Here is a 46935-nt window from a genome sequence, read left to right as displayed (position 1 = left end):
GGGCAAGAGCGTTTTGCTTACTTTTGCGCTTTTCAAAAGTGAGCCGCTGTAAAAGCGGAACCGTTAGCAGTCGTTACCGCAGAAACGGATATGTACTCGGTCCAATCCAACATCCTGGTCGGCCCAGAGGCCGCCATCGGTGGCAAGCCCCCTCCCACATTGGATCTATGTGAACCCGATCAAGTGTGGGAGGGGGCTTGCCCCCGATGGCGGTCTACAGGCCTACACCGCCTCCCGATAAGGATTGCGCGGGTCCTGGGTCCAGTTCAAAAACGGCTTGCCCGTGTCGATCGGCACCATCTCGATGCAGTCGGCCACCGGGCAGGTGATCTGGCACAGATTGCAGCCCACGCACTCGTCATCGATCACCTCATATTGATGCGTACCATCGGCCTGCTTCAAACTGGCGATGGCCTGGTGCGAGGTGTCCTCGCAGGCGATATGGCAACGCCCGCAGCCAATGCACGCTTGCTGGTCAATCTTCGCAATCACCTGGTAGTTGATATCCAGGTATTTCCAATCGGTGGTATTGCCCACCGCGCGCCCGGAAAACTCCTGCAAGCTGGTGTAACCCTGGCTGTCCATCCACCGCGACAAGCCATCCTTCATTTCTTCCACGATGCGAAACCCATGCAGCATCGCCGCCGTGCATACCTGCACCGCGCCGCAGCCCAGGGCGACGAATTCCGCCGCGTCACGCCAGTTACCGATGCCGCCGATACCGCAGATCGGCAGGCCCTGGGTCTGCGGGTCGCGGGCGATTTCGGCGACCATGTTCAAGGCAATCGGTTTGACCGCCGAGCCGCAATAGCCGCCATGGGTGCTTTGCGTGCCGACCACCGGCAGGGCGACCATGCGTTCGAGGTCGACGCTGGTGATGGAGTTGATGGTGTTGATCAGCGACACCGCATCGGCGCCGCCACGATACGCCGCGCGCGCGGCCACGCGGATGTCGGTGATGTTGGGCGTGAGCTTGACGATCACCGGCAGTGAGCAATAGGTCTTGCACCAGCGCGTCACCTGTTCCACATACTCCGGCACCTGGCCGACCGCCGCGCCCATGCCGCGTTCGGGCATGCCATGGGGGCAGCCGAAATTCAGCTCGATGCCGTCGCAACCGGTGGCTTCTACCAGCGGCAGGATGTTTTTCCAGGATTGCTCGACACAAGGCACCATCAGCGACACGATCAGCGCGCGGTCCGGCCAGTCCTTTTTGACCTGGGTGATTTCGCGCAGGTTGATCTCCAGGGAACGGTCGGTGATCAGCTCGATGTTATTGATACCCAGCACTTCGCGATTGGCCCCGTAGTGGGCCGAATAGCGCGACGACACGTTGACCGCCGCCGGGTCTTCACCCAGGGTTTTCCACACCACGCCGCCCCAGCCGGCCTCGAACGCGCGCACCACGTTGTAGGCTTTGTCGGTGGGGGGAGCAGAGGCCAGCCAGAACGGGTTGGGGGCTTTGATACCGGCGAATACAATCGACAGATCGGTCATTACGCGGCCTCCACATTGAGCATGAGTTGGGCATGCATGGCCTCGGCGGCCAGCTTGCCGTGTTGCACCGCCTGCACGGTGAGGTCCTGGCCGAGGCTGACGCAATCACCGCCGGCATAGACCCCGGGAATGCTGGTGCGCAGGTGTTCGTCGACAAAGATGCGTTCGCCTACGCGATGCAGCTGCCGGGCCAGTGGGTCGTGCAGCGCTGCGTTGTCAAAGCCTTGGCCGATGGCCTTGAAGATCGCGTCGGCGGCCAGTTCGAACGTTTCGCCGGTGGGCTGCAGGCGACCGTTCTCCATGTGTGTGCGCGCAAAGCGCATGCCGCGGACTCGGCCCTCGTCGTCAAGCAAGACCTCTTCGGGCTGGGCCCAGGTCAACAGGCGTACCTGATTGGCCTTGGCAATGTCCTGTTCATGCTGGGTCGCGCCCATGTCGGCCACACCACGGCGGTACACGAGGTTGACGTCGCGGGCGCCGAGGCGCGCCATTTGCACGGCCATGTCGATGGCGGTGTTGCCGGCGCCAAGCACGATGCAGCGGTCGGCCAACGGCAGTTGAGTGAGGTCGTCGGCTTGGCGCAGTTCGCGGATGTAGTCGGTGGCGGCGAGCAGGCCGGGGGCGTCCTCGTGGGACAGGCCCAGGTGTTTGCTGGCCGCCAGGCCGAGGCCGAGGAACACCGCATCAAATTGCGTGTGCAGCTCGCTCAAGGTGAGGTTGTCGCCCAGGCGCTGGCCGTGACGCAGCTCGATGCCGCCGATTTGCAGGAGGAAATCCAATTCCTTCTGGGCGAAGTCGTCCACCAGCTTGTACTTGGCGATGCCGTATTCATTCAGGCCGCCGGCTTTTTCCCGGGCTTCGAAGATCACCACGTCATGACCCTGCAAGGCGGACCGGTGGGCGCAGGCCAGACCGGCAGGCCCTGCGCCGACTACGGCGATACGTTTACCGGTGGGCGCGGCGCGTTGGAAAGGGTGTTCGCTGAAATGGGCGTTGTCCACCGCGTAGCGTTGCAGCAGGCCGATCAGCACCGGGGCGCATTCTTCGGCGTTATTGCGCACGCAGGCTTGCTGGCAGAGGATCTCCGTGGGGCAGACGCGCGCGCAACTGCCGCCCAGGATGTTGGCCGAGAGGATTTTCTGCGCGGCGCCTTGCACGTTTTCGGTGTGGATATGGCGGATGAACGAGGGGATATCAATGTCGCTGGGGCACGCGTTCACGCACGGCGCGTCGTAGCAGTACAGACAGCGCGAGGCTTCCAGTCGGGCCTGGCGGTCGTTGAGGGGCGGCGCCAGATCGGTGAACTGACTGGCGAGGGTGGCCCCGTCTTCGCGGGGGTGGGGGAGGTGGGTCAGTGTCTGGATCACGGTAGTGGCCTCACGGTTTTTTTGGATTGCCTCTAAGTGGGCATTTTGGACGATCGTTCCCACGCTCGGCGTGGGAATGCCTCGTTGGACGCTCTGCGTCCGCTCTTGGGACGCGGAGCGTCCCTGGCTGCATTCCCACGCAGAGCGTGGGAACGATCAATGTGGGAGGGGGCTTGCCCCCGATGGCGGTTTCAGCGGTTCACAGCCACTGGCTTGGACAGCGCTGCCCGCTTGCTCAGCTGTTCAAACACCGACGGATACGCCGGCCGTTCCACATACCGCCCGGCACCCCGCTCGGCGCGCAGGTCGCCATCGGCCCAGACCAGTTTGCCCTGGCTGATGGTGTGGCTCGGCACGCCGCGCACGGTCTTGCCTTCGAAGATGTTGAAGTCGACTTGCTGATGATGGGTCTTGGCGGAAATCGTGCGCGTGCCCTGCGGGTCCCACAGCACCAGGTCGGCATCGGCGCCCACGCGGATCGCGCCTTTGCGCGGGTAGAGGTTGAAGATCTTCGCGGTGTTGGTGGACGTCAGTGCAACGAATTCCTGCATCGACAGGCGCCCGGTGTTGACGCCCTCGTGCCACAGCAGCGCCATGCGGTCTTCGATGCCGGCGGTGCCGTTGGGGATTTTGCTGAAGTCGTCACGCCCGACGGCCTTTTGTTCGGCGCAGAAGCAGCAGTGGTCGGTGGCGGTGGTGTGCAGGTTGCCCGATTGCAGACCGCGCCAGAGTGCCTCCTGATGCCCGCGCGGACGGAACGGCGGGCTCATCACGTAGCCGGCGGCGGTCTGCCAGTCGGGATGCTGATAGACGCTGTCGTCCAGCAACAAATGGCCGGCGAGCACTTCGCCGTAGACCGCCTGGCCCTTGCCCCGCGCATAGGTGATTTCGTCCAGTGCTTCCTGGGTGGAGACGTGCACCAGGTACAGCGGCGTGCCGAGGGTCTCGGCAATGCGGATCGCCCGGCTGGCCGCTTCGCCTTCCACCTGGGAAGGGCGCGACAGCGGATGCGCTTCCGGCCCGGTGATGCCCTGGGCCAGCAATTTGCGTTGCAGGTGGTAGACCAGCTCGCCGTTTTCCGCATGGACCGTGGGCACCGCGCCCAGTTCGAGGCAGCGCTCGAAACTGGCCACCAGGGTGTCGTCCGCCGCCATGATCGCGTTCTTGTAGGCCATGAAATGCTTGAAGCTGTTGATGCCATGGTGGCTGACCAGTTCGGCCATTTCCTCGCGTACCTGGTCGCTCCACCAGGTGATCGCCACATGAAAGCCGTAGTCGGACGCCGACTTCTCGGCCCAGCCGCGCCATTGGTGGAACGCCTCCATCAAGGACTGCTGCGGGTTGGGAATCACGAAGTCGATGATCGAGGTGGTCCCGCCCGCCAGGCCCGCCGCCGTGCCACTGAAAAAGTCTTCACTGGCCACGGTGCCCATGAACGGCAGTTGCATATGGGTATGGGGATCGATGCCCCCGGGCATCAAGTATTGGCCGCTGCCATCGAGTGTTGCAGCGCCGGCGGGAATATCCAGGTCCGTGCCGATCGCACGTATCAGACCGTCTGCGCAAAACACATCGGCGCGGTAACTTTCATCATGGGTAACAACGGTGGCGCCACGGATCAACAGCGACATGTCGAGTTCCTCACAGGCTTGACCGGCTTGTGCCAGTTCTAAGTGTTGTAATACCGTTCGCCGACGGCGGGTTAATTCCTGTCATCGGTGACAGGAATAGAAACTAGCCCGAGTTTTTCGATTGGGCAAGAATATTTTTATTCGTCTTTTGTATGATTTAACTATTTGATTTGTATCGATAAAAATAAAAAATCACCAAAATGAAGCAACCAGTTACCATTTTGACGCACTTGACAGGTTGCTGATTTGAGCAACATTTCTTATTGCAAATCAGCCGCTTGAGAGACAGCGCTTGACGAGGCCGGTAAATAAAAATAATTGTGTTGCACCAGATTGAGTCCTGAAGGTTCGGATAACTTTCCTGTTGTGGCGCCTGAGTCGCACGGCAAGTTCCGAAGATGCCCTCGGGCAATCGGATAAAGCTGATAAACATCAGCCAGTTATATATGCAGTGTGGGTCGCGAAGCAGTTGTCGGCACGGTAATTGAGTGCAGTGGCGGCTGGCCGGGCCTGAGATGTCATGTTGTCTACGAGGTACTCCGGCCACCTGCCTTAACCGTGCAGGTGAGCAACAATAATTTTAAAAAAACCGTGGAGCGGCCATGCAACAGAACAGATCGCAAGTCACCGAACGCAACGGCCTGTACGAACTCGACGCCGGCCCCGACGTCCTCGACAGCCCGCGCTACAACCACGACATGGCACCGACCAAGGTGCACGAACGCACTTGGAACAAGTGGCATATCACGGCGCTGTGGGTCGGCATGTCGATCTGTGTGCCCACCTACACCCTGGGCGGTGTGCTCACCGCGTACTTCGGGTTGTCGGTGGGCGAAGCGCTGATGGCGATTTTGCTGGCCAACATTGTGGTTCTCATCCCACTGACGCTTAACGCATTTCCGGGTACGAAGTACGGCATTCCCTTTCCGGTGCTGTTGCGCTCATCGTTCGGCATCCTGGGCTCCAATGTGCCGTGCCTGATCCGTGCGCTGGTGGCGTGCGGCTGGTTTGGCATCCAGACGATGTTCGGCGGGCTGGCGATTCATCTGTTTCTTGGCTCGATTTTCGAGGGCTGGAAGTCCCTCGGCGGCACCGGCGAGGTGATCGGGTTCATGCTTTTCTGGTGCCTGAATCTGTGGGTGGTGTTGCGTGGCGCCGAGTCGATCAAGCGCCTGGAAACCCTGTCGGCGCCGTTGCTGGTTGCCGTGGGCGTTGGCTTGCTGGTGTGGGCGATGCCGAATGTGTCGATCAGCGAGCTGATGGCGATCCCGCCCAAGCGTCCCGAAGGGGCGAGTCTCACCGGTTATTTCATGGCCGGCCTCACCGCAATGGTGGGATTCTGGGCCACGTTGTCGCTGAATATCCCTGACTTCAGCCGCTATGCCAAAAGCCAGAAGGACCAGATCCTCGGGCAGATTTTCGGCTTGCCGCTGACCATGTTCCTGTTCGCCGCCCTGGGCGTGATCATGACCGCCGCTTCGGTAAAACTGGTGGGGGTCAGCGTGTCCGACCCGGTCACCCTGATCGGGCATATCCAGAGCCCGGTGTGGGTCGCCGTCGCCATGGCGTTGATCATCATCGCCACCTTGTCGACCAACACGGCGGCGAACATCGTTTCGCCCACCAACGACTTTCAGAACATCGCGCCCAAGCTGATCAACCGCACCACGGCGGTGATTCTGACCGGTCTGGTGGGGTTGGCACTGATGGCCCATGAGCTGCTGAAAAAGCTCGGACTGATCGTGTCCGATGTCAGCCTGGAGACGGTGTATTCCAATTGGTTGCTCGGTTACTCCAGCCTGCTGGGACCGATCGCCGGGATCATGGTGGTGGACTACTTCATCACCCGCAGACAGCAGCTGGACCTGGCGGGACTCTACCGGGACGACGTGTACCCGGCCTGGAACTGGAGCGGGTTTATCGCGTTCGGCGTGCCGGTGGTGCTGACCTTGCTGTCCCTGGGCAGCGATGCGTTCAGCTGGTTCTACAGCTACGGCTGGTTCACCGGTTCGGCGTTGGGCGGGGTGCTTTATTACGCGCTGAACGCCAGGCGCGCGATCACTCCAGTCGTAGCCAAATCATCTATGTGAACACGGTCAAAAATGTGGGAGGGGGCAAGCCCCTCCCACATTTTGACCAGTTTTCACTGTTGGAATCGTGTCAATTCAAGCCTGAGGAGATCCCCCCATGAACGCTGCCCTCGACGTTCTGCAATCGACCCATCAGCACATCAACCGCGACCGTTTGTGGCAGTCGCTGATGGACCTGGCCAAGCTCGGCGCCACCCCCAAGGGCGGGGTGTGCCGCCTGGCCCTCACCGACCTCGACCGCAAGGCCCGCGACCTGTTCGTGCAATGGTGCGAGGAGGCCGGCTGTACCGTGTCTGTCGACGGCATCGGCAATATTTTCGCCCGGCGTCCGGGGCGCAACCCCGACCTGCCGCCAGTGATGACCGGCAGCCATATCGACACCCAGCCCACCGGCGGCAAGTTCGACGGTTGCTTCGGCGTGTTGGCCGGTGTGGAAGTGCTGCGCACCCTCAACGACCTCAAGCTCGAAACCGAGGCGCCGCTGGAAGTGGTGGTGTGGACCAACGAAGAAGGCTCGCGCTTTCCACCGTGCATGATGGGCTCCGGGGTGTTCGCCGAGAAGTTCAGCCTGGCCGACACCCTGGCCAAGGTGGATGTGGACGGCATTTCGGTTGGCGATGCGCTGAACGCCATCGGCTATGCGGGCACGCGTGCCGAGAGCGGGCACAAAGTCGGTGCTTATTTCGAAGCGCATATCGAACAAGGGCCGATTCTCGAAGATGAGAAAAAAACCATCGGCGTGGTACTCGGAGCCCTCGGGCAGAAGTGGTTCGACCTGAAGTTGCGGGGCGTTGAAGCGCACGCGGGGCCGACGCCGATGCACCTGCGCAAGGATGCTCTGGTAGGCGCGGCAGCGGTGGTGGCCGCCGTCAACGCCGCAGCACTGGAACACCAGCCGCATGCCTGCGGGACCGTGGGTTGCCTGCAGGCGTATCCCGGTTCGCGCAATGTGATTCCCGGCGAAGTGCGCATGACCCTGGATTTTCGTCACCTGGAGCCGGCACGGCTGGATTCGATGATTGCCCAGGTGCGCCAGGTGATCGATGCAACCTGCGACAAACATGGCTTGAGCTTTGAACTGGAACCTACCGCCGACTTCCCGCCGCTGTACTTCGACCAAGGCTGTGTAGACGCCGTGCGCGACGCGGCCAATGGCTTGGGGTTGTCGCACATGGACATTGTCAGCGGGGCAGGGCACGACGCGATTTTCGTCGCCGAGCTGGGCCCGGCGGGAATGATCTTTGTGCCGTGTGAGGGGGGTATCAGCCATAACGAAATCGAGAATGCCGCGCCGGATGATTTGGCGGCGGGGTGTGCGGTGTTGTTGAGGGCCATGGTGGCGGCTTCGGCAGCCATCGCCAGCGGCAAGCTTGCGGCTTGAAATGTGGTAACAAAATGTGGGAGGGGGCTTGCCCCCGATAGCGGTGGGTCATTCAATAAATCTGGTGACTGATACACCGCCATCGGGGGCAAGCCCCCTCCCACATTTGAGCTGTGTTTGACGTCAGACCCAGATGGCATCCCACAACGGGTAATCGCCAATCCGTTCGACCAACCCCGCTCGCAATGGATTGGCCACTACATAGCGGGCCATTTTCACCAGGTCATCTTCTTTGCGCAGCGCCCGGTCGTGGAAGCTTTCCTGCCATAGCCGGCCCTTGCGTCCGGTGGCGCCGTTGACGGTTCGTGTGCTTCTGGATTTTACCTGGCACATCAGGTCTGCCAGCGAGCCTTTTTTCAGCTCGAGGATCCAGTGGAAATGGTCGGGCATGATGACCCATGCCAGGGAGTTCGCCAGCCCTTGGTGCTGAGCGATTCGAAATTGCCGGACCACCAAGCGTCCGAGGTGAAAGTCGCTGAACAGGCGAATGCGTTCATGGGTATTGGTGGTAATCAAGTAGATGCGATTCGGTTCGCTGATTCGGCCGATGCGCAGGCGATGTGAAGCGGGTAGATCAGGCATTCCCTGGCCTCTCTGCTAAGTGGACTCTGAGAGGCTAGGAGGGGTGGGCTGAATGTGATGTGCAGGCTTTTGGCAGGATGTGTCTGGAAGGGCGCTATCGGGAGCAAGCCCCCTCCCACAGGGGGCCTGCAGTGTTCATACATTGTGTGTCTGGCACGGAACCAGTGTGGGAGGGGGCTTGCTCCCGATGAGGCCGTAACAGGCGCCGCCGTCAGTGCGTCTGCCCCTCGCTTCCAGCTTGCCACCCACCCCCCAACGCCGTCACCAACCCCACACTCGCCTGCAACTGCCGTGTCTGCACCGCCTGCAAGGTTCGCTGCGCCTGCAAGGCCGCTGTCTGCGCGGTGACCACATCCAGATAACTCACGGCTCCCGCCTCATAGCTGTTCATCGCCAGCGCCTGGGTGTGCTGCGCTGCATCCGCCGCCGCCTGTTCGTCCTGGGCCTGCTGCTGCAAGTCGCGCAGTTGTGCGAGGTTGTCTTCCACCTCACGCACGGCTTTCAACACCTGGCTGCGGTACTGCGCCGATGCTTCTTCAAATTCGGCCCTGGCCTGGCGTTCGTTGGCGCTCAAGCGTCCGCCATCAAGGATGGGCAGGTTCATCAACGGCCCCAGTGCCCAATAGCGATTGCCCGCTGAAAGCAGGTTGCCCACGCCCTGCGTCTGGCCGCCAATCAACCCGGTCAGACTGAAGTCCGGATACCACGCGGCCTTGGCCACGCCGATAGAGGCATTGGCTGCAAACACTCGCCGTTCCGCCGCCGCAATATCCGGGCGACGTTGCAGCAGGTGGCTGGGCAGTTGCGCTGGAATTCCTGGCAAGGCCATCAACTGCGGGCTGGCTGGCAATGAAAAGTTACTGGCCGCGACGCCGACCAATTCGCCGATGGCATGCTCGGTGAGGTTACGCTGCCCACGCACTTCATCCAGTTGCGCCCTGGCCTCGGCCAGTTGATTTTGCGCACGGGTAAGGTCCAGTTCCGAGGCGATCTGCCCCTCATAACGGCTATGGGTCAGTTGCAGCGCCTGGCTGAAATCCTTCAGGGAGTGGGTGAGAATCCGGCTCTGCGCATCCAGCCCGTTGAGTTGCACATACAGCGTTGTCAACTGGCGTTGCAGGCTCAGGCGCGCCACGGCCAAGTCATCGCCGGATGCTTGCGCCTGGGCGTCGCCGGCCGCGACTTGGTTGCGGATTTTGCCCCACAGGTCCAGCTCGTAACTCAACGAGAATCCGGCGGTGTCGCTGTTGTATACCGACGGTTGCGTCGTGCCGCGCAACGGCCTCGAATCCGATTGGCGCTGGCGCAACGGCTGGGCGCTGGCGGTGAGCTGTGGAAACAGCCCTGCATGCAGTTGACTGGCATACGCCTGGGACGCATCGAAATGCGCCAGCGCCGCGGCCAGGTCGGGGTTGGCCGTGAGCAGTTGCTGCTGCAGCGCATCGAGCGTTGGGTCGTTGTACAGCTTCCACCACTGCGGCGCCAATGCGTCGGACGGCTGCGCGCTGTGCCACGGGCCGTCGCTGGTCTGTTCGCGGTAACCGGCCGGCAGGTCAACCGACGGCACGTGGTAGACGGGTGCCATGGAGCAGCCTTGCAAGGCCAGCAGCATCAGTGCCGCTAACGGGTTAAGCCTTGGGCGCATGGGCACCCCCGGTGGCGTCGGCCAGTTGTACCGTGTCGCCTTCGCGCAGGGCATCGGGTGGGTTGTCGATGATGCGGTCGGCGGGTTTCAGGCCCTGGTCGATCACCAGCCGTTCGCCCAGGTCCAGGCCGATATGAATGACTTGCAGGTGCACATGGTTGTGCCGGTCCAGCACCGCGACCTGGGTGCCCTGGGCGCGGAAGATCAGCGCGCTGGCGGGGATGCTCACGCCATGGGTGTCCGCCGGAATCGGCAAGGTCGCTTCGGCATAGTCGCCGGGCAGCAGTTCACCGTTAGGGTTGTCGACGACGAACTGCGCGAGCAGGGTGCCGGAGCGTCGGTCGATGGCCGTGGAGTCGCCGATCAGGCGCGCCTTGAAGTGCTCGCCCGGATGTTCGGGCACCGTCAGCTCGGCTTCCAGGCCTGGGTGGATCACCGCCGCGTAGTTCTGTGGCACCGGCACGTACAGGCGCAGCTGGTGGGTGTCGGCAAGGCTGAACAGTTCCGGATCGCTGTCGGTGTCGGCCTTGATCAACTGGCCGATGTCGGTATTGCGCGCGGTGATGGTGCCGGCGAAGGGCGCACGCAGGGTCTTGTAGCTTTCCAGTGCGCACAGCCGCGCATAGTCGGCGGCGGCCGCCTGGGCATTGGCTTTGGCGGCGGCGGCATCCGAGGTTTTCTCATCGGCCTCCTGGCGCGACACGGAGTGGCTGGCCAGCAGGTTTTGCCAACGCGTTGCAGTGGTGGCGGCCAGGCGTGCATTGGCCTGTTCCTGGACCAGGTGGGCGTGGGTTTGAGCCAGTTGCTGGTCAAGGTCCGGGCTGTCGATCTGCGCGAGGATTTGCCCGGCCTGGACCTGGCTGCCGATATCGACTTTCCAGTCCTTCAAATAGCCGCTGACCCGGGCATGGATCGGCGCCTTGCTCCAGGCCTCCAGGTGCGCCGGCAAGCGCAGGGTGTCGCCGCTGGCATTCTGTTTGGGCTGGAACACCCTCACCTGGGGGATGGCCGCGGTTTCGGTCCAGGCGGTCACCGCTTGTTCATGCAGCGTGCGGGCGTGCAAGCCGTTGGCGACCAACAGGGCGGCCAGGGTCAGGCCGCCGATACCCATGAGCATCAGACGCTTGCGCGAGGGTTTTTGATCAGACGACATGGGACGTTTCTCCAGCAATTGCACGAGTAGGGTGACGACCGTGGACCAGGCTGAAGACCACGGGAACAAACAACAAGGTGGCGACGGTGGCGAAGATCAACCCACCGATCACGGCGCGGCCCAGCGGCGCGTTCTGTTCCTCGGACAGCGCCAGGGGCAGCATGCCGATGATCATCGCCAGGGCGGTCATGCACACCGGGCGAAAGCGCGTGTAACCGGCTTCCATCGCAGCTTTCAAGGCATCGCCATGTTCGGCCAGGCGTTCACGGCAGAAACTCACCACCAGGATCGAGTTGGCGGTGGCCACGCCCATGCACAGAATCGCGCCGGTCAGGGCCGGCACCGACAACGAGGTGCCGCTGAGGAACAGCATCCACACGATCCCCGCCAATGCTGCGGGCAACGCAGTGATGATCACGAAGGGGTCGGCCCAGGATTGGAAGTTGACCACGATCAGCAGGTAGATCAACACCACGGCGCCGAGCAGGCCGAAGCTCAAGCCGCTGAACGCCTCGTGCAACGCATCGATCTGCCCGTGCAGGCTGATCGTCGCGCCTTTGGGGCGCATGGACGCGGTGTCATCGAGGACTTTTTGCACATCCCGGGCGACGCCACCGAGGTCGCGGCCCTGCACGTTGGCGTACAGGTCCAGGGTGGGTTCGATGTTGTAGTGCGTCACCACCGCCGGGCTTTGTACCCGCGAAATAGTCGCCACGCCGCCGAGGATCTGGGACTGGCCATCGGCACCGGTCACCGGCAGGGCCTCCAGCGAAGGCAGGCTGTCGAGACGGTATTGCGGCGTCGCGGCCACGATCGAATAGGACACGCCATTGGCCGGATTCAGCCAGAACGTGGGCGCCACCTGGGAGCTGCCGGCGAGGGAGGCGACCATGCTGTTGGTCACGTCTTTTTCGGTGATGCCCAGGCCATTGGCGCGCAGGCGGTCGACATTCACCTGCAGCGACGGGTAACCGGTGGACTGTTGGATACGCAGGTCGGCGATGCCCGGGACGTGTTGCAGGCGCCGTTCGAGTTCCACGGCATAGGCGCGGTTTTCGGCATCGTTGCGTCCGGAAATCTTCACGTCCAGTGGTGCCGGCGCGCCGAAGTTGAGGATCTGGCTGCTGATGTCCGCCGGCAGGAACGCAAAGTGGCTGCCGGGGAAGCTTTGCGGCAGGGCCTCACGCAGTTTTTTCACGTAATCGGCGGTGGGCGCGTGGTCCTTTTTCAGCGTGACCTGGATATCGCCGTCCTGCGGGCCGATGGTGCCGCTGTTGCTGTAGGCCATGTCGATGCCGCTGAGCGGGATGCCGATGTTGTCGACGATCGTGTCCAGCGCTTGCGCCGGGATCACCTCGCGAATCCGCGCTTCGATGCGGTCGAACGCGGCGGCGCTTTCCTCGATGCGCGTACCCAGCGGCAGGCGCACATGCAGCGCCAGTGCGCCGGCATCGGTCGCCGGAAAAAAATCCTGGCCCAGGCTCGGCAGCAGCACGAACGAGGCCAGCACACAGGCGAGGAACCCGACGATAAAGCGCTTGCGCGCGCCGAGTGCGAGCATCAGCAGGCCGTGGTAGGTGTCGCGGATATTCGAGAAATGCCGCTCGAACCCTTGCTGGAAATTCAGCACGGCTTGCAGCGCGGCATGGCGCGGCTTGCGGTGCTGTTCGCCCTCGTGGTGGTTGATGAATGGGTCTTCCGGATGATGCCCCAGGCCTTGCTCCGGTGCGTGGGGCTTGAGCAGAAACATCGCCAGCGTCGGCACCAGGGTGCGCGAGAGAATGAACGAACTGGCCATGGCAAAGATCACCGCCAGCGCCATCGGCCGGAACAGATACCCGGCGATGCCCTGCAGCAGGAACATCGGCACGAACACGATGCAGATGCACAGCAGCGAGACGAACGCCGGGCCGACGATTTGTGCGGCGCCGTCGAGGATCGCCGTTTTCACCGCCTTGCCTTGTTCCAAGTGCCAGTTGATGTTTTCGATGGTCACCGTGGCGTCGTCCACCAGAATGCCCACCGCCAGGGCCAGGCCGCCCAGGGTCATCACATTGAGGGTTTGCCCGCTGACCGCCAGCAGCGCGATGGCCGACAGCACCGCCAGGGGGATGGATGCGGCAATGATCAGGGTCGAGCGCCAGCTGCCGAGAAACAGCAGGATCATCGCGCTGGTCAGCAGGGCGGCGATGATGCCTTCCCGGGCCACGCTGCCCACCGACTGCTTGACGAACACCGAGGCGTCGCCCAGCAGTGAGGTCTTCAGCGACGGCGGCAGGGTTTCGTTGATGCGCGGCAGCATCTGGCGGATGCCGTCGATGATCGAGAGCGTCGAGATGCTGCCGTTCTTCAAGGCCGGCATCAGCACCGCACGGTGGCCGTCGACGCGCACGATATTGGTCTGCGGGGGCGAGCCGTCCCGTACATGGGCCACTTGGCCGATGGTGATGATCGCGCCGTCGACGTTCTTGATCGGCAAGTCATTGAGCTCATCGATGGCCTTGGGGCTGTTGTTCAGCAGGATCGTGTATTCGTTGGGGCCAAGCTTGGCGGTGCCCACCGGGATGATCTGGTTCTGCAATGCCAGGGCATTGCCCACGTCCTGGGCCGACAAACCCTTGGCCGCCAGGGCCTGGGGATCGAGGTCCAGGGTGATCTGGCGCTGCTTGCCGCCCATCGGAGTGGGCATCGCCAGGCCGGGCAGGGCGCTCAGCGGCAGGCGGATGTTGTTCTGCACCAGGTCGCGGATTCTCGCCTCCGACAGGCTCGGGCTGGAGAACGCCATTTGCAGGATCGGCACCGTGGAGGCGCTGTAGTTGAGGATCAGCGGCGGCGTGATACCCGGTGGCATCTGCTTGAGCACCGTCTGTGATACCGCCGTGACCTGGGCGTTGGCGGTGCGGATATCCACGCCGGGCTGGAAGAAGATCTTGACGATGCCCATGCCTGGCAGGGATTGCGATTCGATATGTTCGATGTCGTTGACGGTGGTGCTCAGGGAGCGTTCGTAGGTGTAGATCACCCGCCCGGCCATGGCGTCCGGCGACAGGCCGTTGTATTGCCAGACCACGGCGACCACGGGGATACCGATATCGGGGAACACATCGGTGGGCGTACGCAGGGCCGCCATGGGCCCGATGATGCAGATGAATATGGCCAGCACGATAAACGTGTACGGCTTGTGCAGTGCGGTCTTTACCAGCCCGAGCATGCGTGAGTCTCCGAGAAGAGCAGGATTGCAAACCCCGGCAGTCTTGCCCGACCCACCTAACACGCACCTTTCAGCCAGGTGAAGGAACATTTAGGTAACGGCTGAAGATCGTTTCATTTGTATTCATTTGTTCTACAAACGGCGGCTCTTCAAGCTTGTCAGCCATCGGATACGCTTTTTACTGATGCGCTTTGGAGCCCTGCCATGTCACCGAAAACACTGTTGTTGATTCCCACCCTTGCGGCTGTCGTACTGTTGTCGGCGTGTGCCGGCCCGATACCCAAGGCCGACCCGAGCCAAGCCTGGATCGGCTTGAAAGAAGAGGCACCCAATGACTTGTTGGCCGAGCGTCTCGATGGCAAGCGCGTCGATGACGGGCGCTACTTCGAAGTGAGCCCCGGGGACCATCGCCTGGACGTGACGTTGTTTGAGGAGGAGCCCGGCGACGATAACCAGCAGGACTGCCAGGGCCGGGTCGAGTACAAGCATTTCAAGGCGGGTGAGCATTACACCCTGGAGGAATCGAGCCTGGGGACTACCGTGCGCGCGGCGCTCAAGGATGGCCACGGCAAGGAGGTCGCCGCCACCCAGGACTTCAATTGCATGCCCGGCTAGGCGTGATGCACCGTCGCCTTGCTCGGCTTGGCGGGCGCGGCGGGTTTGACGTGGGGGTGATGGTGCCGGCGGGTCACGCGCATGACCCCCCACAACATGGCGGCGGCCACCGCCAGCCAACCGCAGATCAACAGGAAAATCGTCGTTGCAAGGCTCATTCAGGCCTCCCTTCACCCCGTCCGGGGTACACACAGTCTTCTCAATGGACAGTCTAGCTACCCGGCGGTTGCCTGCTATTGACCAATGGTCGTGTCCGTCCAACTTGTTTGCTCTATGGCGGGCGGTTTATCGACACGTGAGGCTATACCCTTGCCCAAGAGCGTCCTATGATCGGGGCCCTCACCGGCAGTTGATCAAGAGAGTCAAACATTGCGCTTACGGTCGAACCTCAAAACATCCATCCTGCTGGCCTGTGCCCTGGGGCTGATGGCCTGTTCCAGCCAGCCGTCGAAACTTCCCGGCCTGCCGGAGCGGGTTGAGCTCAATGGCGTCCCCACTTTTCGCAGCGAGGCTTATCAGAGCGGTCCTGCGGCACTGGCCAGCATGCTGTCGCAACAAGGCATTGTCATGACACCGGGGCTGCTCGATAAGCCACTGCACCTGCCGGGCGCCGAGGCGGACCTTGAGCGCAACATGCCAAAGCTGGCGCGTGAGTACGGGCTGATGGTGTATCCGCTGGATGCCGGGCTGACCGCAGTGCTGGCGCAGGTGGCGGCCGGTTATCCGGTAATGGCGCGCATCAACTCCAGCTTCTGGTCCGGCCCGCGTTACGTCGTGGTGGTGGGGTTCAATCAGCAGAAAAGCACGGTGCTGTTGCGTTCCGGCATGGAGCGGCGATTGATGATGAGCTTTGGTGACTTCGAGTCGGCGTGGAAGAGCGCGGGTCATTGGGCGATCCTGACCCAGCGTCCGAGCCAGTTGCCGGCGAATGTGGACGCGCAGCGTTGGCGGGAGGCGGCGAACGCTACGGCCCAGGCCGGGCAGGAAGGGGCGGCGGCCCAGGCGCTCAAGGTCCTGGCGGAACGCAGATAAAAATGTGGGAGGGGGCAAACCCCCTCCCACATTTGATCGGTGCTGTCAGCTGACTAGCGACGCACTTCCGTCACACCCGCACGGTTCTTCAGATTCTTGTCAGCCTTGTAGCGCAGCGCCACATCCGGCACCGCGCCGCCCTTGCCGGTCTCGACCCAGCTGCGAATACGGCTGGCATCGGCAAAGTGGGTGAATTTGCCAAAGGCATCCAGGATCACCAACGATACCGGGCGGTTACCCATGCTCGTGACCAGCACCAGGCAGTGCCCGGCCTGGTTGGTAAAGCCGGTCTTGGTCAGCTTGATGTCCCAGTTGGCACGATTGATCAGGTGATCGGTGTTGGAGAAACCCAGGGTGTAGTTGGGCTTGCGGAACGCCACGGTCTTTTCCTTGGTGGTGCTCAACTGGCTCAACATCGGGAATTTGCGCGCATAGGCCAGCAATTTGCTCAGGTCGCGGGCGGTCGACACGTTGTGGATCGACAGGCCTGTAGGCTCCACATAATGGGTGCTGGTCATGCCCAGCGCCTTGGCCTTGGCGTTCATCGCCGCAATAAACGCCGCGTAGCCGCCCGGATAATGGTGGGCCAGGCTCGCGGCGGCGCGGTTTTCCGAGGACATCAATGCGATCAGCAGCATCTCCTTGCGCGGCATCTGGCTGCCGATCTTCACGCGCGAGAACACCCCTTTCATCTCCGGCGTGTCGGTGATGTTGATATCGATGTATTCATCCATGTTCTGCTTGGCTTCCAGCACGATCAGGCCGGTCATCAGCTTGCTCACGGACGCGATGGGCACCACCACGTCGGGGTTGCTGGCATAGATCACTTTGTTGGTCTGCAAATCCACCAGCATGGCGCTGCCGGAAGCAATTTGCAGTTTGGAGGCGTCACGCGGGGCCAGGGTGGATTCGGCGGCGTGGGCGAAGGTGCCTGTGAAAGCAAAAAACAGGCTGACAAGAGAAAGACGAATTTTCACGCGGATGAACTCGCTAAAAAGTAAGGAAATACCGTTTGGGAAACGGGTTTTTGTTAAATACCGTTACATTTTAGGATGTATGGACGAGAAAGCGATAGAGGCCTTTAAATAAAGGCTGTAAGCCGATGATTGGTCGGATCTAATTCTCCGATTTTTTGGCTTTAAAGGCTAGGGCGAGCGATGAGGTGCCGCGTGCCTGTCACCACCTATTGATTGCCTTTTGCGCCCATGAGGTCTGTGTAGGCAAGAAAGCCCCAGATTCACTGGGGCCGCTCCTCATGTGTCAAATCCTTATCCAGCCTGTGAAGGTCGCTGTCATCACGTATTTCAACCGTAAAGACTGCCATGGGGTGGATAACGGAATAGGCGTCAGCGAGTTCTCTATCGTGACGCCGATTGGAATAATTCCTACTAGTCCGCTGGAGGCATCCCTTTTGAAGGTGATTTCTTGGCCATCTTGGCCAGTACCAAGTAAGACGTTATAGCCCTCGCCTGTAATAACCTCAGTCGAATAGGTCATCGTTCCAGTATCCAAGCTGAACGGCCCGGAAATAACTCGGTAGTCTGTGCGGATTATACCGTTGATCGTCGCTCCGTTATAAAAGGTATTTCCCCCGACATCCTCCCCTGACAGTACGTTCCTGCGTACCTTGCCATTAACCGGTGGAAATTTAACTCCAACGCGGTTCTGGAAATAACAGTTCGTAACGTAAATTGTTCCGCCGGTCGCGCTCCGAAAACTAATTTGGAAAGTGGAGTTAGCGTCTGTGTCGGCCGTATGCGTCAACTCGCTGCCGATCTTCTGGAAGTTCTCGGAAGGCTTAAGCCTTGAAACATGTCGATGCTGCACGCTGCCAGTTCCGCTTACAACGCGCATCATTATATCCACATCACCCGATACGCAAAGTACGAAACAACCAAAGCTTATGGGACCATTAATCATAAGGAGCGGGCTCTGCGATGCTGAATATATAGCACCGTCAGCAGGCAAGGCAGGAAATATGATTTGGGTTGATGTTTCGTAGCCGGATTCAGGCATCGCCACGGTGGACAGTGTGGTAATACCCGACCAGCTTGCGCCATTTTCGGCTCCCTTGCCCCAACGCTCGGATATGAGGTTGGAACTGTCGACCAAGAGATTTTCTGCGGATTGACGGTTTCGACTGATGGTCTGCATGCCATTTGGGCCGTTGATTTTTCCAGTGCCAACGGACGCTAGAGCCTGTGGCGTCAAGAAGGTCAGGGTGGCGTTGTCTCCTTTTGGTGTTTCGTTGTAGTAATCGACCTGTGTCGCAAGATTTATGGTATTTCCGCTCCCTGCGTGAAAACCTGCGCCGTCGCTTCTAATCGTTGTGCCACCGGCGAGCACATCGAATACACCATCCTTTCCGTCAGCATAAATATTCCAACCGGTGCAAGACTCGATGTAGCCTCTATAAACAGTCGCAAAGCCGCTGTCGCGAAGCCCTATTGAAGTCTCGGAGCGTCTGCAGTATTCAATAGTCGATGAAATTATATTGTTCGCGCTCGTGGGATCAATATAGACACCGACTTCACACGTTGTTGGGTCCGTTGCCCCGACAGGAGGGAGTCCGGAACTATATCTACCGCCAATATGACCGCCGTTTACTTTGTTTGCGTTGCTATTTATAAAAACTATGCCGCGTATTGCATTGTCGCACCAACCTATATTCACAACGTGAGAATAGGAGCTATTGAACTCGACATTATTCTGAAAGCCGCCTATCTGCCCGACCTCGATGACATTGCCCCCCATGCCCGAGATCTGTATCCCAACAAGTGGAAAACCACTGAAGCCAGGACCTTGCATCCAGTCCACGGCAAACCTCGCGGTAGAACTTCCAACAGACACTGCGACGCCAGACATCTGAGTGCATATCAAGTGCCGGATATGAACCCTTGAACGATTAAAGTCGAGCTGTACCGCAGGGGTGGTTCGATACTGGGGGATTGTCAGTGGTGATCCGACTGTTAACGGTGCAGAGCAAATAACTGATGTGCCACTGGGAACGCAAGCGTCCATGATTCTCTGAGCAAGCAATCCGCAGTCAGTGCCTTCAGTCACACCGCCGTATTCCATTGCGACAGCGTCATCTATCAATCGCAGCCAACAGCCGACCCCTCCAGTGTCCGTCTCACCGCTTCCATTCATATAGCTGAGGATGGAAGCCTGCGCGATTGAAAGAGACGCCGTGGGGACTGTGGGGCTGAAAACCCGAAAACCATCATGGGCGGACTTCAGCACTTCGGGAGCCCATACCAAGTGCCCGCCGCCACTTCGGTGGTCCAGGTGGTATGAATTCAGAAGGGCTTGCTCGCCGGCCGTCTCGCCGATGGCTTCGAAGATATCTTTGACTGCGTTGAATTGCCGAACGTATCTGTTGGCAACAAGGTTTATAACTTTTTCATTGGTAGCATTTTCCACATTTATCACTCCATTGCTGTGGAAGAAGTCGCCCCCATGGTGAAATCGTGGGCGTCGCTGCCAGCCGGCACTGCTGTTTAACGTGGCTGGTTATGCATACAGTATTGCTGTTCCTGACGTGAATTCAAGCTGAAAATGCATTTATTATGCATTGGCGCATATAAAATGCAGTGCAGGGCTTTTCGCTGTATGAGAGGCCGGTTCCAGGCCGATTTCGATTAGCAGGGCGATCATGGGCGGAAATTTTGACCGGCTACGGCCTTTGAGCTGAGAAATTTTTTCTCAAGAAATAAAAAGCCCCGCGCTAAGGCAGGGCTTTTTCAGTACGCGTGGTTATTAGCCGTGGAGCGTTTCCGCCGCATACAGCGTGTTCTCCAGCAGGCACGCCCGGGTCATCGGGCCTACGCCGCCTGGAACCGGGGTGATCCAGCCGGCGCGGGGCAGGGCGGTGTCGTAGACCACGTCGCCGACCAGCTTGCCGTCGTCCTGGCGGTTGATGCCCACGTCAATGACGATGGCGCCTTCCTTGATCCATTCACCTTTGACCAGGCCCGGCTTGCCGGCGGCGACCACCACCAGGTCGGCGCGGCCAACGTGGCCGGCCAGGTCCTTGGTGAAGCGGTGGGTAACGGTCACGGTGCAGCCGGCCAACAACAGTTCCATGGCCATCGGGCGACCGACGATGTTCGAGGCGCCAACCACGACGGCGTCGAGGCCATAGAGATCGACCCCGGTGCTTTCCAGCAACGTCATGATCCCTTTGGGCGTGCAGGGGCGCAGCAGCGGGATGCGCTGGGCCAGGCGACCGACGTTATAGGGGTGGAAACCATCGACGTCTTTGTCCGGGCGGATGCGTTCCAGCAGTTGGGAGGCGTCCAGGTGCTCGGGCAGCGGCAACTGGAGCAGGATGCCGTCCATGTCCGGGTCATCGTTGAGGCTGTCAATCAGGTCGGCCAGGGCCTGTTGAGTGGTGTTCGAAGGCAAGTCGTAGGCTTTGGAGATAAAGCCCACCTCTTCGCAGTCTTTACGCTTGTGCGAGACATAAACCTGAGAGGCAGGATCGCTGCCGACCAGGATCACCGCGAGGCCAGGCGTGCGCAGGCCTTGCTGGCGACGCTCGGTGACGCGTTTGGCGATCTGCTGGCGCAGGCTGGCGGCGATTGATTTGCCGTCGATAAGTTGTGCAGTCATTACGCGTGATTAACCATCGAGAGGGGGAAGAAAAGTGCGCGCATTCTCGCACGCCAAGGCGCGAGGGCAAAGGCGCTTGGTCTGCAAATTGGCCTAACCCCTTAAATAAAATCAGTTTTTTTCAAAAAAGATTTGACGGGTTTCAGGCCGCTCTATACTATTCGTCGCACTTGTCGGGCACAGCCTAGCACTGGTTAGAAAGTCGAGCAGAATTGTTGTCCTGCAAGGCTGGAAACACTTAGTTTGTAATCCTCCAAGAGTACAGATTAATCAGGCGCCCGTAGCTCAGCTGGATAGAGCATCCGCCTTCTAAGCGGATGGTCGCAGGTTCGAGTCCTGCCGGGTGCGCCATTAGGCAGCTTTGGCACAAGTAGCGCTATATGGTGGGCGTAGCTCAGTTGGTAGAGCACGGGATTGTGACTCCCGTTGTCGAGGGTTCGATCCCCTTCGTCCACCCCATATTTTGAAAAGGCGCCAGATTAACCGTCTGGCGCCTTTGCTTTAAGAGCTTCAAGCGCGGATGTGGTGGAATTGGTAGACACACTGGATTTAGGTTCCAGCGCCGCGAGGCGTAAGAGTTCGAGTCTCTTCATCCGCACCAAATAAAACGTTGCTCGGCTGTCAGGTCGGGCAATGTTGGACAAAGAAAAAAGAAGTAGTTTGGTTTCTTTGTTAATGCAATATGGTGGGCGTAGCTCAGTTGGTAGAGCACGGGATTGTGACTCCCGTTGTCGAGGGTTCGATCCCCTTCGTCCACCCCATATTCGAAAGGCGCCAGATTTAACAGTCTGGCGCCTTTTTTGGTTTTGGCCGCTTGATATTTCAGCGGTCGCAGGTAGTGGGCTCCATCGGCAGCGCGTTTCGTCGTATTTGTGTGTCTCGATGATGCCGCTTTGCCCGTTCGCGCCGTTCGCGGGGCGGACCGTCAGGGAGATGAATGGCTGCTTTCTCTCTATATAGAAGGGCGGCGCAGAGCCCTTGCGCAATTGGCTGTATTTGTCACCGGGGCGAGGTACTTCAGTGCCTTCGTACCGATAAATTGCTGGCTGTTTCCAGGTGTATTTTCAGTAGGGTGACTTCTTGAGTTTGACCCACTAGAATGCATGCCCTTGATTGGGGTCGGAAATGGCCGGCTAATGTCTGTGCAACGAGGAATATCCATGCAAGTTTCTGTTGAAAATACTACTGCTCTCGAGCGCCGCATGAGCATCACCGTGCCGGCAGAGCGTATCGAGACTGCGGTCAACAAGCGTCTGCAGCAGACTGCCCAGAAGGCCAAGATCGCTGGTTTCCGTCCAGGCAAAGTGCCGATGAGCGAAATCAAGCGTCGTTTTGGTGCCGATGCGCGCCAGGAAGCGGTAGGTGACGTGATCCAGGCTTCCTTCTACGAAGCCGTTGTCGAGCAGAAGCTGAACCCGGCTGGCTCGCCGTCGATCGAACCCAAGTCCCTGGAAGCTGGCAAGGACCTGGAATACGTAGCGACGTTCGAAGTGTTCCCTGAGTTTGAAGTGGCCGGTTTTGAAGGCATCGAAATCGAGCGCCTGAGCGCCGATGTCGCTGATTCGGACCTGGACAACATGCTGGAAATCCTGCGCAAGCAGAACACCCGTTTCGAAGTGGCCGACCGTGCCGCCCAGAACGAAGACCAACTGAACATCGATTTCGTTGGCAAGGTTGACGGCGAAGTGTTCGCTGGCGGTTCCGCCACCGGTACCCAGCTGGTGCTGGGCTCCAACCGCATGATCCCGGGCTTCGAAGACGGCCTGGTCGGTGCCAAGGCCGGTGAAGAGCGCGTTCTGAACCTGGAATTCCCGGCTGACTACCAGAACCTGGACCTGGCCGGCAAAGCCGCCGAGTTCACCGTGACCGTCAACAGCGTTTCCGAGCCTAAACTGCCGGAACTGAACGAAGAGTTCTTCGCTCAATTCGGCATCAAGGAAACCGGCATCGAAGGCTTCCGCACCGAAGTTCGCAAGAACATGGAGCGCGAGCTGCGCCAGGCGATCAAGTCCAAGGTCAAGAACCAGGTCATGGACGGTCTGCTGTCCGCCAACCCGATCGAAGTGCCAAAGGCCCTGCTGTCCAACGAAGTGGATCGCCTGCGCGTACAAGCTGTCCAGCAGTTTGGTGGCAACATCAAGCCTGACCAGCTGCCGGCCGAGCTGTTCGAAGAGCAAGCCAAGCGCCGCGTCGTGCTGGGCCTGATCGTGGCTGAAGTGGTCAAGCAGTTCGACCTCAAGCCGGACGAAGACCGTGTTCGCGAAATGATCCAGGAAATGGCCTCGGCCTACCAGGAGCCTGAGCAGGTTGTGGCTTGGTACTACAAGAACGACCAGCAACTGAACGAAGTACGTTCGGTTGTGCTTGAAGAACAAGTTGTGGATACTGTTCTGCAGAAGGCTAAGGTGACCGATAAAGCGGTCTCTTACGAAGAAGCAGTCAAACCGGCAGAAGCAGCACAAGCCGACTGATTGTCCAACTCGTTGGAAATTCAACCATAAGCCAGCCTCGCGCTGGCTTATGCGTTTTCAAGACATGACTATTTGGGAGTAACTGCAGAGCATGTTCCGTAATTCCTATATTCAGCAGAACTCTGATATCCAGGCCGCAGGCGGCCTGGTCCCGATGGTTGTCGAGCAGTCCGCTCGTGGCGAACGCGCCTACGACATCTACTCGCGCCTGCTCAAGGAGCGAGTGATCTTTCTGGTTGGCCCGGTAGAGGACTACATGGCCAACCTGATCTGTGCGCAGCTGCTGTTCCTTGAAGCGGAAAACCCGGACAAGGACATCCATCTCTACATCAACTCGCCGGGCGGTTCGGTGACAGCGGGCATGTCGATCTACGACACCATGCAGTTCATCAAGCCAAACGTATCGACTACCTGCATTGGCCAGGCCTGCAGCATGGGTGCATTCCTGCTGACCGCCGGTGCCGAGGGCAAGCGTTACTGCCTGCCGAACTCACGCGTGATGATTCACCAGCCACTGGGCGGTTTCCAGGGCCAGGCATCGGACATCGAAATCCATGCCAAGGAAATCCTCTTCATTCGTGAGCGCCTCAATACGCTGATGGCCAAGCACAGCGGGCACACACTTGAAGAAATCGAGCGTGATACCAACCGTGATAATTTCATGAGCGCTGAAGCTGCCCGTGAATACGGGTTGATCGACGCAGTGATCGAAAAGCGCCCCGCTTAATATAAGCCGCTCAAAATAGGGCTGGTCGGCATGCCCGACCACTGGCGGGCTTGAAAAAGCCCGCATAAGCCTTCATCTTGTGTTGCAAGCCTATCGGATTTGGATCGAACGAATGACTGACACCCGCAACGGCGAGGACAACGGCAAGCTGCTTTATTGCTCCTTCTGTGGCAAAAGCCAGCATGAAGTACGCAAATTGATTGCCGGCCCCTCGGTGTTTATCTGCGACGAATGCGTCGACCTGTGCAATGACATCATCCGCGAGGAGGTGCAGGAAGCCCAGGCCGAGAGCAGTGCGCACAAACTCCCATCGCCTAAAGAAATCAGCGGCATCCTTGACCAGTATGTGATTGGTCAGGAGCGTGCAAAAAAGGTTCTGGCCGTAGCGGTGTACAACCACTACAAGCGCCTGAACCAGCGTGACAAGAAAGGCGACGAAGTCGAACTCGGCAAGAGTAATATCCTGCTGATCGGCCCCACAGGCTCGGGTAAGACCCTGCTTGCGGAAACCCTCGCTCGCCTGCTGAACGTTCCGTTCACCATCGCCGACGCCACCACCCTCACCGAGGCGGGCTACGTGGGCGAAGATGTCGAGAACATCATTCAGAAACTGCTGCAGAAGTGCGACTACGACGTAGAGAAGGCCCAGATGGGTATTGTCTACATCGACGAAATCGACAAGATTTCGCGCAAGTCGGACAATCCGTCGATCACTCGGGATGTTTCCGGTGAAGGCGTGCAGCAGGCCCTGTTGAAGCTGATCGAAGGCACGGTCGCTTCGGTACCGCCCCAGGGCGGCCGCAAGCATCCGCAGCAGGAATTCCTGCAGGTCGATACGCGTAACATCCTGTTTATCTGTGGCGGTGCGTTTTCCGGGTTGGAAAAGGTCATCCAGCAGCGCTCCACCCGGGGCGGTATCGGTTTCGGCGCGGAAGTGCGCAGCAAGGAAGAAGGCAAGAAGGTGGGCGAGTCCCTGCGTGAAGTCGAACCTGACGATCTGGTCAAGTTCGGTCTGATCCCGGAGTTCGTCGGCCGTCTGCCGGTTCTGGCGACGCTGGACGAGCTGGATGAGGCGGCGTTGATTCAGATCCTCACCGAGCCGAAAAACGCCCTGACCAAGCAGTACGCCAAGCTGTTCGAGATGGAAGGTGTGGACCTCGAGTTCCGTACCGACGCGCTCAAATCAGTGGCCAAGCGCGCACTGGAGCGCAAGACCGGTGCACGTGGTCTGCGCTCGATCCTCGAAGGCGTGTTGCTCGACACCATGTACGAAATCCCCTCGCAGTCCGAGGTGAGTAAAGTGGTGATCGACGAAAGCGTTATCGAAGGCAAGTCCAAGCCGCTGTATATCTATGAAAACAGTGAGCCGGCTGCCAAGGCTGCACCTGACGCATAAGCGTCTTTGCAGTGGCGGTACAAGCAAGGGGCCTTTTTGGGGCCCCTTGTTTTTTTGGGGTGTTTTTGCGTGACGGCTGATTAAATCGCGTTTATTCATGCGTTTAAGTGCTGGCATTGAGCTTGTTTTTTTTGCATGCAACCCCCATCTTGGTTTCAAGCTTATTTTTCAACTGTCATAGAGGCGAAATCATGAAGACAACCATCGAATTGCCTCTCCTGCCGTTGCGTGATGTCGTCGTCTATCCGCACATGGTTATCCCGCTGTTCGTGGGGCGCGAGAAGTCTATCGAAGCCCTCGAGGCCGCGATGACGGGCGACAAGCAGATCCTGCTGCTGGCCCAGAAGAATCCTGCCGATGATGATCCGGGCGAAGACGCCCTGTATCGCGTCGGCACCGTTGCAACTGTCCTGCAATTGCTCAAGCTGCCCGACGGCACCGTCAAGGTGCTGGTGGAAGGCGAGCAGCGCGGTGCGGTCGAGCGTTTCATGGAGGTCGACGGCCACCTGCGCGCCGAAGTGGCGCTGATCGACGAAGTCGAAGCCCCTGAGCGTGAGTCCGAAGTATTCGTGCGCAGCCTGCTTTCGCAGTTCGAACAGTATGTGCAACTGGGCAAGAAGGTCCCGGCGGAAGTCCTGTCGTCCCTGAACAGCATCGACGAGCCAAGTCGCCTGGTCGACACCATGGCGGCGCACATGGCGCTGAAAATCGAGCAGAAGCAGGACATCCTCGAAATCATCGACCTGTCGGCCCGTGTCGAACATGTGCTGGCACTGCTCGATGGTGAAATCGACCTGCTGCAGGTCGAGAAGCGCATTCGTGGCCGCGTGAAGAAACAAATGGAGCGCAGCCAGCGCGAGTACTACTTGAATGAGCAGATGAAGGCCATTCAAAAAGAGCTCGGCGACGGCGAGGAAGGCCACAACGAGATCGAAGAGCTGAAAAAGCGTATCGATGCCGCCGGCCTGCCGAAGGATGCGCTGACCAAGGCGACGGCCGAGCTGAACAAGCTCAAGCAAATGTCGCCGATGTCGGCTGAAGCCACCGTGGTGCGCTCCTACATCGATTGGCTCGTGCAAGTGCCGTGGAAGGCTCAGACCAAGGTACGCCTGGACCTGACCCGCGCCGAAGAAATCCTCGATGCCGACCATTATGGTCTTGAGGAGGTCAAGGAGCGGATCCTCGAATACCTCGCCGTGCAAAAGCGTGTGAAGAAAATTCGGGGTCCGGTGTTATGCCTTGTCGGGCCTCCCGGGGTGGGTAAAACCTCTCTGGCGGAGTCCATCGCCAGCGCGACCAACCGCAAATTTGTACGCATGGCCCTCGGTGGCGTGCGTGACGAAGCGGAAATCCGCGGCCATCGCCGGACATATATCGGTTCGATGCCAGGAAGATTGATTCAAAAGATGACCAAAGTGGGCGTGCGTAACCCGCTGTTCCTGCTCGATGAAATCGACAAAATGGGCAGCGATATGCGCGGCGATCCTGCGTCGGCGCTGCTTGAGGTGCTCGATCCCGAGCAGAACCACAACTTCAACGACCATTACCTGGAAGTCGATTACGACCTGTCCGACGTAATGTTCCTGTGCACCTCCAACTCCATGAACATTCCGCCGGCGTTGCTGGACCGGATGGAAGTGATTCGCCTGCCGGGTTACACCGAAGACGAAAAGATCAACATCGCCGTCAAATACCTCGCGCCCAAGCAGACCTCGGCCAACGGCCTGAAGAAAGGCGAGATCGAGTTTGACGTCGAAGCCATCCGTGACATCGTGCGCTATTACACCCGCGAGGCCGGTGTACGGGGCCTCGAGCGTCAGATTGCGAAAATCTGCCGCAAGGCGGTCAAGGAACATGCACTGGAAAAACGCTTCTCGGTGAAAGTGACGGCCGACGCGCTGGAACATTTCCTCGGTGTGCGTAAATTCCGCTACGGCCTGGCCGAGCAGCAGGATCAGGTAGGGCAGGTCACTGGCCTGGCGTGGACCCAGGTGGGCGGCGAGTTGCTGACCATTGAAGCGGCTGTGATCCCGGGCAAGGGGCAGTTGATCAAGACCGGCTCCCTGGGCGATGTGATGGTCGAATCGATCACCGCAGCGCAGACCGTGGTGCGCAGTCGTGCCAGGAGCCTGGGTATCCCCCTGGACTTCCACGAGAAGCACGACACCCATATCCATATGCCGGAAGGGGCAACCCCGAAGGACGGTCCCAGCGCGGGTGTAGGCATGTGCACGGCCCTGGTGTCGGCATTGACCGGCATTCCGGTGCGTGCCGATGTGGCGATGACCGGTGAGATCACCCTGCGTGGCCAGGTATTGGCCATCGGTGGTCTGAAAGAGAAATTGCTCGCCGCGCACCGGGGTGGAATCAAGACCGTGATCATTCCCGAAGAGAATGTCCGCGACCTGAAGGAAATTCCAGACAATATTAAACAGGATCTTCAGATCAAACCGGTTAAATGGATTGACGAAGTCCTGCAAATTGCGCTGCAATACGCGCCGGAGCCCTTGCCGGATGTGGCTCCGGAGATTGTCGCGAAGGACGAAAAACGCGAGTCGGATTCCAAGGAAAGAATTAGCACGCATTAAAGTGTTGGAGCCTGGGGGGCTTCCTTGACAGCTTTTTAGAGCCCTTGTTATAAAGCGGCTCTTAAGTGTCTGTTGGCCATCCAGCACTGGTTTTTGCTTTTTACCAAAAAACTTAGAATCATACTCATAGATATATAAGGGGACTTAGAGTGAACAAGTCGGAACTGATTGATGCTATCGCTGCATCCGCTGATATCCCGAAAGCTGCTGCCGGCCGTGCGCTGGACGCAGTAATCGAATCCGTCACTGGCGCTCTGAAGGCCGGCGACTCCGTGGTACTGGTAGGCTTCGGTACTTTCTCTGTGACTGACCGTCCAGCTCGCACTGGCCGTAACCCACAGACCGGCAAAGCACTGCAAATCGCTGCTGCCAAGAAACCAGGTTTCAAAGCCGGTAAAGCCCTGAAAGAAGCCGTTAACTAAGCTTCGATCAAGCCTTTGCTTACCCGGGTCGGACGCTGGTCTGGCCTGGCAGCGGAGCGGTAGCCGGCCCGAGTATCCATCGGGTCGCCACGCCGGGGGTCAGAGTTAAAACCCCCGTCCGCTCCGCCAGTTACGAGAAGGCGCATCCTCGGATGCGCCTTTCTTCTATCCGGATTCTACCCACGCTCCACGGTTGCCTATTTTTGATGTTCAACCGTTTCTGGGGGACGCATGCTGCAAAATATCAGGGACAATTCACAAGGCTGGATTGCCAAGACCATTATCGGGATCATCGTCGCATTGATGGCGTTCACCGGTATCGAGGCTATTTTCCAGGCTTCGGGTAATAACAAGCAGGACGTGGCCAAGGTCAACGGTGAGGAAATCACCCAGACCGAACTGAGCCAGGCCGTTGATATGCAACGGCGCCAGCTGATGCAACAACTGGGCAAGGATTTCGATGCTTCCCTGTTGGACGAAAAACTGTTGCGCGATGCGGCCCTCAAGGGCCTGATCGATCGCAAGCTGCTGCTGCAAGGCGCGGCGGATTCCAAGTTCGGCTTCTCGGAAGCGGCCTTGGACCAGGTGATCCTGCAGACGCCGGAGTTCCAGGTGGATGGCCAGTTCAACGCCGAGCGCTTTGACCAGGTGATTCGTCAGCTGGGCTATAGCCGCCTGCAATTCCGTCAGATGATGACCCAGGAAATGCTGATCGGCCAGGTTCGCGCAGGCATCGCCGGCAGTGGTTTCGTGACCGATGCCGAGGTGCTGGCATTCGCCCGTCTTGAGAAACAGACCCGCGATTTCGCCACCGTCAATATCAAGGCTGACCCTGCAGCGGTGAAACTCACCGACGCCGAAGTCAAGGCCTACTACGACCAGCATGCCAAGGAGTTCATGACTCCGGATCAGGTCGTCATCGACTACCTGGAGCTGAAGAAGTCGTCCTTCTTCGACCAGGTCACCGTCAAGGACGATGAGTTGCAGGCCGCCTACGAGAAAGAAACCGCCAACCTCGCTGAACAGCGTCGTGCCGCGCACATCCTGATCGAGGTCAACGACAAGGTCACCGAGGCGCAAGCCAAGGCCAAGATCGAAGACATCCAGGCGCGCCTGGCCAAGGGCGAACAGTTTGACGCCCTGGCCAAGGAGTTCTCCCAGGATCCGGGTTCGGCCAACAATGGCGGTGATCTCGGCTTTGCCGGTCCCGGCGTGTACGATCCGGACTTCGAAACGGCGCTGTACGGCCTCAAGCAAGACCAGGTGTCCGCGCCGGTGCGCAGTGCCTTCGGTTGGCACTTGATCAAGCTGTTGGGCGTTGAAGCACCGCAAGTGCCGACGTTCGCCAGCCTGAAAGACAAGCTGACCCGCGAGCTCAAGACCCAGCAGGTTGAACAGCGGTTCGTCGAGGCGACCAAGCAATTGGAAGATGCGGCATTCGAGGCTTCCGACCTGGCCCAGCCGGCGTCCGACCTGAAATTGACCGTACACACCTCGGCGCCGTTCGGCCGTGAAGGTGGCGAAGGCGTTGCGGCCAACCGTGCCGTGGTCACCGCTGCGTTCAGTCCGGAAGTGCTGGATGAGGGGGCCAACAGCAGCGCCATTGAGCTGGATCCGGAAACCATCATCGTGCTGCGCGCCAAAGAACACCTCAAGCCTGCCCAGCTGCCGCTGGAAAAGGTTGAGGCGGCGATCCGCACGCAGATGACCAAGGAGCGTGCGAGCGCTGCCGCCAAAACCCATGCCGACGAGTTGATCGCCAGCCTGCGTGATGGCAAGACCGCACTGGACCAGCCGATTGACGGCCAGGCCTGGAAGGTGACTGAAGCGGCGACCCGTGGCCAGGAAGGCGTCGACCCTGCTGTGCTGCAAGCGTTGTTCCGCATGCCCAAGCCAGCGGCCAAGGACAAGCCGACCTTCACCACCGTCACTCTGCGTGACGGCAGCCTGATGATCGTGCGCTTGAACGGTGTCAACGAAGCGGCAGCCCCTACGGACGAAGAAAAAGCGCAATACCGCCGCTTCCTCGCGTCCCGTATCGGCCAGCAGGACTTCGCGGCATATCGCAAGCAGCTGGAAACCCAGGCAGACATCAAGAAGTTCTGATGTCGGCTTGAATAAAAAGACCCCGTCCTGAAAAGGCCGGGGTCTTTTTTTGCGCGCATTAAAGCCTGTGACGTTTTACCGACAGGAATGCGCGCGCCCACCCCTCGTTCTGTTGCACAATACCGCCCGGACTGTTTTTCTCAGGATTTTCGATGTTGACATCATTTCACTTGCGAAACCTCGGGTTGGCGCTGGTGCTGGCGGGCGCGGCGGGTTGCTCGTCACCCAAGACCGCTATTTACGAACATGAGAATTTCGACGACTCCGGTACGTTTTCCCGCGATTACCCGGTGAGCGATGTGGCGGCCTGTGAAGCGGCGCGCCGTGCCCTGCTGAGCCAGGGCTATATCATCACCAGCAGCGATCCGAAGCTGGTGGCCGGTAACAAGAGTTTCCAGCAGACCGGCGAGACCCACCTGCAGATCAGCTTCAACGTGGTGTGTGCCGCCGATGGTAAAGGCAGCAACCATTCGACGATGTTTGCCAACGCCCTGCAGGACCGCTATGCGCTGAAGAAGGTCAACAACTCCGCAAGTCTCGGGGTTGGGGTGCTGGGTTCGGTGTCGATGCCGATCGGCTCCACCGATGACTCGATGGTCAAGGTGGCGAGCGAGACCGTCTCGGCGCCCAAGTTCTATGAGCGTTACTTTGCCTTGGTGGATGTGTTCCTGCCCCAGGAAGTGAAGCAGGCTGCGCATATACCCGAGAAGCCCAAGGATGAGCTTGGCATGCCTGAACCGAAAGCCGCGCCGGCCGCCGAGAAGCTCGAGACACCTCAGCAGATGCCCGCAATCCCTGCCGCCGCGCAGCCACTGGCACCGCCACCCGAGGCCGCACCCATCGCGCCCAGCGTAGAGCCGTTACCACAGACGCCAGCCGCGACTCCGGCCACCGAGTCCGCGCCCGCGCCGACCAACCCCAGCCTGCCGGCGCCGACAGAGGCGATTCCCGCCCTGCCAACGCCAACGCAGTGACTCAGACCGTTACGGGGTCTGTCTTGTCGACATTGATCCCGTAGCGGTTGATCGCCTCTGTGATGTTGTCACGACCGATCACACCGTCATCCGCCAGTGCCTTCAGCGCCGCCAGCACGATGAAGTGGCGGTCCACTTCAAAGAACTCGCGCAACGCTTCCCGGGTGTCCGACTGCCCGAACCCATCGGTTCCCAGCGCGACAAAGCGGCGGCCCTGTACGAAGGGGCGAATCTGATCGGCGAATAATTTCATGTAGTCCGTCGCCGCCACCACCGGCCCGGCTTTTCCGACAAGGCACTCCTCCACGTAACTCAGACGCGGCTCACTTTGCGGATGCAACAGGTTCCAGCGCTCTACGGCGTGCCCGTTACGGCGCAACTCGGTCAGGCTGGTGACGCTCCACACATCGCTCTCTACAGCGAAATCTTCCCGGAGCAGCGACGCTGCAGCGATGACTTCGCGCAGGATCGAACCACTTCCCATCAGCTGAACCCGAGCATCCGGGTGTGTGCTCAGCGGATACATCCCCTTGAGAACCCCATCCTCTACGCCTTCGGGCATTGCCGGGTGCGGGTAGTTTTCGTTGAGCAGGGTGATGTAGTAGTAAATGTCTTGCTGTTCGACATACATGCGCCGCATGCCCTCGCGAATAATCACCGCCAGCTCGTAGGCAAAGGTCGGGTCGTAGGCCACGCAGCACGGCACTACCGAGGCCAGGATATGGCTGTGCCCGTCGTCATGCTGCAACCCTTCACCCATCAAGGTGGTGCGCCCGGCCGTGGCACCCAGCAGAAAGCCGCGGGCGCGCGCGTCGCCCGCCGCCCAGGCCAGGTCGCCGACGCGCTGGAAGCCGAACATCGAATAGAAAATATAAAACGGGACGGTCATCAGGCCATGGTTGCTGTAGGACGTACTTGCCGCGATCCAGGAGGAAATGGCACCCGATTCATTCAGGCCTTCCTGCATGATCTGTCCGTCCTTGCTCTCTTTGTAGTAGCTCAGTTGCCCGGCGTCCTGCGGGGTGTAAAGCTGGCCCACGGCGGAATGGATGCCGATCTGCCGGAACAGGCTCTCCATGCCGAAGGTGCGCGACTCATCCGGCACGATAGGGACGATCAGCTTGCCCAGATGCGGGTCCTTGAGCAGCGTGCCGAGGATGCGTACAAACGCCATGGTGGTGGATATGGCGCGCTCGCCGGTGTCCTTGAGTTGAGTGGCGAATGCGGACAGGGGCGGGACAGTCAACGGGGCAACGTCAGTGTGCCGGGCCGGCACATACCCGCCCAGCGCCTGGCGCCGGGCATTGAAATAGCGCGCTTCTGTGCTGTCGGCCGCCGGCTTGAGGTAAGGAATTTCGTCGAGCAGGTCATCGGCCACTTCCAGCCCGAATCGGTCGCGGAAGGCTTTTACCGCGTCGGCACCCATCTTCTTCAATTGATGATTGACGTTCTGGCCTTCGCCCGCTTCGCCCATGCCGAAGCCCTTGACGGTCTTGGCCAGGATCACCGTGGGCTGGCCCTTGTGGCGCACTGCGGCGGCGTAGGCGTTGTAGACCTTGAGCGGGTCATGGCCGCCCCGTGAGAGTTTCCAGATATCGTCGTCGGACATGTCCGCAACCAGTGCAAGCAATTCCGGGTATTTGCCGAAGAAATGCTCGCGCACATAGGCGCCATTCTGGGATTTGTAATTCTGGTAGTCGCCGTCCACGCATTCCATCATGCGCTGGCGCAGCAGGCCGCTGTGGTCTTTGTCCAGCAGCGCATCCCAGCCACCGCCCCAGATCACCTTGATCACATTCCAGCCGGCGGCACGGTACACGCTCTCGAACTCCTGGATCACCTTGGCGTTACCGCGCACCGGACCGTCCAGGCGCTGCAGATTGCAGTTGACGACGAAGATCAGGTTGTCGAGTTTTTCGCGACCGGCCAGGGAAATGGCGGCCAGGGATTCCGGCTGGTCCATCTCGCCGTCACCGAGGAACGCCCAAACCTTGCGACCCTGGTGTTGCTTGAGGTCGCGAAACTCCAGGTAACGCATGAAGCGCGCCTGATAAGCGGCCGTGATCGGCCCCAGGCCCATGGACACCGTAGGGAATTGCCAGAAGTCCGGCATCAGCCGTGGGTGAGGGTAGGAAGACAGGCCCTCGCCACCGGCTTCGCGGCGAAAGTTATCCAGTTGGGCTTCGTTGAGGCGGCCTTCCAGATAGGCGCGGCCGTAGATGCCGGGGGAGGAATGGCCCTGGATGTACACAAGGTCGCCGTCGAAGGTGTCGGTTCGGCCGCGAAAGAAATGGTCGAAGCCTACGTCGTACAGCACAGCGGCTGACGCATAGGTCGCGATATGCCCACCCACGCCTGAGTGTTTGCCGGCACGCAAGACCATCGCCATGGCATTCCAGCGGATAAACGCATTGGTCCGCCGTTCAATGTCCAGGTCGCCGGGGTAGGGCAGTTGGCGGTCGGCAGCGATGGTGTTGACGTAAGGGGTAGTCACCCGCCCGTAAAAGTCGCCATGGCGCGCCACGTCGAAATCCAGCAACTGGTCGATCAGGTAATGGGCGCGAGGGCGGCCTTCGGCCGACAGCACCGATTCGATGGAGTCGAGCCACTCACGGGTTTCCTGCGGATCGTGGTCCAGGGATGCGGCGTTATTCGGATTCATATGAGGCTCCAGGGTAGGCGGATCCGGGCGGCGAACGCCTTGTGGGCGCGCTGCGATATAGTTGCAATTGCAACGACATGGCGGAATTTAGCCCGTGATGAGCTACTATTGCAACCTTCTTGAAATTCCCCGGATGGTGTTGCATGTCGTCGAAAGAGCCGGATGTATGGTTCCGTTTTGTCAGGGCCCACAGGACGGTCATCCGTGAGATCGAGCGCCGGCTGACCGAGGCGCAACTGCCGCCGTATGCCTGGTACGACGCGCTGTGGGGCTTGGAAAGCGGTCCTGAAGGCACGCGCCGTATGCATGAATTGGCCGATGTGCTGGCCATTGAGCGTTACAACCTCACGCGCCTGGTCGACCGCCTGGAAAAGGACGGCCTGGTGGTGCGTTCACGTTCCGACGGCGATGGCCGCGCAGCATTTGCCTCGATCACCGAGGCCGGCCGTACGCTGCGCAAGAAAATGTGGAAAATCTACGAAAGCACCGTGGATGAGCTGTTTTTGTCGCAAATCGAGCCTGAGCACCGTCAGGCCTTTGCCGATGCACTGCAGCGTACGGCGGGGTTGGCGATGGAAGCCGGCGTGCAGACCCGTAGCCGGCGCAAAACGTAAATGGGGTGAACCGTGGCGAGGTCATTTCAGGTCATACCGTTGCAGGGCGTGTTCCACCTTGTGTGTCTCGATGTGCCCTTCATCGGCTAACGCTTTTAATGCCAGCACTGCAATCCAGTAGCGGTTCGGCGCGGCTGCCTGTACCGAGCCTGCGCCCAGCGCCACGAAGTGCGTGTTCACATGCGCGGCCAACTGGTCGACCACCACTTGTGGGTAGCCGGTGACGGCAAGCACCGGTGTCCGACTCCCCGCCAGGCAGTCGCGCAGATGGCTGCTGCGCCTGGGCGCGCAGGGATGCAGGCGGTTCCAGCGCTCGGCGGCCGCCGCCTCGCGGGCCAGTCGGGTGTAACTGGGGCAACTCCATACATGCGCCGTGATGCCCCATTGCTGCTCAAGCAATTGCGCGGCGTGCATGACCTCTTCCAGGGCTCGACCGGCACCCAGCAAGCGCACGTTCGCCACGTCGGCAGTTTGCCGCACGGGATACATGCCCTTGATCGCACCTTCGCGGTCCAGCGTCTGCGGTGCGAGGGTGCTGGGCTGATCATGCAGCGCCAGGTAATAAAAGCCCGGCTGGCCATCCACGTACAGCGTACGCAACCCGGCCAGCACGATGGCCTGGGCCTCTTCGCCCGAGGCAGGGTCGTAGGGCGTACAGCGTGGATGGCTGGCCAGCCACAACGGCAGCGACGGTTGCGCGCCCTTCGGCCACGGGGATGGCTGGGTTTCGCTGTCATTGCACAAAATGCCGCGCTGGTCGGTCCGGTGTGACAGTGCACACAGCTGTGCAGACGAGGTGGCGCTGTGCAGGTAGAGCAGCGGCTTTTCCCCGGTATTGCGCGCAAACCAGGTGGGCCAGTTACCCGGGCGCCGACTGCGCGACTGGCCGCGAATCACCCAGGCCTGGCGACTGGATTCCAGCGCGCCGGCCATGCTCAAGACCGTGTACAGCGGTGAGCTGCGCGAGCAGGCGCAGGTGTCCAGTGCGTCGATGCACAGCTGCGCAGCGAGTGCGGTAGAGGCGGGCATGGGGGTGGCTCCTGGCGACAGAGGTGCCTACCCTAATGGAATTGGTCTTATGATTGCAATTGCAATGATTGCAATAGTGCCTCGATCTTCCGACTAAATCAGTCCGCCGCCGCCGCGTTTAATCTTCACGTGCGGGAACATCATGGCGCAGACATTTTTTCGTCATGACGGCACTTTAGTCTGGTCGTGAAGGTCATTAATTGCGCTGGCATTTTTAACTTAACAAGGAGTCCACCATGGACGATTACCAGGAAGAACTGCTGGAGTACCAGGCATTCGAACTCGACCCGCTGGACCCGGTCGACGATGCCACCGAGCTGTAGGGCCGACTTCAGGCGGAATGCCGCTGACTGCGGCGAAATTCCCCTGGGGTCTGGTTGTTCCAGCGCCTGAAGGCGCGTTGGAAGGCTTGGGCCGAGGCAAACCCGAGCAAGTAGGCGATCTCGCCAAAGGCCAGTTCCGTGTCGCGAATGTAGGTCATGGCCAAGTCGCGGCGGGTATCGTTGAGAATCGCACGAAATTGCGTGCCTTCGTCGGCCAGTTTGCGGCGCAGGGTCCAAGTGGGCAGCTTCAAGCGTGCCGCCACTTCTTCCAGGTCGGGTTCCCGGCCACCATTGAGCATCGGCCCCAGCAGTCGAGTAATGCGCTCGCGCAGGCTGCGGGTGCGGGTCAGTTGCTCCAGTTCCCTTTCACACAGCTGTAACAACAGATGCCAGGTGCTCGGGCAGTACTGCGGGTTGCGCAGGGCCAGGGTGGCCTGAGTCAGGCGCAGTTGATTGCGGTCGGCGCCGAACTGCACAGGACTGTCCCCCAGCACGCTATACAAATGGCTGTATTCGGGGGCCTGGAATTCGATTTCGATGCGTTGGGCCGGCACCGGTTGTTGCGCCAGGCTCGACAGTTGATGCAGCCAGCCGGCGATGATCGAGTCCACCACAAAGCGGTTATAGGCGTTGTAGGGACTGATGGAATAAAACCGCAGCCAGGCGCCTTCGGCGTCTTCATGAAAGCTCGATTGCCCACGGTAGTTGGAGCCATACAGTGGTTCGAAGCGCGTCAGCGTGCGCGCGGCTTCGCGTACCGTCGGTGCCTGGGCGGCGGTGACACCGGCGAGCCCGGCCTGGCTCAGGCGACTGAGCTGACCCATGCGCAGGCCCAGGCCCGGATCGCCGGTCAGTTGGATGGCCGCATGCCCCAGGCGCATATAGCGCGGGATCGACAGGCGCGCACCCGCTTCGGCCAGGCGTGCCGGGTCCAGGCCGTATTGCAGCAACAGGGGGTGCGGGTCCAGGCCGTGGCTGTGCACGGCATCGGCCAGGGTGTGCACGAAGCCCACCGACAGATCCCCCAGGCGCACCGGCTTCACGCGGTTACAGCCAGATATTGAGCAGGCGCGCGCCACGGGCTTCGCCGTCGGCGAACAGTTGCCCGTTGCGGCTCAGGAAGCTCTGCCCGGCGCTGCCCAGGTCCCAGAACTGGCCACGCAAAAACACGCTCATGCCCGCTGTGGCCTGGCTGATCGGTGGTTGGCTGATCAGGGTCAGGCGGCGCCAGGCTTCGCCCTCGCTGGTTTCCTCGGGCTTGAGGCTGACTTCCGAAGGGGTCGACACGCTCTTGAAGCCGCGCCATGGGCGGTCCCAGGTGTCACGCCCGGTCACATAGGCCGGCACGGCAATCAACTGGGCACCTTGTTCGTTGAGCTTGCGGTAGTTGTCCGGGTACCAGCTGTCGCTGCCGATCAGCACGCCCAGGCGCCCGGCCGGGGTGTCGACCACGCTGACGATGTTTTCATCGCCGGGTTCGATAAAGCCGCGCTCGTCGTAGATCGGGTACAGCTGGCGCTGCGGCTGGCCCAAGGGCAACCCATCGGCGGCAAAGACCACACTGACGTTGTACAGCGCACCATGGCCGACCTGCAGTTGCCCCAGGTTCACACTGGGATTGGGCAGGGCGATGGAACCGGCCACCAGGGTCACGCCGAATTCCTTGGCCAGGCCGCCAAACAGCACTTGGTAATCGCGCGCCATGCCGGCGGCTTTCATGCGCAGGTACGCATCATCCATGCGGTTGTCGCCGGTGGCGCTGATCCAGGCGCGCAGGAACTGCAACGGATTGCTGATCGACAGCCAGTTCATCGCGTCCTTGAGGTGGGTGGCCTGGTACAGCTCGTTTTTCTCGCCGGCGAGCATCAGCCAGGTGCCGACATGTTCCGGCAGCACGACGACGGTCTTGTCGTTGATCAAGCCCTGTTCGCGGGCCTTCTGCAGGTAGGCCGAGAGCTTCAGGTGCAGGCGCTCCAGGCTCTGGTAATCGGCAGGGAACAGCTCCGGCTGGATGCCCAGCAGGTTGCCACGCTCGGCCGGCTGGCCTTCATTGACCGCGAGGGTGATGCGCAGGTCCGACAGGTAATGCGCCACGGGGCGCTCCTGGGTCCAGACCAGATACGCGGCGAGGGCGGCAACCAGGGCCATGGTGACGGTGAATATGAGTAATTTGCGCATGGGGCAACAGACAACAGACCGGGGGCAGGGTTCGCGACTAGGGTAGGGCTCCTGGCCCGGCTTGCCAAGGGTGGCTGTGCATTTGGATCAATAAGTTGTCAGTTTCAGTCATTGAGCGGTAGGTGATCGCCTCTTAGTCTGTGGGACATAAACCGATGGGGTGCCATTCGAGCCCTCCACGTCCCGTGATGATCCGTTGTGGAGCTGTACCATGACCGCTGCTGCCTACCCGCACCTGCTGGCCCCGTTGGACCTGGGTTTTACCACCCTGCGCAACCGTACCCTGATGGGCTCAATGCACACGGGCCTGGAAGAAAAGCCCGGTGGTTTCGAGCGCATGGCGGCGTATTTCGCCGAGCGCGCCCGGGGCGGCGTCGGCCTGATGGTCACCGGCGGCATCGGCCCGAACGATGAGGGCGGCGTGTATGCCGGTGCGGCCAAGCTGACCACAGACGAAGAGGCGCAAAAGCACCGGATCGTCACCCGCGCCGTGCACGACGCCGGTGGCAAGATCTGCATGCAGATCCTGCATGCCGGGCGTTATGCCTACAGCCCCAAGCAGGTAGCGCCGAGTGCGATCCAGGCACCGATCAACCCGTTCAAGCCCCGGGAGCTGGACGAGGAGGGCATCGAGAAGCAGATCCAGGATTTCGTCACCTGCTCGCAGCTGGCCCAGGTCGCCGAGTACGACGGCGTGGAAATCATGGGGTCCGAAGGTTACTTCATCAACCAGTTCCTGGCCGCCCACACCAACCATCGCACCGACCGTTGGGGCGGCAGCTTCGAAAATCGTATGCGCCTGGCGGTGGAAATCGTGCGCCGGGTGCGTGAAGCGGTCGGCCCGAATTTCATCATTATTTTCCGCCTGTCGATGCTCGATCTGGTCGAGGGCGGCAGCATCTGGGAAGAAGTCGTGCAATTGGCCAAGGCCATCGAGCAGGCCGGCGCCACTATTATCAACACCGGTATCGGCTGGCACGAAGCGCGTATCCCGACCATTGCCACCAAAGTGCCGCGTGCCGCGTTCAGCAAGGTCACCGCCAAGTTGCGGGGCGCGGTGCAGATTCCGTTGATTACCACCAACCGCATCAACACGCCGGAAGTCGCCGAGCAGATTCTCGCCGAGGGCGATGCCGACATGGTCTCGATGGCGCGGCCGTTTCTCGCCGACCCGGAGTTCGTCAACAAGGCCGCTGCCGGGCGCGCCGACGAGATCAATACCTGCATCGGCTGCAATCAGGCGTGCCTGGACCACACCTTCGGCGGCAAGCTGACCACCTGCCTGGTCAACCCGCGGGCGTGCTATGAAACCGAACTCAATTACCTGCCCGTGCAGCAGATCAAGAAAATTGCGGTCGTCGGTGCCGGCCCTGCCGGGCTGGCTGCTGCTACCGTGGCTGCCGAGCGCGGGCATCAGGTGACCTTGTTCGATTCGGCCAGCGAAATCGGCGGCCAGTTCAACATCGCCAAACGCATACCGGGCAAGGAAGAATTTTTCGAGACCCTGCGCTACTTCAAGCGCAAATTGCAGACCACTCACGTCGAGCTGTGCCTCAACACCCGTGTCGATGTGGCGCAACTGGTGGCGGGCGGTTATGACGAGGTGATCCTGGCCACCGGTATCGCACCGCGTACGCCGGCGATTGCGGGTGTGGAGAACGCCAAGGTGCTCAATTACCTGGACGTGATCCTGGAGCGCAAGCCGGTAGGCAAGCGCGTGGCGGTGATTGGCGCGGGCGGTATCGGTTTCGACGTGTCGGAATTCCTGGTGCACCAGGGCGTGTCCACCAGCCTGGATCGCGAAGCGTTCTGGAAAGAGTGGGGCATTGACACTCAACTTGAGGCCCGTGGCGGCGTGGCCGGGATCAAGCCCGAGCGCCATGCACCGGCGCGTGAGGTGTTCCTGCTGCAACGCAAGGCGTCCAAGGTCGGCGACGGCCTGGGCAAGACCACCGGCTGGATCCACCGTACCGGCCTGAAAAACAAACAGGTGCAGATGCTTAACGGCGTCGAATACCTGAAGATCGATGATGAAGGCCTGCATATCCGCATCGGCGCCGAGGGCGAGCCGCAGGTGCTGGCGGTGGACAACATCGTCATCTGCGCCGGCCAGGACCCGCTGCGCGAACTGCACGACGGCCTGGTCGCCGCCGGGCAGAACGTGCACCTGATTGGCGGTGCCGATGTGGCGGCCGAGCTGGACGCCAAGCGCGCCATCAACCAGGGTTCGCGCCTGGCGGCCGAGCTGTAAGTCGACGAAAGGGGCGGTGTTAGACTACCGCTCCTTTTCATTCAGATATTTCCCGATGGGTCCTTTCGACTGGCTGCCTCACGCGCCCCTTGAACCTGTGCAGCTCGACTGGCTGAACGGGGTCGAGTTGGCCATGCTGCGCCTGGACCGTATCGACCCACTGATCAGCGGCAACAAGTGGTTCAAGCTCACCGAACACCTGAATCAAGCCCGCGACGCGGGGGCCAGCGGGGTCATCAGCCTCGGTGGGGCGTACTCCAACCATCTGCACGCCCTGGCGGCGGCGGGCAAGCGCTTTGGCTTTCCCACGGTCGGCCTGTTGCGCGGTCATCCTCAAGACACACCCACCGTGCTCGACCTCAAGGCGTTCGGCATGCACCTGCATTGGCTCGGGTACGGCGGCTATCGCGCACGCCATGAGCCGGGCTTCTGGTTGCCCTGGCGCGAACAGTATCCCCATCTTCATCCGGTGCCCGAAGGCGGCGGCGGGCTGGCGGGTGCGCTGGGCTGCGCGGTGCTGGTCGAGCAGGCGCAGGCGCAGTTGAGTCAGCTCGGCTGGGCGGATTACGACGCTTGGTGGCTGGCAGCCGGTACCGGGACGACACTGGCCGGGTTGGTATTGGCCGAGGCGGGCAGGCGTACGGTCTACGGCGCATTGGCAGTGCCGGACGATCACGGTGTCGCGCAGAACGTAAGTGCCATGGTGCACAACGGTTACGAACTGATCGACGCCAGCCGAGACGGCTTTGCCAAGGTCGATCCGCTGCTGCTCGATTTTATCGAACGCACCGAACAGGCCAGCGGTGTGCCGCTGGAGCCGCTCTACACCGGCAAGGCGCTGCTGGCGTTGAAGCAACAGATCGAGGCCGGACGCTTCGCCCCCGGTAACCGCCTGATCTTCATCCACACCGGCGGCCTGCAAGGCCGCCGAGGTTTCAATGCCTAGAGCAGACCCCCTGTGGGAGGGGGCTTGCCCCCGATGGCCATGGGAAATCGCCACAATGCTGTAGCAGCCCACGCTAACCCCGCAAATCTGGAGCGTATAAAATCCCTCAAAACACTGGAGATCCAAATGTGGGAGGGGGCTTGCCCCCGATGGCGGTGGGTCAGCGACAACAGAGCTGGCTGACCCACCGCATCGGGGGCAAGCCCCCTCCCACATTTGGACCGGGATCGACAAAAAACACCGGTCGGCTCCAAGGCCGCCGCGCTTTTGCTTTTGATCTCAGGCGCCCCGTTAAACCACGCTGGCCGAACGCAGGCTTGAATCCGTGGGTAACCCGGCAGGACGCCGGGTTAGCCGCACTGGGCCAGGGATGGCCCATTGCGGCGGCCCACGGATTCAAGCCGGAGAGAGGGCACACCGAGCCTAGGCGAGGTGCCGAGTGGTGGGGCAAGAGCGTTTTGCTTACTTTTGCGCTTTTCAAAAGTGAGCCGCCGTCAGGGCGGAACCCTAAGTGGCCGTGACCGCAGAAACGGATATGTACTCGGTCCGACCCAACATCCCGGCCAGCCCCAAGGCCGCCATCGGGGGCAAGCCCCCTCCCACATTTGAACCTCGGAGCGTCAGGTAGATACGTGTTGGCTGTCCGGCCGTCACGGGAGCAAGCTCCCTAGCCACAGGTCCGGCGTCGCACCCAAGTTGTGCAGATACTCATGCCCCGATCAAGGTGTATCACTCGATGGATGTGTTGGCTGACTCGACGCCATCGGGAGCAAGCTCCCTCCTGCCCGGCATCATCCTCAGCGCCGTATTATCGCGCAGCACATAGTGATGAAAGATCCCCGCCAACGCATGCAGCCCGATCAGCCAGTAACCGATCTGGCCAAACAGCACATGCCAGCCTTCAATCTCCTTGGCCAATGCCTTGTTCTCAGCGATCAGCGGCGGCAACTCCATCCCGTAGAACATCACCGAATGCCCCTCGGCGCTGACAATCAGCCAGCCGGCAATCGGCATGCCGATCATCAACCCATACAGCGCAACGTGGGTCAGCGTCGCCAACAGGCGCTGCCATTTCGGCGGCGCCGGCACGATCTTCGGCGCCACGCCCAGGCTGCGGGCGAACAGGCGCAGCCACACCAGCACAAACACGGTCAGGCCGAACATAAAGTGCATTTCGACGATCAGCGTGCGCGCACCGCTGCCTTTGGGGAACTGGCCGCGTAACTCAATGCAGGCGTAGACCACCGCCAGGAGCACCACCATCAACCAGTGCAATGCAATCGACATGGTGCTGTAGCGCGTATCGGAATTTTTCCACGGCATCGTTGGGTTCCTCACTTATCAGGGCAACCTTCCGTTCTTTGACGGAGTGGTTCAACTGTATGCCTGTTTGAAGCGCTTGGCCCGTAGTGAATGCCGGTGCATTGACCTTCGTCAGTGGTTTTGCGGCATTTCCCCGCGAGCCAGGCGTGCGTTGATATCGGCGATGACCTGCGGCAGATCGGTAATAGTGTCGATCAGGTAGTGCGGGCGTGAGCCTTCGAACATCGCTTCGATACGCTGGCGCTCGCCGGCCAGTGTGGCGCTGTCCATCGCCCGGAACTGCTCATAGGTCAGGCCCAGGGCGTTGCCGGAGCAGGTCAGCGCCACGGTCCACATGCCGGCACGGCGGCCTTCGAGGATACCCGGTACGGTGTCGTCGACTTTCACGCACGCCGCCACATCGTCAATGCCCAGCGCGATCACGTTGGCCAGCGCCTGGGCCGGCCATGGGCGGCCATTGGGCACTTCGTCGGTGGCGACCACATGGTCCGCCACGTAGCCGTTGCTGGCGGCCAGGGCGACGACCTTGTCCATCACTTGTTTGGGATAGCCGGAACAGGAACCGATCTTGATGCCCTGGGCGCGCACGCCGGCAAGGGTGTCGAGGGCGCCGGGGATCAGCGCCGAGTGTTCGGCGATTTTCTCGATCTGCAGCGGCATGAAGCGTTGGTAGATGGCGCTCACGTCTGCATCGGTGGGCGTGCGGCCGAAGGCCTTGCGATAACGCTCGGCGACGCGCGGCTGATCGCAGAGGGTGCGGATATGGTCCCACTTGCCCATGCCCATCGGGCCACGAGCCTCTTCGATGGACACCTGTACGCCGAACTCGGCAAAGGCCTCGACAAAAATCTGCGTCGGCGCAAACGAGCCGAAGTCCACTACGGTGCCGGCCCAGTCGAGAATGACGGCCTGGAGCGTAGTGGGGTTTTGATAGTTCATGGTTCAGATCCTGTGGGGTAATGGGGACAATCAGAGGTCCAGCACGTGCATTTCTTGCAGCACCTCGGCGATGGCCTGGACCGCCGCGCGCATGCCCGCCGCGTCGACATGGCCGATGCAGCCCACGCGAAAGGTCTCCACCTGGGTCAATTTGCCCGGATAGAGGATGAAACCCTTGGCCTTGACCCGTTCGTAGAAGTCCGTGAACTGGTAGCGCGGGTGTTGCGGGGCGTGGAAGGTGACGATGATCGGCGCCTGGATCGCCGCCGGCAGGAAACTGCGCAGACGCAGTGCGGCCATGCCGTCCAGGAGCGCGCGGCAGTTATCGGCGTAGCGTTGATGACGGGCGGGCAGGCCGCCCTCTTCGTGGTATTGCACAAGCGCTTCGTGCAGGGCGGCGACCACATGGGTGGGCGGTGTGAAGCGCCACTGGCCGGTGCGGGCCATGTAGCTGTGCTGGTCGAACAGGTCCATCGCCAGGGAATGAGAGTTGCCTGCGGCCGCAGCCAGCGCGCTCTTTTCGGCGAAGACAAAGCCCATGCCCGGCACGCCTTCCAGGCATTTGCCGGACGCGGCGATCAGCGCGTCGAAGGGCACTTCACGCGCATCGATCGGCAGTGCGCCGAAGGAACTCATGGCGTCGATGATCAGGCGCTTGCCGTGACGCTTGACCACTTCGGCGATCTGCGCCAGCGGGTTGAGGATGCCGGTGCTGGTCTCGCAGTGGATCAGCGCGACATGGGTGATCGCGGCGTCGGCGTGCAGCAGGCGGTCCACCTCGGCGGCGGTGGTGAGTTGGTCTTCGGGCGTTTCGAAGGTGCTGTACGCGCGGCCGAGCACGTCACAGATCTTCGCCAGGCGTTTGCCGTAGGCGCCGTTGATCAGCACCAGTACCTTGCCGTTACGCGGCACGAGGGTGCCGATGGCGGCTTCGACGGCGAAGGTGCCGCTGCCCTGCAACGGCACGCAGTGGTGGCTGGCGGCGCCATGGATGATCGCCAGCAAATGCTCGCACACGCTGGCGGTGAGTTGGTTGAAACGCTCATCCCATGAACCCCAGTCCACCATCATCGCCTGGCGCGTGCGGTTGGAAGTGGTCAGGGGGCCGGGGGTCAGCAGGAGCGGCGCGGCAGGGGTCATCTCGGGTCCTCGTAAAACAACGGGTCGACTCTAGGGCACCTAAATTGCAGTTTGGCTTGTTATCAATCAAATTGTTTGTTGTTATGCGAGCTATCAGTGAGGCCGATAACCATGAACCTGTTCCAACTGCGCGCATTCGATGCGGTGGCCCGCGAGGGCAGTTTTACCCGTGCGGCCGCCCGGCTGTTCATCAGCCAGCCGGCGGTGACCGGGCACATCAAGGCGCTGGAGGAGCACTACCAGATCCCTTTGCTGCGCCGCACTGCGCGGCGGGTCGAGTTGACCGAGGAGGGCGCACGCCTGGCGGCGATCACCCGGGCGATCTTCGGCCTGGTGGATGAGGCGCAGGCGATGCTCGAAGCCAACCGCCAATTGCTCACCGGGCGCCTGGAAGTGGCGGCGGACGGCCCGCATCTGGTGATGCCGATGATCGCCCGGCTGCGCGTGCTTTATCCGGGCGTCACGGTGAATCTGCGCCTGGGCAATGCCCAGGAAACCCTGGCGGCGTTGTTGTCCGAGCATGCCGATGTGGCGGTGCTGACCGAAGTGGAGCCGCGCAATGGCCTGCACCTGCATCCCTTGGGCGAGTCGCGTATTTGCGCGCTGGTGCCGGCCGTGCACCCGTGGGCGGGGCAGGCCGAGGGCATTGCACTGTCGGGGTTGAACGAAGAGATCATGGTGCTGCGCGAGCCCGGTTCCATCACCCGGCGTACCTTTGATGAGGCGTGCCTGGCTGCCGGTGTGCGGCCCAGGGTGCTGCTGGAACTGGACAGCCGGGAGGCGGTGACGGAGGCCGTTGCGGCGGAGCTGGGCCTGGGGGTGGTGTCGTCGATGGAGGTCAGCCGCGACCCACGCGTATGTGCCGTGCCGATTCGCGGCGACGGCCTGCAGAACCGGCATCTGCTTGGCTGCCTGGAGCGGCGCCGGTCGTTGCGCTTGATCCAGGCCTTTTTCGAGTTGGCGCCCTGAGGGTTTTTTGGTGGAACGATGCGTTGCTGCGCTATAAACTCTGCCCCCAAAGCGCCGGCCAGTAGACGTTTCGGCGCCATGGAAAGTAGAGAGTGAGTCATGGGCGCACAGTGGAAAGTCAAACATAAAGAAGCGGCAGCCAATGCCAAGGGCAAGATTTTCGGCAAGCTGGTGAAAGAAATCACCATCGCCGCCCGCAACGGTGCGGACACCTCGACCAACGCTCACCTGCGTCTGGTGGTGGAGCAGGCCAAGAAGGCCTCGATGCCCAAGGAAACCCTGGACCGCGCGATCAAGAAGGGCGCCGGTCTGCTCGGTGAAACCGTGCAGTACCACCGTGTCACCTACGAAGGTTTCGCCCCGCACCAGGTGCCATTGATCGTCGAGTGCGTCACCGACAACATCAACCGCACCGTGGCGGAAATCCGCGTGGCGTTCCGCAAGGGCCAATTGGGGGCTTCCGGCTCGGTGGCCTGGGACTTCAATCACGTCGGGCTGATCGAAGCGTCGCCGGACACCCCGGACGCTGATCCGGAAATGGCCGCCATCGAAGCCGGTGCCCAGGACTTTGAAGACGGCGAGGAAGCAGGCACCACTTTGTTCATCACCGAAACCACCGATTTGGACGCTGTGCAGAAAGCCTTGCCGGAGCAGGGCTTTACCGTGCTGTCGGCCAAGCTGGGCTATCTTTCGAAGAACCCGGTCAGTGGGTTGAGCGATGAGCAGATGGCCGAGGTCGAGGCGTTCCTGGAAGGCCTGGATAACCATGATGATGTGCAGGATATGTTTGTCGGGCTGGCTGGCTGATTTTTATTTGGATGCATGCAGTCAAAATGTGGGAGGGGGCTTGCCCCGATATCGGCCTCCCAGCCTACAGCTACCTGCCTGATACGCCTCGGTCCAATGTGGGAGGGGGCTTGCCCCCGATGGCGGCCTCTGGGCCGACCAGGATGTTGGATCAGATAGAGTACATATCCGTTGCTGCGGTCACGGCTGCTTAGGGTTCCGCCCTGACGGCGGGTCACTTTGGAAAAGCCCCAAAGTAACCAAAGGGCTCTT

Annotated in this window: 34 protein-coding genes and 4 tRNA genes; 20 read left to right on the top strand and 18 right to left on the bottom strand. The window is 60.7% G+C overall.

The genetic code is table 11. From position 1 onward, the window contains the following. Positions 1 to 222 precede the first annotated feature (222 nt). The 3 genes from preA to hydA all read right to left on the bottom strand — a co-directional run bounded on the left by preA (position 223) and on the right by hydA (position 4495). Positions 223 to 1497 carry an NAD-dependent dihydropyrimidine dehydrogenase subunit PreA gene (gene preA, locus BFP90_RS12155; protein ID WP_065896793.1) on the bottom strand — a complete coding sequence of 425 codons (1275 nt, stop codon included), beginning with the start codon at positions 1495 to 1497 and terminating at the stop codon, positions 223 to 225. Next, positions 1497 to 2864 carry an NAD(P)-dependent oxidoreductase gene (locus BFP90_RS12150; protein WP_065896792.1) on the bottom strand — a complete coding sequence of 456 codons (1368 nt, stop codon included), beginning with the start codon at positions 2862 to 2864 and terminating at the stop codon, positions 1497 to 1499. Before BFP90_RS12150 ends, preA begins: the two co-directional genes overlap by 1 nt. Before the next feature lie 191 nt (positions 2865 to 3055). Continuing rightward, positions 3056 to 4495 carry a dihydropyrimidinase gene (hydA, locus tag BFP90_RS12145; RefSeq protein WP_065896791.1) on the bottom strand — a complete coding sequence of 480 codons (1440 nt, stop codon included), beginning with the start codon at positions 4493 to 4495 and terminating at the stop codon, positions 3056 to 3058. A gap of 602 nt (positions 4496 to 5097) precedes the next feature. Between hydA and BFP90_RS12140 the strand changes: the two genes are divergently transcribed. Together BFP90_RS12140 and BFP90_RS12135 are read left to right on the top strand one after the other, a co-directional pair. Further along, complete coding sequence (locus BFP90_RS12140; protein ID WP_065896790.1) at positions 5098 to 6585, top strand: NCS1 family nucleobase:cation symporter-1; 1488 nt, start codon at positions 5098 to 5100, stop codon at positions 6583 to 6585. A gap of 97 nt (positions 6586 to 6682) precedes the next feature. Further along, positions 6683 to 7966, top strand: coding sequence for a Zn-dependent hydrolase (locus BFP90_RS12135; RefSeq protein ID WP_065896789.1), 1284 nt, complete (start codon positions 6683 to 6685; stop codon positions 7964 to 7966). A 123-nt stretch (positions 7967 to 8089) separates the two neighbouring features. Here BFP90_RS12135 and BFP90_RS12130 read toward each other — a convergent pair whose 3' ends face one another. From BFP90_RS12130 to BFP90_RS12115, 4 genes are all read right to left on the bottom strand, one after another. Next, a complete protein-coding gene (locus tag BFP90_RS12130) occupies positions 8090 to 8548 on the bottom strand; it encodes an REP-associated tyrosine transposase (RefSeq protein ID WP_065896788.1) in 459 nt (152 codons plus the stop codon). Between the two features lie 211 nt (positions 8549 to 8759). Then, positions 8760 to 10193, bottom strand: a complete 1434-nt coding sequence (locus tag BFP90_RS12125) for an efflux transporter outer membrane subunit (RefSeq protein ID WP_065896787.1) — start codon at positions 10191 to 10193, stop codon at positions 8760 to 8762. Further along, positions 10177 to 11346 (bottom strand): efflux RND transporter periplasmic adaptor subunit, encoded by a 1170-nt coding sequence (locus tag BFP90_RS12120; RefSeq protein ID WP_065896786.1) that lies wholly within the window; start codon positions 11344 to 11346, stop codon positions 10177 to 10179. The genes BFP90_RS12125 and BFP90_RS12120 overlap by 17 nt, the downstream gene beginning before the upstream one ends. Next, positions 11336 to 14557 (bottom strand): efflux RND transporter permease subunit, encoded by a 3222-nt coding sequence (locus tag BFP90_RS12115; protein ID WP_065896785.1) that lies wholly within the window; start codon positions 14555 to 14557, stop codon positions 11336 to 11338. The genes BFP90_RS12120 and BFP90_RS12115 overlap by 11 nt, the downstream gene beginning before the upstream one ends. A gap of 204 nt (positions 14558 to 14761) precedes the next feature. Between BFP90_RS12115 and BFP90_RS12110 the strand changes: the two genes are divergently transcribed. Next, positions 14762 to 15172 carry a PA0061/PA0062 family lipoprotein gene (locus BFP90_RS12110; protein WP_065884855.1) on the top strand — a complete coding sequence of 137 codons (411 nt, stop codon included), beginning with the start codon at positions 14762 to 14764 and terminating at the stop codon, positions 15170 to 15172. Here the strand turns inward: BFP90_RS12110 and BFP90_RS28800 are convergent. Continuing rightward, a complete protein-coding gene (locus BFP90_RS28800; protein WP_163001576.1) occupies positions 15169 to 15330 on the bottom strand; it encodes a hypothetical protein in 162 nt (53 codons plus the stop codon). The genes BFP90_RS12110 and BFP90_RS28800 overlap by 4 nt on opposite strands. Before the next feature lie 211 nt (positions 15331 to 15541). Between BFP90_RS28800 and BFP90_RS12105 the strand changes: the two genes are divergently transcribed. Continuing rightward, positions 15542 to 16204, top strand: coding sequence for a peptidase C39 family protein (locus BFP90_RS12105; protein ID WP_065892549.1), 663 nt, complete (start codon positions 15542 to 15544; stop codon positions 16202 to 16204). A gap of 53 nt (positions 16205 to 16257) precedes the next feature. On the opposite strand, the gene pbpG is transcribed toward BFP90_RS12105, so the two are convergent. The 3 genes from pbpG to folD form a co-directional block, all read right to left on the bottom strand. Continuing rightward, positions 16258 to 17181, bottom strand: coding sequence for a D-alanyl-D-alanine endopeptidase (pbpG, locus tag BFP90_RS12100; protein WP_065892548.1), 924 nt, complete (start codon positions 17179 to 17181; stop codon positions 16258 to 16260). A gap of 283 nt (positions 17182 to 17464) precedes the next feature. Then, positions 17465 to 19627: a hypothetical protein gene (locus tag BFP90_RS12095; RefSeq protein ID WP_065896784.1), complete on the bottom strand. Its 2163-nt coding sequence runs from the start codon at positions 19625 to 19627 to the stop codon at positions 17465 to 17467. 336 nt (positions 19628 to 19963) lie between these two features. Then, positions 19964 to 20818: a bifunctional methylenetetrahydrofolate dehydrogenase/methenyltetrahydrofolate cyclohydrolase FolD gene (gene folD / locus BFP90_RS12090; protein WP_065896783.1), complete on the bottom strand. Its 855-nt coding sequence runs from the start codon at positions 20816 to 20818 to the stop codon at positions 19964 to 19966. 274 nt (positions 20819 to 21092) lie between these two features. Here folD and BFP90_RS12085 point away from each other — a divergent pair. The 11 genes from BFP90_RS12085 (at position 21093) to BFP90_RS12035 (ending at position 31502) form a co-directional block, all read left to right on the top strand. Further along, positions 21093 to 21169 (top strand) — tRNA-Arg (locus BFP90_RS12085). Positions 21170 to 21201: 32 nt separating this feature from the next. After that, positions 21202 to 21277 (top strand) — tRNA-His (locus BFP90_RS12080). Between the two features lie 57 nt (positions 21278 to 21334). Further along, a tRNA-Leu gene (locus tag BFP90_RS12075) sits at positions 21335 to 21419 on the top strand. Positions 21420 to 21503: 84 nt separating this feature from the next. Continuing rightward, a tRNA-His gene (locus BFP90_RS12070) sits at positions 21504 to 21579 on the top strand. Positions 21580 to 21978: 399 nt separating this feature from the next. Further along, on the top strand, positions 21979 to 23289 hold the full coding sequence (gene tig / locus BFP90_RS12065) for a trigger factor (protein WP_065892545.1): 1311 nt from the start codon (positions 21979 to 21981) through the stop codon (positions 23287 to 23289). Between the two features lie 91 nt (positions 23290 to 23380). After that, entirely contained in the window at positions 23381 to 24016 is a 636-nt protein-coding gene (gene clpP / locus BFP90_RS12060; RefSeq protein WP_003174822.1) for an ATP-dependent Clp endopeptidase proteolytic subunit ClpP, read from the top strand. Positions 24017 to 24128: 112 nt separating this feature from the next. Then, entirely contained in the window at positions 24129 to 25412 is a 1284-nt protein-coding gene (clpX, locus tag BFP90_RS12055) for an ATP-dependent Clp protease ATP-binding subunit ClpX (RefSeq protein WP_017136464.1), read from the top strand. A gap of 191 nt (positions 25413 to 25603) precedes the next feature. Next, on the top strand, positions 25604 to 28000 hold the full coding sequence (gene lon / locus BFP90_RS12050; protein ID WP_065884860.1) for an endopeptidase La: 2397 nt from the start codon (positions 25604 to 25606) through the stop codon (positions 27998 to 28000). A gap of 149 nt (positions 28001 to 28149) precedes the next feature. Then, positions 28150 to 28422 carry an HU family DNA-binding protein gene (locus BFP90_RS12045; protein ID WP_003174819.1) on the top strand — a complete coding sequence of 91 codons (273 nt, stop codon included), beginning with the start codon at positions 28150 to 28152 and terminating at the stop codon, positions 28420 to 28422. A 231-nt stretch (positions 28423 to 28653) separates the two neighbouring features. Continuing rightward, the gene (locus BFP90_RS12040) at positions 28654 to 30528 is read left to right on the top strand and encodes a SurA N-terminal domain-containing protein (RefSeq protein WP_065892543.1); all 1875 of its coding nucleotides are present in this window, start codon (positions 28654 to 28656) and stop codon (positions 30526 to 30528) included. A 152-nt stretch (positions 30529 to 30680) separates the two neighbouring features. Beyond that, positions 30681 to 31502, top strand: a complete 822-nt coding sequence (locus tag BFP90_RS12035) for a DUF2242 domain-containing protein (protein WP_065892542.1) — start codon at positions 30681 to 30683, stop codon at positions 31500 to 31502. 1 nt (position 31503) lies between these two features. Here BFP90_RS12035 and aceE read toward each other — a convergent pair whose 3' ends face one another. Continuing rightward, a complete protein-coding gene (aceE, locus tag BFP90_RS12030; protein WP_065896782.1) occupies positions 31504 to 34164 on the bottom strand; it encodes a pyruvate dehydrogenase (acetyl-transferring), homodimeric type in 2661 nt (886 codons plus the stop codon). 143 nt (positions 34165 to 34307) lie between these two features. Between aceE and BFP90_RS12025 the strand changes: the two genes are divergently transcribed. Beyond that, complete coding sequence (locus BFP90_RS12025) at positions 34308 to 34778, top strand: MarR family winged helix-turn-helix transcriptional regulator (RefSeq protein ID WP_065884864.1); 471 nt, start codon at positions 34308 to 34310, stop codon at positions 34776 to 34778. A gap of 21 nt (positions 34779 to 34799) precedes the next feature. Here BFP90_RS12025 and BFP90_RS12020 read toward each other — a convergent pair whose 3' ends face one another. The 3 genes from BFP90_RS12020 to BFP90_RS12010 all read right to left on the bottom strand — a co-directional run bounded on the left by BFP90_RS12020 (position 34800) and on the right by BFP90_RS12010 (position 38308). Next, entirely contained in the window at positions 34800 to 35807 is a 1008-nt protein-coding gene (locus BFP90_RS12020) for a transketolase-like TK C-terminal-containing protein (protein WP_065896781.1), read from the bottom strand. A 331-nt stretch (positions 35808 to 36138) separates the two neighbouring features. After that, positions 36139 to 37173: an AraC family transcriptional regulator gene (locus BFP90_RS12015; protein ID WP_065896780.1), complete on the bottom strand. Its 1035-nt coding sequence runs from the start codon at positions 37171 to 37173 to the stop codon at positions 36139 to 36141. A gap of 4 nt (positions 37174 to 37177) precedes the next feature. Next, complete coding sequence (locus tag BFP90_RS12010; RefSeq protein ID WP_065892538.1) at positions 37178 to 38308, bottom strand: carbon-nitrogen hydrolase family protein; 1131 nt, start codon at positions 38306 to 38308, stop codon at positions 37178 to 37180. Positions 38309 to 38519: 211 nt separating this feature from the next. On the opposite strand from BFP90_RS12010, the gene BFP90_RS12005 reads away from it, so the two are divergent. After that, positions 38520 to 40559: an NADPH-dependent 2,4-dienoyl-CoA reductase gene (locus BFP90_RS12005; protein ID WP_065896779.1), complete on the top strand. Its 2040-nt coding sequence runs from the start codon at positions 38520 to 38522 to the stop codon at positions 40557 to 40559. Positions 40560 to 40614: 55 nt separating this feature from the next. Continuing rightward, the gene (locus BFP90_RS12000) at positions 40615 to 41505 is read left to right on the top strand and encodes a 1-aminocyclopropane-1-carboxylate deaminase/D-cysteine desulfhydrase (protein WP_065896778.1); all 891 of its coding nucleotides are present in this window, start codon (positions 40615 to 40617) and stop codon (positions 41503 to 41505) included. Positions 41506 to 42234: 729 nt separating this feature from the next. Here the strand turns inward: BFP90_RS12000 and BFP90_RS11995 are convergent. From BFP90_RS11995 to BFP90_RS11985, 3 genes are all read right to left on the bottom strand, one after another. Continuing rightward, positions 42235 to 42828 carry a cytochrome b gene (locus tag BFP90_RS11995; protein ID WP_065896777.1) on the bottom strand — a complete coding sequence of 198 codons (594 nt, stop codon included), beginning with the start codon at positions 42826 to 42828 and terminating at the stop codon, positions 42235 to 42237. A 111-nt stretch (positions 42829 to 42939) separates the two neighbouring features. Continuing rightward, positions 42940 to 43767 (bottom strand): phosphonoacetaldehyde hydrolase, encoded by an 828-nt coding sequence (gene phnX / locus BFP90_RS11990; RefSeq protein WP_065896776.1) that lies wholly within the window; start codon positions 43765 to 43767, stop codon positions 42940 to 42942. Positions 43768 to 43797: 30 nt separating this feature from the next. Further along, positions 43798 to 44907, bottom strand: coding sequence for a 2-aminoethylphosphonate--pyruvate transaminase (locus tag BFP90_RS11985; protein ID WP_065896775.1), 1110 nt, complete (start codon positions 44905 to 44907; stop codon positions 43798 to 43800). Positions 44908 to 45018: 111 nt separating this feature from the next. Between BFP90_RS11985 and BFP90_RS11980 the strand changes: the two genes are divergently transcribed. Both BFP90_RS11980 and BFP90_RS11975 read left to right on the top strand, forming a co-directional pair. Further along, complete coding sequence (locus BFP90_RS11980) at positions 45019 to 45876, top strand: LysR substrate-binding domain-containing protein (protein WP_065896774.1); 858 nt, start codon at positions 45019 to 45021, stop codon at positions 45874 to 45876. 99 nt (positions 45877 to 45975) lie between these two features. Then, entirely contained in the window at positions 45976 to 46683 is a 708-nt protein-coding gene (locus BFP90_RS11975; RefSeq protein WP_065896773.1) for a YebC/PmpR family DNA-binding transcriptional regulator, read from the top strand. Positions 46684 to 46935: the final 252 nt, after the last annotated feature.

It is taken from the genome of Pseudomonas sp. 24 E 13, from assembly GCF_900004715.1.
Classification (GTDB): domain Bacteria; phylum Pseudomonadota; class Gammaproteobacteria; order Pseudomonadales; family Pseudomonadaceae; genus Aquipseudomonas; species Aquipseudomonas orientalis_A.
The sequence above is the reverse complement of the archived record's forward strand: the minus strand, read 5'-3'. Positions and strand labels throughout refer to the sequence as shown.

Bases quoted from the DNA above. Each gene is read 5' to 3' on its own strand.
- preA (WP_065896793.1), bottom strand. From the start codon at position 1,497: ATGACCGATCTGTCGATTGTATTCGCCGGTATCAAAGCCCCCAACCCG.
- hydA (WP_065896791.1), bottom strand. From the start codon at position 4,495: ATGTCGCTGTTGATCCGTGGCGCCACCGTTGTTACCCATGATGAAAGT.
- BFP90_RS12140 (WP_065896790.1), top strand. From the start codon at position 5,098: ATGCAACAGAACAGATCGCAAGTCACCGAACGCAACGGCCTGTACGAA.
- BFP90_RS12135 (WP_065896789.1), top strand. From the start codon at position 6,683: ATGAACGCTGCCCTCGACGTTCTGCAATCGACCCATCAGCACATCAAC.
- BFP90_RS12130 (WP_065896788.1), bottom strand. From the start codon at position 8,548: ATGCCTGATCTACCCGCTTCACATCGCCTGCGCATCGGCCGAATCAGC.
- BFP90_RS12125 (WP_065896787.1), bottom strand. From the start codon at position 10,193: ATGCGCCCAAGGCTTAACCCGTTAGCGGCACTGATGCTGCTGGCCTTG.
- BFP90_RS12120 (WP_065896786.1), bottom strand. From the start codon at position 11,346: ATGTCGTCTGATCAAAAACCCTCGCGCAAGCGTCTGATGCTCATGGGT.
- BFP90_RS12115 (WP_065896785.1), bottom strand. From the start codon at position 14,557: ATGCTCGGGCTGGTAAAGACCGCACTGCACAAGCCGTACACGTTTATC.
- BFP90_RS12110 (WP_065884855.1), top strand. From the start codon at position 14,762: ATGTCACCGAAAACACTGTTGTTGATTCCCACCCTTGCGGCTGTCGTA.
- BFP90_RS28800 (WP_163001576.1), bottom strand. From the start codon at position 15,330: ATGAGCCTTGCAACGACGATTTTCCTGTTGATCTGCGGTTGGCTGGCG.
- folD (WP_065896783.1), bottom strand. From the start codon at position 20,818: ATGACTGCACAACTTATCGACGGCAAATCAATCGCCGCCAGCCTGCGC.
- tig (WP_065892545.1), top strand. From the start codon at position 21,979: ATGCAAGTTTCTGTTGAAAATACTACTGCTCTCGAGCGCCGCATGAGC.
- clpP (WP_003174822.1), top strand. From the start codon at position 23,381: ATGTTCCGTAATTCCTATATTCAGCAGAACTCTGATATCCAGGCCGCA.
- clpX (WP_017136464.1), top strand. From the start codon at position 24,129: ATGACTGACACCCGCAACGGCGAGGACAACGGCAAGCTGCTTTATTGC.
- lon (WP_065884860.1), top strand. From the start codon at position 25,604: ATGAAGACAACCATCGAATTGCCTCTCCTGCCGTTGCGTGATGTCGTC.
- BFP90_RS12040 (WP_065892543.1), top strand. From the start codon at position 28,654: ATGCTGCAAAATATCAGGGACAATTCACAAGGCTGGATTGCCAAGACC.
- BFP90_RS12035 (WP_065892542.1), top strand. From the start codon at position 30,681: ATGTTGACATCATTTCACTTGCGAAACCTCGGGTTGGCGCTGGTGCTG.
- aceE (WP_065896782.1), bottom strand. From the start codon at position 34,164: ATGAATCCGAATAACGCCGCATCCCTGGACCACGATCCGCAGGAAACC.
- BFP90_RS12025 (WP_065884864.1), top strand. From the start codon at position 34,308: ATGTCGTCGAAAGAGCCGGATGTATGGTTCCGTTTTGTCAGGGCCCAC.
- BFP90_RS12020 (WP_065896781.1), bottom strand. From the start codon at position 35,807: ATGCCCGCCTCTACCGCACTCGCTGCGCAGCTGTGCATCGACGCACTG.
- BFP90_RS12010 (WP_065892538.1), bottom strand. From the start codon at position 38,308: ATGCGCAAATTACTCATATTCACCGTCACCATGGCCCTGGTTGCCGCC.
- BFP90_RS12005 (WP_065896779.1), top strand. From the start codon at position 38,520: ATGACCGCTGCTGCCTACCCGCACCTGCTGGCCCCGTTGGACCTGGGT.
- BFP90_RS12000 (WP_065896778.1), top strand. From the start codon at position 40,615: ATGGGTCCTTTCGACTGGCTGCCTCACGCGCCCCTTGAACCTGTGCAG.
- BFP90_RS11995 (WP_065896777.1), bottom strand. From the start codon at position 42,828: ATGCCGTGGAAAAATTCCGATACGCGCTACAGCACCATGTCGATTGCA.
- phnX (WP_065896776.1), bottom strand. From the start codon at position 43,767: ATGAACTATCAAAACCCCACTACGCTCCAGGCCGTCATTCTCGACTGG.
- BFP90_RS11985 (WP_065896775.1), bottom strand. From the start codon at position 44,907: ATGACCCCTGCCGCGCCGCTCCTGCTGACCCCCGGCCCCCTGACCACT.
- BFP90_RS11980 (WP_065896774.1), top strand. From the start codon at position 45,019: ATGAACCTGTTCCAACTGCGCGCATTCGATGCGGTGGCCCGCGAGGGC.
- BFP90_RS11975 (WP_065896773.1), top strand. From the start codon at position 45,976: ATGGGCGCACAGTGGAAAGTCAAACATAAAGAAGCGGCAGCCAATGCC.